The sequence below is a fragment of the Pseudomonas sp. AP3_22 TE3818 genome (assembly GCF_053628995.1).
In genome coordinates this window covers 1,345,003-1,402,673 of record NZ_JBRJHL010000001.1, presented here as the reverse complement: position 1 = coordinate 1,402,673, position 57,671 = coordinate 1,345,003, and the positions used below count along the sequence as shown (strand labels likewise).

The 57,671-nt window shown below is 60.9% G+C and carries 29 protein-coding genes (2 of these 29 only partly in view); 20 read left to right on the top strand and 9 right to left on the bottom strand.

What is annotated here, in order from left to right:
• Positions 1-597 carry the 5' portion of an exodeoxyribonuclease I gene (sbcB, locus tag AB7M25_RS06530; RefSeq protein WP_454237092.1) on the bottom strand. 834 nt of this gene lie to the left of the window's left edge, so the window shows 597 of its 1,431 coding nt (coding positions 1-597); the start codon lies at positions 595-597; its stop codon lies off the left edge, out of view.
• A gap of 199 nt (positions 598-796) precedes the next feature.
• On the opposite strand from sbcB, the gene AB7M25_RS06525 reads away from it, so the two are divergent.
• The 7 genes from AB7M25_RS06525 to AB7M25_RS06495 all read left to right on the top strand — a co-directional run bounded on the left by AB7M25_RS06525 (position 797) and on the right by AB7M25_RS06495 (position 9,898).
• The gene (locus AB7M25_RS06525) at positions 797-1,522 is read left to right on the top strand and encodes an RDD family protein (RefSeq protein WP_429518976.1); all 726 of its coding nucleotides are present in this window, start codon (positions 797-799) and stop codon (positions 1,520-1,522) included.
• The gene (locus AB7M25_RS06520; RefSeq protein WP_454237091.1) at positions 1,519-2,496 is read left to right on the top strand and encodes a stage II sporulation protein M; all 978 of its coding nucleotides are present in this window, start codon (positions 1,519-1,521) and stop codon (positions 2,494-2,496) included. The genes AB7M25_RS06525 and AB7M25_RS06520 overlap by 4 nt, the downstream gene beginning before the upstream one ends.
• The gene (locus AB7M25_RS06515) at positions 2,483-4,027 is read left to right on the top strand and encodes a DUF4129 domain-containing protein (RefSeq protein WP_454237090.1); all 1,545 of its coding nucleotides are present in this window, start codon (positions 2,483-2,485) and stop codon (positions 4,025-4,027) included. Before AB7M25_RS06520 ends, AB7M25_RS06515 begins: the two co-directional genes overlap by 14 nt.
• Entirely contained in the window at positions 4,024-5,187 is a 1,164-nt protein-coding gene (locus tag AB7M25_RS06510; protein ID WP_429389422.1) for a DUF4350 domain-containing protein, read from the top strand. The genes AB7M25_RS06515 and AB7M25_RS06510 overlap by 4 nt, the downstream gene beginning before the upstream one ends.
• A 322-nt stretch (positions 5,188-5,509) precedes the next feature.
• On the top strand, positions 5,510-7,231 hold the full coding sequence (locus AB7M25_RS06505) for a type I secretion system permease/ATPase (RefSeq protein ID WP_429389420.1): 1,722 nt from the start codon (positions 5,510-5,512) through the stop codon (positions 7,229-7,231).
• 7 nt (positions 7,232-7,238) lie between these two features.
• Positions 7,239-8,573 (top strand): HlyD family type I secretion periplasmic adaptor subunit, encoded by a 1,335-nt coding sequence (locus AB7M25_RS06500; protein WP_429518970.1) that lies wholly within the window; start codon positions 7,239-7,241, stop codon positions 8,571-8,573.
• A complete protein-coding gene (locus tag AB7M25_RS06495) occupies positions 8,570-9,898 on the top strand; it encodes a TolC family outer membrane protein (protein ID WP_454237089.1) in 1,329 nt (442 codons plus the stop codon). Before AB7M25_RS06500 ends, AB7M25_RS06495 begins: the two co-directional genes overlap by 4 nt.
• Before the next feature lie 161 nt (positions 9,899-10,059).
• Here the strand turns inward: AB7M25_RS06495 and AB7M25_RS06490 are convergent, their stop codons facing one another.
• Positions 10,060-11,895, bottom strand: coding sequence for an O-linked N-acetylglucosamine transferase, SPINDLY family protein (locus AB7M25_RS06490; protein WP_454237088.1), 1,836 nt, complete (start codon positions 11,893-11,895; stop codon positions 10,060-10,062).
• A gap of 82 nt (positions 11,896-11,977) precedes the next feature.
• Complete coding sequence (locus AB7M25_RS06485; RefSeq protein ID WP_454237087.1) at positions 11,978-19,399, bottom strand: beta strand repeat-containing protein; 7,422 nt, start codon at positions 19,397-19,399, stop codon at positions 11,978-11,980.
• 397 nt (positions 19,400-19,796) lie between these two features.
• Between AB7M25_RS06485 and AB7M25_RS06480 the strand changes: the two genes are divergently transcribed.
• The 3 genes from AB7M25_RS06480 to AB7M25_RS06470 all read left to right on the top strand — a co-directional run bounded on the left by AB7M25_RS06480 (position 19,797) and on the right by AB7M25_RS06470 (position 22,986).
• Complete coding sequence (locus tag AB7M25_RS06480; RefSeq protein WP_007978448.1) at positions 19,797-20,399, top strand: class I SAM-dependent methyltransferase; 603 nt, start codon at positions 19,797-19,799, stop codon at positions 20,397-20,399.
• A gap of 266 nt (positions 20,400-20,665) precedes the next feature.
• Positions 20,666-21,667 (top strand): AAA family ATPase, encoded by a 1,002-nt coding sequence (locus tag AB7M25_RS06475; RefSeq protein ID WP_429389410.1) that lies wholly within the window; start codon positions 20,666-20,668, stop codon positions 21,665-21,667.
• Entirely contained in the window at positions 21,664-22,986 is a 1,323-nt protein-coding gene (locus AB7M25_RS06470; RefSeq protein ID WP_429518966.1) for a DUF58 domain-containing protein, read from the top strand. Before AB7M25_RS06475 ends, AB7M25_RS06470 begins: the two co-directional genes overlap by 4 nt.
• A 12-nt stretch (positions 22,987-22,998) precedes the next feature.
• Here AB7M25_RS06470 and AB7M25_RS06465 read toward each other — a convergent pair whose 3' ends face one another.
• Both AB7M25_RS06465 and AB7M25_RS06460 read right to left on the bottom strand, forming a co-directional pair.
• Positions 22,999-23,358, bottom strand: coding sequence for a PilZ domain-containing protein (locus tag AB7M25_RS06465; protein ID WP_095965416.1), 360 nt, complete (start codon positions 23,356-23,358; stop codon positions 22,999-23,001).
• 234 nt (positions 23,359-23,592) lie between these two features.
• A complete protein-coding gene (locus tag AB7M25_RS06460; RefSeq protein WP_102698401.1) occupies positions 23,593-23,976 on the bottom strand; it encodes a tetratricopeptide repeat protein in 384 nt (127 codons plus the stop codon).
• Between the two features lie 170 nt (positions 23,977-24,146).
• Here AB7M25_RS06460 and pyk point away from each other — a divergent pair, with 170 nt between their 5' ends.
• The gene (pyk, locus tag AB7M25_RS06455; RefSeq protein ID WP_007978464.1) at positions 24,147-25,598 is read left to right on the top strand and encodes a pyruvate kinase; all 1,452 of its coding nucleotides are present in this window, start codon (positions 24,147-24,149) and stop codon (positions 25,596-25,598) included.
• Positions 25,599-25,806: 208 nt separating this feature from the next.
• Here pyk and AB7M25_RS06450 read toward each other — a convergent pair whose 3' ends face one another.
• From AB7M25_RS06450 to AB7M25_RS06440, 3 genes are read right to left on the bottom strand one after another with little or no spacing between them, the layout of a single operon-like run.
• Positions 25,807-26,556 (bottom strand): enoyl-CoA hydratase-related protein, encoded by a 750-nt coding sequence (locus AB7M25_RS06450; RefSeq protein ID WP_454237086.1) that lies wholly within the window; start codon positions 26,554-26,556, stop codon positions 25,807-25,809.
• A gap of 29 nt (positions 26,557-26,585) precedes the next feature.
• Positions 26,586-27,521, bottom strand: coding sequence for an iron-sulfur-binding ferredoxin reductase (locus AB7M25_RS06445; protein WP_429384898.1), 936 nt, complete (start codon positions 27,519-27,521; stop codon positions 26,586-26,588).
• Positions 27,514-28,620: a GGDEF domain-containing protein gene (locus AB7M25_RS06440; RefSeq protein WP_429384900.1), complete on the bottom strand. Its 1,107-nt coding sequence runs from the start codon at positions 28,618-28,620 to the stop codon at positions 27,514-27,516. The genes AB7M25_RS06445 and AB7M25_RS06440 overlap by 8 nt, the downstream gene beginning before the upstream one ends.
• A gap of 397 nt (positions 28,621-29,017) precedes the next feature.
• Between AB7M25_RS06440 and AB7M25_RS06435 the strand changes: the two genes are divergently transcribed.
• The gene (locus AB7M25_RS06435) at positions 29,018-30,541 is read left to right on the top strand and encodes a fumarate hydratase (protein ID WP_007986121.1); all 1,524 of its coding nucleotides are present in this window, start codon (positions 29,018-29,020) and stop codon (positions 30,539-30,541) included.
• Positions 30,542-30,659: 118 nt separating this feature from the next.
• Here AB7M25_RS06435 and AB7M25_RS06430 read toward each other — a convergent pair whose 3' ends face one another.
• Positions 30,660-36,296, bottom strand: coding sequence for a hypothetical protein (locus tag AB7M25_RS06430; RefSeq protein WP_454237085.1), 5,637 nt, complete (start codon positions 36,294-36,296; stop codon positions 30,660-30,662).
• A gap of 353 nt (positions 36,297-36,649) precedes the next feature.
• Here AB7M25_RS06430 and AB7M25_RS06425 point away from each other — a divergent pair, with 353 nt between their 5' ends.
• The 8 genes from AB7M25_RS06425 to AB7M25_RS06390 form a co-directional block, all read left to right on the top strand.
• Positions 36,650-40,252, top strand: a complete 3,603-nt coding sequence (locus tag AB7M25_RS06425; RefSeq protein WP_454237084.1) for a Tc toxin subunit A — start codon at positions 36,650-36,652, stop codon at positions 40,250-40,252.
• A gap of 9 nt (positions 40,253-40,261) precedes the next feature.
• Entirely contained in the window at positions 40,262-45,136 is a 4,875-nt protein-coding gene (locus tag AB7M25_RS06420) for a Tc toxin subunit A-related protein (RefSeq protein ID WP_454237083.1), read from the top strand.
• Positions 45,133-49,788: a SpvB/TcaC N-terminal domain-containing protein gene (locus tag AB7M25_RS06415; RefSeq protein WP_454237082.1), complete on the top strand. Its 4,656-nt coding sequence runs from the start codon at positions 45,133-45,135 to the stop codon at positions 49,786-49,788. The genes AB7M25_RS06420 and AB7M25_RS06415 overlap by 4 nt, the downstream gene beginning before the upstream one ends.
• Complete coding sequence (locus tag AB7M25_RS06410) at positions 49,785-52,637, top strand: RHS repeat-associated core domain-containing protein (protein WP_454237081.1); 2,853 nt, start codon at positions 49,785-49,787, stop codon at positions 52,635-52,637. The genes AB7M25_RS06415 and AB7M25_RS06410 overlap by 4 nt, the downstream gene beginning before the upstream one ends.
• A 127-nt stretch (positions 52,638-52,764) precedes the next feature.
• Positions 52,765-54,531 (top strand): sensor histidine kinase, encoded by a 1,767-nt coding sequence (locus tag AB7M25_RS06405; RefSeq protein WP_454237080.1) that lies wholly within the window; start codon positions 52,765-52,767, stop codon positions 54,529-54,531.
• Complete coding sequence (locus tag AB7M25_RS06400; protein ID WP_454237079.1) at positions 54,525-55,850, top strand: sigma-54-dependent transcriptional regulator; 1,326 nt, start codon at positions 54,525-54,527, stop codon at positions 55,848-55,850. Before AB7M25_RS06405 ends, AB7M25_RS06400 begins: the two co-directional genes overlap by 7 nt.
• Before the next feature lie 274 nt (positions 55,851-56,124).
• Complete coding sequence (locus AB7M25_RS06395) at positions 56,125-57,444, top strand: MFS transporter (protein ID WP_007978480.1); 1,320 nt, start codon at positions 56,125-56,127, stop codon at positions 57,442-57,444.
• A gap of 223 nt (positions 57,445-57,667) precedes the next feature.
• On the top strand, positions 57,668-57,671 hold the start of the coding sequence (locus AB7M25_RS06390; RefSeq protein WP_104449250.1) for a hypothetical protein. The gene runs 230 nt beyond the window's last position; only the first 4 of its 234 coding nucleotides appear in the window; the start codon lies at positions 57,668-57,670; its stop codon lies off the right edge, out of view.

The following is a 57,671-nucleotide window of genomic DNA, read 5'->3' as shown; positions in this document are numbered from 1 at the left end:
GGTGTAGAGCTTTGGCTGTTTTTCCCGAATGAGGCGCGCCAGGGCGATCGTCGCGCGAACGTCCGACAGTGCCTCGTGGGCATTGCCGTGATCGATGCCGTTGGCCGCAGTCAGGCGTTCGAGCTTGAGCGTGACCCGCCCTTCGTCGTCCGTCGGCCATTGCAGGCCATCGGGGCGCAAGGCATAAGCGGCGCGCACCACATCGATCAGGTCCCAGCGGCTGTTGCCGCCCTGCCATTCCCGCGCATAAGGGTCGAAAAAGTTTCGGTACAGGCTGTAGCGGGTCATCTCGTCATCGAAACGCAGCGTGTTGTACCCCGCGCCACAGGTGCCCGGTGCCGCGAGCTGGGCATGCACCCGGGTCATGAAATCGGCTTCGCTCAAACCCTGTGCCTGCAGTTGCCCGGGCGTGATTCCCGTGATCGCACAAGCGGCCGGGTGCGGCAGGATGTCGTCACTGGGCTGGCAGTAAAGATTGACCGGCTCGTCGATTTCATTGAGATCGAAGTCGGTGCGCAGACCGGCCATTTGCAACGGACGGTCGCAACGGGGATTGATGCCAGTGGTTTCGTAGTCGTACCAGAAGATGGAGGTCACGGGCGATTCCTGAACTGAAGATCGGCAAAGTCTAGGCGTTCACCTCCCGCCACGGCCAGTAGTCTGTCATTCAAGCACCTTGCGCGGCTCACCATGCAATACATGGTTATGTCGTTTCCCTGCGCCCCCGCCCCTCGAATAGGCTGCTAGCATCGAATGGATACACAATCCCGATCCAGGCCACATCGTCAGGTTGCCCATGCTCGAGACCACAGCACAGCCACGGAATGCGCCGCTGTCACCGCCACTGGATACGCGGTACCAGGTCGAAACGCCGGAGGGCGTCGACCTGCCACTGCGCCCGGCCGGGTTGATGGTGCGTGCGCTGGCGTTCGCCATCGATCTTGCTTTGCGCGGCCTGGTCCTCGGCGTGCTGTTCATTGCGCTGGCGATGCTCGGCAAATTGGGCGCCGGACTCGGGTCGATCCTGCTGTTCGGGGTGAGCTGGTGGTACATGGTGCTGTTCGAGGTGCTCAACCAGGGGCGCTCGCCGGGCAAGCAATGGATGGGACTGCGGGTGGTGCACGACGATGGTACTCCGGTCGGCTGGTCCGCATCGCTGCTGCGCAACCTGCTGCGCGTGGTCGACCTGTTGCCCTTCGGTTACTTCCTCGGGGCCATCAGTTGCCTGCAACACCCCCACTTCAAGCGCCTTGGCGATATCGCCGCCGGGACCCTGGTGATCTACCGCGAACACTCGCACACCCGCCCCGAACTCCCCCAAGCCCAGCCCCGCCGCACGGCATTTGCCCTGACGCTCAGCGAGCAACGGGCCATCCTCGGGTTTGCCGAGCGCCAGGGCGAACTCTCCCGGGCGCGGGCCGATGAACTGGCCGCCATTCTCGCCCAACCCTTGCAGGTCCCGGCCGCGCAGGCGGTGACCGAGCTCAACGGCATCGCCCGCGGCTTGTTGGGGCCGACATGAAGCAAAGCCTTTTTGAACGTCGGCACAAGGCCGAGTGGGACCGTTTCTGCGGGCTGCTCGAGCAGTTGGAACGGGACGGCAAGGCCACCGACGCCGGCAGTTTCCCGAAGGACTACCGACGCCTGTGCCAACACCTGGCACTGGCACGGGAGCGTGGCTACAGCAGTTTTCTGATCGACTCGTTACAGCAACACGTGCTGCGCGGGCATCAACAGCTTTACCGTCACCGCAGCCGCCTGGGGGCCCATGCGCTGGCTTTCATCCTCGCGGATTTCCCGCGCCTGGTGCGCGAACAGTGGCGTTTCGTGCTCGCCGCCAGCCTGATGTTCTTTGTCAGCCTGGCCGGTTTCGCGTTGCTGGTGTACCTGTTTCCGGACCTGATCTACAACCTGATCCCCGCCGAGCAGGTCAGCGAAATGCAAAGCATGTACGACCCCGTTGCCGGTCACCTCGGGCGCACGGCGGAACGGGCCGCCAGTGAAGACTGGGTGATGTTCGGCTACTACATCTTGCACAACATCGGCATTGCCTTTCAGACCTTCGCCAGCGGTTTGCTGTTCGGCCTGGGCAGCGTGTTCTTCCTGATCTACAACGGCCTGATGATTGGCGCGGTGGCCGGGCACCTGACCTACGTCGGCTACGGGCAGACCTTCTGGTCATTCGTGATCGGCCATGGCGCTTTCGAACTCAGCGCCATCGCTCTGGCAGGCGCCGCCGGTCTGAAGCTGGGCTGGGCGTTGGTCGCCCCGGGGCGCCTGCCCCGCGCCGAGTCCTTGCGATTGGCGGCGCGCAAGAGCGTGCTGCTGATCTGCGGGGTCATGCTGTTCCTGTTGATCGCGGCGTTTATCGAAGCCTACTGGTCATCGATGACTCGAGCGTCGCACCAGACCAAATACCTGGTCGGCGCGGCACTCTGGTTGTTGGTGGTGGTTTATCTCGTATTCGCCGGACGTCGCCGCCATGCGCCTGAATGACGCCAGCGTGGTCATTCGCCCGCGCTCGACCTGGGAGGCCATGGACCTCGGCGTGCTCCTGAGCCAGCGCCACCGACGCCTGCTGATGACCAGTTGGGCGTTGCTCACGTTACCGGTGTTCGCGTTGCTCAGTTGGGGGCTCTGGGACTCGCCTTCTCTCGCCGTGTTGATTTTCTGGTGGTTGAAACCGGCATTCGACCGCCTGCCCTTGTACATCCTGTCCAAAGCCATGTTCGGCGAGACACCCACGCTCAAGCAGGCCCTGCGGCAATGGCCGCGACTGCTCAAAGGGCAATTGCTGGCCAGCCTGACCTGGCGACGCCTGAGTCTGCAGCGCAGTTTCGTGATGCCGGTGGCGCAACTCGAAGGCCTCGACGGACAACAGCGCCAGCAGCGTTTAGAGGTGCTGTTGCAGCGGGACGCCGGCGCCGCACGCTGGCTGACGATCATCGGCGCGCACCTGGAAGGCGCGCTGTGGATCGGCTTGATGGTGCTGTTCTATTTGCTGTTGCCACAACAGGTCGCGCTGGACTGGAGCTGGCAGACGCTGATCTCTGCGGCCACCCAGGACTGGCGCTGGCTGGAACACCTGACCAACCTGTTTTACGTACTGGTGCTGATGGTCTGGGAACCGATCTATGTCGCCTGCGGTTTCAGCCTTTATTTGAACCGGCGCACCGTGCTGGAGGCCTGGGATATCGAACTGGTGTTCCGCCGGATGCGCCAGCGTCTGATCAGCGCAAGCAGCGTGCTGTTGATCGCCGTGATGTCGCTGATGTCTCCTGCACACAGCGTGTGGGCCGCCGAACCGGCCATTTCACCCGACAGCCCACGGCTGCTGGACCAGCCCCTGAACACTCAGGTCGCCAGGGACGGCATCAAGACGATCCTCGAACAGCCGCCCTTCAAGAACCGGGAAGCGGTGACACGCTATCGCTTCAGCGAAGACCCGCCGGGCGCGCAAGCGTCGGGCGACGGGCAGACACCGCATTGGCTGAAGTCCCTGTTGCAGCTGTTTGAAGGACAGCACTTCAGAGCCTTGGCGAACCTGATTGAAATCGCGCTGTGGGGCATCGTCATCGGTGCTGTCGGCCTGTTGATCTGGCGCTATCGCGACTGGGTGCAGGCGTTCGTCAGCCGGCGACCGCCCCTCGGCGTCAAAGCCGTGCGCCCCTTGCCGCAGCAGGCGTTTGGCCTGGACCTCAAGCCCGAGTCCCTGCCCGCCGACATTGCCGCCCGCGCCGAAAGCCTCTGGCAGAGCCATCCGCGCGAAGCCCTCGGCTTGCTCTATCGCGCCCTGCTCAGCCGCTTGTCGCACGATTTCAACATCGCGCTCGAGGCCGCCGACACTGAAGGACAGGTGCTGCAGCGCATCGAGCGATTACAGCAACCGGCCTTGCTGGCCTACAGCAAAAATCTGACCGGGCACTGGCAAGGCATGGCCTACGGTCACCGCCTGCCCCCCGAACAGGTGCGACAGGAACTGTGTGACGGCTGGCGCGTTTTGTTCGACCCGGAAGCGCTCCATTGAGTCGGCGCCGGGGGACGATCGCCATTGCGCTGCTCGCCGTGCTGGTGGCGGCGCTGGGTGTTTATCTGTACTTCAAGGCGATCCCTTATCAGGTCGAAATCGACCACGGCCCTTCTCCCGAAGCCAGAGCCAACCCTTATCTGGCGGCGCAACTGTTCCTGCGTCAGCAAGGCTTGAGTGTCGATCACGCCGATAGCCTGGACATCCTGCCCAGCCTCGATCCGCATCGACACAGCCTGTTGTTGCTCGGGGACCGCTACAACATGACGCCACGGCAGATCGACCAGGTGATGAACTGGACCCGGGGCGGCGGGCGGCTGCTGTTCGTCGCCGAGTCGTTGTGGGATGAAAAACTCGGCCACAGCAATGACCTGCTGCTTGACCGGGTACAACTGCGCCAGTCCTTGAGCAAAGACCTCAAGGAGCCGCCACCGGATGTCGGTGACGATCCTTACCCACAACTGACCAAGCTCTATCTGGAAGACGAAGACGCCCCGGCCTATGCCGGTTTCGATACCGCCTTCCACCTCGAAGACCCGAAAAACCTCGCCCAGGCCTGGGCCAACAGCGCCAGGGCGACGCACATGATGCAACTCGATTACGGACTCGGCTCGATCATCGTGGTCACCGATGCCGACCTGTGGAAAACCCCGGCCATCGAACAGTACGACAACGCCTGGCTGCTCTGGTACCTGACCGCCGACACCCGCGTGACGCTGATCTTCAACACCGATCACGACAGCCTGCCGTCCTTGCTGCTGCGTGACTTCCCCCAGGCGCTGGTCGCATTGTTCGCCTTGATCGGCCTGGGTTTCTGGCATTTTGGCGTGCGTCAGGGGCCGTTGCTGGAACCGGCACCGAAAGCACGCCGGCAACTGCAGGAGCACCTGCGCGCCAGTGCCGACTTCCTGTTGCGCCGCAACGGTCAAGCCGGCCTGCTGCAAGCCTTGCAGCAGGACATCCTGCGGCGCGTGCGACGTCGCCATCCCGGCTTTGAACAACTCGCCGTCGCCGAACAATGGCTGGTGCTCGCGCGCCTGACCGGCCAACCCACACGCGCTATCAGCCAGGCCATGAGCCCGCGTCCGAACCGCCGGCTTACCAGTGTTGAATTCAGCCGTCAGGTCGCCCACCTGCAATCCCTGAGGAACGCTTTATGAACGGGTACTTGGGAAGCGTTACGCATTGATTTTTCAAAGTGCCTGGAGAATCCGGGGCGATTCGACGCGCTCCAAAGGCGACTTCCTCTGCGCATGAAGCGGGCTTGTCCATGCCCGCTTCGAGCCGGCTGGGTGACTGCTCGTCGGCCCATCGAAAACCCACTCAAGATCGCCTCCTTCAAGCCGATGGAATAGAGGTGCCAACTGGCTTCAAGCAGTTCATTAACTAGGGGCAAAGTGCTAGCATCGCCGCCGCGCAATGCACCCCGGGCATCAACATAACCGTCGTCTTTTCCAATGCTTTTTTCATCTTTCGGACTTTATGCGATTCTTCCTAGATCCCCAGCGAGATATTGATGCCGCGCTGCTACGTTATCGTCGACTGTTCGGCGTGTTGGCACTGTTCAGCGGGGTGATCAACCTGCTGATGCTGGTCCCGTCCATCTACATGATGCAGGTTTTCGACCGCGTCCTGACCAGCCGCAATGAAACCACGCTGTTGATGCTCAGCCTGATCCTGCTCGGGTTCTTTGCCCTCGGCTGTGTGCTGGAGTGGGTGCGCGGCCAGGTGATGATCAAGATGAGCGCCGGCCTGGACACTCAGTTGGGCGAGCGGGTATTCGATGCGGCGTTCGAGCGTAGCCTGAAGGAGCACAGCGCCAACCCGGCCCAGGTGCTGAGCGATTTGAACAGCATCCGGCAGTTCGTCACCGGTCCGGCGCTGATCGCCATCTTCGATGCGCCGTGGCTGCCGATCTATGTCATCGCAACGTTTCTGTTCCATCCCTGGCTTGGGGTGTTCACGGTCATCGGCTCGCTGATCCTTGCCGGGCTGGGCGTCTGGAACGAACTGACCACCCGCAAAAGCATGAGCGAAGCCAACCGTTTGTCCGTGGCGTCTTCCAGCTACGTGAACAGCACCTTGCAGAACGCCGAGGTGATTCAGGCGATGGGCATGCTCGCGCCCTTGCGCCAGCGCTGGTTCAACGTACAGCAGCGGGTCATTACCGAGCAGGGTGAGGCCAGTGACCGCAGCTCGCGGATCGCTGCGCTGTCACGCTTTGTGCGCATGACCTGGCAATCGCTGGCCCTTGGCCTGGGGGCCATCCTGGTGATCGAGAACCAGATTTCCGCCGGGGTGATGATCGCCGTGTCGGTATTGCTGGGACGAGCCATGGCGCCGGCCGAAGCGCTGATCGGTTCGTGGAAGCAGATGGGGAACGCCAAGAGCAGCTACGAACGCTTGAACCGCCTGCTCAACGAATTCCCCAAGGCCGCGCCAGGCATGCCCCTGCCGGCACCGACCGGGGCCCTGAGCATCGACCGCCTGGTGATCACCCCGCCGGGCATGCATAAGCCCGCAGTCAACGGCGTGACCATCAGCCTGGCCAAGGGCGAAGTACTGGCGATCATCGGTCCGAGCGCATCGGGCAAGTCTTCCCTGGCACGCGCCATGGTCGGCATCTGGACCGCCAGGCAGGGCTCGGTACGCCTGGACAGCGCCGAGATCGGCCAGTGGTCGCGTGCAGCCCTCGGTCCGCACCTGGGTTACCTGCCCCAGGACATCGAGCTGTTCGATGGCAGCATCGCCGAAAACATCGCGCGCTTCGGCGAGGTGGACCCAGGCAAGGTCATCGCCGCGGCCCAACTGGCCGGTATCAACGAGATGATCCTGCACTTCCCCAAAGGCTATGACACCTTGCTCGGGACTGGCGGACTGGGGTTGTCCGGCGGCCAGAAGCAGCGCATCGGCCTGGCCCGCGCGTTGTATGGCCAACCGGCGCTGGTGGTGCTCGACGAACCCAACTCCAACCTCGACGATGCCGGTGAAGCGGCGCTGGTGCAGGCCGTGCGCAAGCTCAAGGCCGAAGGCTGCACCGTGGTGCTGGTCACCCACAGGCCGAGCATTCTCGGCGCGGTCGACAAACTGTTGTTCCTCAAGGACGGCGTACAAACCCTGTTCGGCCCGCGTGACCAGGTGCTCAAGACCCTGGTGCCTGCGACACCGGTAAAAGCCGTCGAACCCCGCAATCAAGAAGCCTGAGGCGTCAATGCAACCCAGTTCGAACGACATTTCGACCCCCGAGAACAAGCCCGATGCGGATGCCGCGGGCATTGCCAGGATCGGCGTGTGGTTTTTGCTCCTGAGCCTCGGCGGGTTCCTGCTCTGGGCCTGCCTGGCGCCGCTTGACCGCGGCGTGGTCGGTAGCGGCACAGTGGTGGTTTCCGGCGAGCGCAAGACCGTGCAGTCACGCAATGGCGGCACGATCGACAACATCCTGGTCCGTGAAGGCGACCAGGTGCAGCAGGGGCAAGTGGTGATGCAGCTCAATACCGTCCAGGCCAAGTCGCAACTGGATGTCGCCCTGGGCCAGTGGCTCGGCGCCCGCGCCGTCGAGGATCGGCTGACGGCCGAACGCCTGAACCGCGACACGGTACAGTGGTCCGCAGCATTGCTGGCCCGTGCCAGTGACCCGCGCGCCGTCGCGGCGATGGAGCTGCAAGGCTATCTGTTCGCCACCCGCCGTGCCGAACTGGCCAGCCGCATGCAAATCAGCCGGCACGAAATAGCCTCGCTCAAAGAACAGCTCCAGGGCTTCGAAGAGATCAAGCGCAACCACGCCGTACAGCTGCAATTCCAGGAGCAGGCGCTCAAGGGGCTGCGGGAACTGGCCCGTGAAGGTTATCTGCCACGCAACCGGCTGTTCGAAGCGGAAAGCAGTGCGGCGCAACTGGGCGCCCAATTGGCTTCGAGCGTTTCCGACATCGGCCGTACGCGCCAGGCGATCAATGAAAGCGAGCTCAAGGCGCTGCAACAGGGGCAGGTCTTTCGCAGCGACGCCGAGTCGCAATTGACCCAGGTCGTGGCGCAGACCTCGAGCCTGATCGACCAGATCAAGTCGTTGGAATTCGAAGTCAACAGCGCCGCCATCGTCGCGCCCGTCGCCGGCCAGGTAATGGGCATGACCGTGCACACCGTCGGCGGCGTCGCACCCGCGGGCCAGCGCCTGATGGACATCGTCCCGCAAGGCTCAAGCTGGGTGGTCAAGGCGCAATTCCCGCCGATGATGGCCGACCGGCTCAAGCCGGAGCTGCCGGTCGATCTGCGTTTCGGTTCGTTGCAACGGGTCCACACCCCGGTGATCGTCGGCAAGGTGCTCACGGTATCGGCCGACCAGTTGATCGACGAACACACCGGTTCGCCCTACTTTTCGGTGGAGGTCTCGGTCAGCCCCGAGGCGATCATCCATCTGCGCGAGCTGGGCCTGGATGTCAAGCCAGGCATGCAGGCCGAAGTACTGGTCAAGACCGGCGAACGCACCCTTGCCAATTACTTGATGCAGCCGGTGACCGAGCGTATGGCCGGGGCTTTCAAGGAAGAATGACCGTGTCCGTACGCATCGCCTTGCTACTCTCCGTGTTCTGCTCGTGCCGGCTGCTGGCGGCTGAAGCGCCGTTGTCACTGGTCGCCCTCTACGACGCCTCGCGACTCAACGATGCGACCTACCAGGTGGCCAACCATGACTTCGAGGCATCGCGCCAGGAAGAGGCTATCGGCCGCAGCGGCTTGCTGCCGCAGGTCGCCATCAACTCACGCTACGGCCAGGGCGGCCAGTTCGAAAAGCAGTCCCGGGCCAATAGCCAGGAGGACCAATACGCTTCCGACAGCATTGCCCTGTCGGTCATCCAGCCGCTGTTCGACAAAGGCCGCTGGGCCTCCTACGAGCAGGCCAAGGCGCGTGGGCAGTTGGGCGAAGTCCAGCACGAAGGCGCCGACCAGCAGCTGTTCGATCGCGTGGTGCAGGCCTATTTCGATCTCGCCCAGGTGGAAAACGAACTCAAGCTGACGATCCAGCAGAAAGCCTCGGTCGAAGAACTGGCCAAGCAATCCCGGCGCCTGTTCGAAGCCGGTGAAGGCAGCATCACCGACCTTGAAGAAGCGCAAGCCCGGCTCGATTCGATCCGCGCCCAGGAAATCCAGTTGCAGGCCCAGCATCGTGCGGCCCTGCGCAAGCTGGCGGGTCGCGCCGGGATTACCGTCAGCGAGATCCCGCAGATGCAGGAGCAGGCACCGGCCGCCGCCTTGCTTGCCCCCGAGCAGGACCTCGACTATTGGCTGATCAAGGCCGACCAGGCCGCGTCTACACTGGGCGTCAGCCGTGCCTCGATCAAAGTGGCCGAAGCCAACCTCAAGCAGCAGAAGGCCGGGCACTACCCGACCGTGGCGCTGAGCGGCCGGCTGGCGCGGGTCGGCCAGAGCGACCTCAACGAAACGACCCAGCGCCAGTCGACATACTACGTGGGCGTCGTCATCGATATCCCGCTGTACCAGGGCGGCGGGGTCAGCGCTTCTTCCGAAAAAGCCCGCGCTGCCCTGGAGAGTGCCCGGTCCGGCTATGAGGTCCAGCTCCAGCAAATGAACGAGGACCTCGAGCTCAACTACCTGGGGGTGGTGGCGGGCTTTGAGAAGATCAAGGCCCTGGTGACGGCCGTGCGCTCCAGCCAGACCGCCCTGAAATCCGCGGAAAAAGGCTATGAGGCCGGCGTGCGCTCGACAGTCGACATCCTTGACGCCCAACAGCGCCTGTTCTCCTCCAAGCGTGACCTGCTCGATACCAAGCTGGCGATGCTGCAAAGCTATGTCAACCTGCACACCCGCACCGGCCAGATGACCCGTAACGAGCTGGAAAAGGTCCAGGGGTTGTTCTGATCAACTGATCAACTGACCAACTGATCGACCGATCGACTGATTAACTGTAGGAGCGAGCTTGCTCGCGATGGTCGTAAACGATAACGCGTGTTTACTGACTGAACGCGGCGCTCTCAAGTCCATCGCGAGCGAGCTCGCTCCTACAGAGGACAGCGACAGCATCAGACCCGGCCCGGCGCCACACTGCTGATCGCGTCCTCGAAATCCCTGACGAAGCGTGGTGTGTCGAACAGCGCCGAGTGCTCGCGGCCCCGGTGCAGACGCTCACGCAAGCCGGGCAACAAGTCCGCCCGGGTCGCCAGTTCGACGGCACGCTCTTCGTACTCGGCCAGCGAGGTGGTGATCAGCTCCGGCAGGTCCAGCGCAGTCAGCAGGCTGCCGGCCATGCGCGAGGCAAAAGTACGTCCCGAGCGGGTCAGTACCGGCAGGCCCATCCACAGGGCATCGTTGGCCGTGGTCCCGGCGTTGAACGGATACGCGTCGAGGAACAGATCCGCGGCACTGTAGCGGGCCAGGTATTGCGCCGGTGCGACCCGCGGGGCGAACAGCAGGCGTGCCGGATCCACGCCATGCGCCTCGGCCCTGGCACAGAGGTTTTCCTGGGCCCACTGGTTGTCGGCCAACAGCCACAACACACTGTCCGGGGCGCGCTGCAGAATACGCATCCAGCAGTCGAACACTTCTTCGTTGAACTTGTAGTTGTTGTTGAACGAGCAAAACACGAAACGCTCTTGTGGCAAGCCGCACTCGGCGCGGGTCGGCAACGCCGCAACAGGTCGCTGGCGGTCGCTGCACTGGTAGATCTGCGCCAGGTACAGCGGTGTTTCACTGTAGTACGCCTTCTCGCTGTCGGGGATCAGGTAGCGATCGGCGATCACATAATCGATGCCCGGCAGGCCGGTCGACCCGGGAAAGCCCAGGTAGGTCATCTGCACCGCAGCCGGACGGTATGCCGGAATGTCCGGACGGGCCCCGGACGTCAGCCCGTGCAGGTCGATGAGGATGTCGATCTCATGGTTGCGGATGCATTGCGCGGCAGCGGCGTCATCCATGGCGTCGATGCGCACGAAGTGATCCATGGCCTGCCTGACCCGCTCGCGCAGGGCCGAGCCGTCTTCGCGGCTCCAGCAAAAACCGTACACCTCGAAGCGCTGCCGATCGATCAGCTCGAACAGCTCCACCGTCAGCAACGACACCGCATGCAGGCAGAAGTCCGAAGACAGGAAGCCGATGCGCAACTTCTGGTGGCCATAGCCCTGGGCCGAAGCCAGGGCGGGTACCCGTACATTGACCCGCTCCTTGACGAAGTGCACCGCGGCGGCCAGTTGCAGGCCGGGGTCATCGCTGCCGGCGAGCAGCGCCAGGGGCGAGGACGCCTTGAGCAGGTCGCCACGGGTCAAGCCTGCCGGCGGCTCATAGACCGGCCACACGCATTGTTTCTGGCGCAAGTGCACCCAGTGCTGAATCACCTTGGGTTGATTCGGGTCGGCTTCCAGGCTGGTGCGCAGAATGGCTTCGGATTTCTGCAACTGCCGGGTTTCCTCGAACAGGCGGCCCAGGTTGTTGCAGGTCATCAGGTACAGCTCGCGGCTTTGCGTGGCGTCGACCATGCGGTCATCGAGCATCGACTGCCAGATGGCCAGGGCCTCCTGCGGTTTGTTCTGACGCTCCAGCAGCGTCCCCAGGTTGAACCACGCCTGGGCGAATTCCGGGTTCTGGGCAATGGCGGCGCGATAGGCTGCCTCTGCGGCCTCGATCTGCCCCAGTTGCGACAGCGTGGCCCCCAGGTTGAACTGGATAATGTAATTGACCGACGAATGGCAGTGCTGCAGCCAGCGCTGGTAGAGCGCCGCGACATCGGCAATGCGCTGCGCGCCATTGAGCCGGTCTGCGGTTTCGAGCAACTTCATCGGTTCCAGAGCGATACCCTCGGCCAGCTGCAGGGCTGCGGCCAGCACGACATCGAGGTTCGGGCTCTCAAGATTCTGTCTAAGCATTTGCGCGAAGTTCTCTTCCAATAAAAAAATACCGAGCTCTTTCGAGCCCGGTATCGGATCAGTCAAGGTTTACCACTGAAACTCAGTGAATCCAAGTCTGCACATCGGTTGCGACCAACAACTGGACGTCGCCGTCGTTGAACACGTTGTAGCTGGCGCCATCGACCGTGGTGGTCCCCGCCGCCTGCCACTGGCCACTGTCGCCAGTGATGTTGACCGTGTCGTTGTGGTCACCGTTGACGATCATCTGCACCGGTGCTGCGGCACCGCTGGCCACATCCACCTGGCCAGCCTGGCCGAGCTTGGCGACTGCCTCGGCATCGACGGTCAGTACGCTGGCCTTGCCACCATCGGCCGCCAGATCGATTGCACCCAGGGAGTGAGCTTCGACTGCCGGCGAATCCAGCTTGGTCAGGTCCAGGGACTGATTGCCATTGGCGTCGGTGCGGAACCAGACGTCGGCGATCGTATGGCTCTGGCCATCGCTGGTTTCGAAGCTGCTGTCCAGACCGATCAGGTTGCCATGGTTGAGCTCGGCGGTCTTGGCCACATCCAGGTTGAACTGGGTAATGCCCAGCTCCTTGAGGGTGTGCATCTCGCCCTTCTCACTGACGCCATCGTTGTTCGCATCGACCCAGACTTGCAGCGCCGCGAACAGCTGGTCCGCCCCGTTGACCGCACCGTCATGGTTGCTGTCCAGGCTGACGAGGGCCTCGAAGCCGTCCTTGGCCAACGAACCGTCCGGCAGACGGAACGAGGAACCGAACAGCTCGGAGCCATCGTTGACCTGGCCATCGCCATTGAGGTCAAGCGCCAGCAGGCCGTCACCGCCAGCGGTCCAGCCGGTGGTTTCCTTGTGGCCGTCGGCATTGAGGTCGAACTTGACGCCATTGCTCAGGTGAGTGGTCTGCACGCCATCGCCGTTGAGGTCCAAGACCAGCGGCGTGGACAGGGCCAGCGCGTCGATCTGGGTAGCGCTCATCGCCTGCAGTTGCGCCGTGGTGAACGAATCAACCTGGGTCATCGACAGGTGCGACAGTTGCGCCGTGGTCAGGACTACGGCTTGCGCCGTGGTCAGGGCCGCGACTTGCGCCGTGGTCAACGCCGCCATGTCGGTGGTTTCGATCGCCACGATCTGCGCGGTGGTCAGGGCCGCTATATCGGCGGTTTCCAGGGCGCTGATCTGGGTCGGCTTGAGGGCCGCGATCTGCGCCGTGGTCAGGGCCGCGACCTGGGCAGTGGTCAACGCTACCAGTTGGGCGGAAGTCAGCGCGCCGATATCGGCAGTTTCGATGGCCGCCACTTGCGTGGTGGTCAAGGCTGCGACCTGGGCGGTGGTCAGGCCCGCCACCTGGGCGGTGGTCAGGGCCACCACCTGGGCGGTGGTCAGGGCAGCCGTCTGCGCGGTGGTCAGACTTGCAGTGTCGCTCACTGTCAGCGCGGCAATGTCCGCGGTTTCAAGTGCCGCCACTTGCGTGGTGGTCAAGGCCGCCGCTTGCGCGGTGGTCAAGGCCGCCACCTGGGCAGTGGTCAACGCCACCACCTGGGCGGTGGTCAGCGCAGCGACATCGACAGTCTGCAGAGCGCTGATCTGGGTCGCCTTCAGGGCCGCCACCTGGCCAGTGGTCAGTGCAGCGACCTGTGCAGTGGTCAACGCTACCAGCTGGGCAGAAGTCAGCGCACCGATGTCGGCAGTTTCGATGGCCGCCACTTGTGTGGTGGTCAATGCTGCCACTTGCGCCGTGGTCAGCGCTGCGACTTGGGCCGTGCTCAGGGCCACCACCTGGGCGGTGGTCAGGGCCGCCACGTCAGCGGTCTCCAGGGCCGCGACCTGGGTCACCTTCAGGGCCGCCACCTGGGCCGTGGTCAACGCCGCCACCTGGGCGGTGGTCAGGGCGACAACGCTGGCGGTGGTCAGCGCACCGATATCCGCGGTTTCCATGGCCGCCACTTGCGTGGTGGTCAGGGCAGCCACTTGCGCCGGTTTCAGCGCGGCCACCTGGGCCGTGGTCAACGCCACCACCTGGGCGGTGGTCAGGGCAGCGGCCTGCGCGGTAGTCAGGGCCGCGATGCTGGCGGTGGTCAATGCGGCGATGTCGGCGGTTTCAATGGCCGCCACTTGCGTGGTGGTCAGCGCAGCCACTTGGGCGGTGGTCAGTGCAGCGACTTGTGCCGTGGTCAATGCCACCACCTGGGCGGTGGTGAGTGCCGCCACGTCAGCGGTTTCCAGGGCGCTGATCTGGGTCGCCTTCAGAGCCGCCACTTGGGCTGTGGTCAACGCCGCCACCTGGGCGGTGGTCAGGGCCACGACGCTGGCGGTGGTCAGCGCACCAATATCCGCGGTTTCCATGGCCGCCACTTGCGTGGTGGTCAGGGCAGCCACTTGGGCCGGTTTCAACGCGGCGACTTGTGCCGTGGTCAGTGCCACTACCTGAGCGGTAGTGAGTGCCGCCACGTCAGCGGTTTCCATGGCCGCGATCTGGGCCGTGGTCAGCGCAGCGACTTGGGCCGTGGTCAGCGCAGCGACCTGGGCCGTGGTCAGGGCCACGACGCTGGCGGTGGTCAGTGCGGCGACATCCGCGGTTTCCATGGCCGCCACTTGCGTGGTGGTCAGGGCAGCCACTTGCGCCGGTTTCAGCGCGGCCACCTGGGCCGTGGTCAACGCCACCACCTGGGCGGTGGTCAGGGCAGCGGCCTGCGCGGTGGTCAGGGCCGCGACGCTGGCGGTGGTCAATGCGGCGATGTCGGCGGTTTCAATGGCCGCCACTTGCGTGGTGGTCAATGCGGCCACTTGCGCGGTGGTCAGCGCAGCCACCTGGGCGGTGCTCAGGGCCACCACTTGAGCCGTGGTCAAGGCGGCCACGTCGGCGGTTTCCAGGGCAGCGACCTGGGTCGACTTCAATGCCGCAACCTGCGCCGTGGTCAGTGCAGCGACCTGCGCAGTGGTCAGGGCCACGACGCCGGCGGTGGTCAATGCGGCGATATCAGCGGTTTCCATGGCCGCCACTTGCGTGGTGGTCAGGGCAGCCACCTGGGCCGGTTTCAGCGCGGCCACCTGGGCGGTGGTCAGGGCCACCACCTGGGCGGTGGTCAGGGCAGCGGTCTGCGCGGTGGTCAGGGCCGCGATGCTGGTCGCTGGCAAGGCAGCGATGTCCGCGGTTTCGATGGCCGCCACTTGCGTGGTGGTCAATGCAGCCACTTGCGCAGTGGTCAGCGCTGCGACTTGTGCCGTGGTCAATGCCACCACCTGGGCGGTGGTCAGGGCCGCCACGTCAGCGGTTTCCAGGGCGCTGATCTGGGTCGCCTTCAGGGCCGCCACTTGAGCCGTGGTCAGTGCAGCAACCTGGGCAGTGGTCAACGCTACCAGTTGGGCTGAAGTCAGCGCGCCGATATCGGCAGTTTCGATGGCCGCCACTTGCGTGGTGGTCAGGGCCGCCACCTGGGCGGTGGTCAGCGCCGCGACTTGGGCCGTGGTCAGTGCCACCACCTGGGCGGTGGTCAGGGCCGCCACGTCAGCGGTTTCCAGGGCCGCGACCTGGGTCGCCTTCAGGGCCGCCACCTGGGCGGTGGTCAACGCCGCCACCTGGGCGGTGGTCAGGGCCACGACGCTGGCGGTGGTCAATGCGGCGATATCAGCGGTTTCGATGGCCGCCACTTGCGTGGTGGTCAGCGCAGCCACTTGCGCCGGTTTCAGCGCGGCCACCTGGGCCGTGGTCAACGCCACCACCTGGGCGGTGGTCAGGGCAGCGGCCTGCGCGGTAGTCAGGGCCGCGATGCTGGCGGTGGTCAATGCGGCGATGTCGGCGGTTTCAATGGCCGCCACTTGCGTGGTGGTCAGCGCAGCCACTTGGGCGGTGGTCAGTGCAGCGACTTGTGCCGTGGTCAATGCCACCACCTGGGCGGTGGTGAGTGCCGCCACGTCAGCGGTTTCCAGGGCGCTGATCTGAGTCGCCTTCAGAGCCGCCACTTGGGCGGTGGTCAACGCCGCCACCTGGGCGGTGGTCAGGGCCACGACGCTGGCGGTGGTCAGCGCACCAATATCCGCGGTTTCCATGGCCGCCACTTGCGTGGTGGTCAGGGCAGCCACTTGGGCCGGTTTCAACGCGGCGACTTGTGCCGTGGTCAGTGCCACTACCTGAGCGGTAGTGAGTGCCGCCACATCAGCGGTTTCCATGGCCGCGATCTGGGCCGTGGTCAGTGCGGCGACCTGGGCCGTGGTCAGCGCAGCGACCTGGGCCGTGGTCAGGGCCACGACGCTGGCGGTGGTCAGTGCGGCGACATCCGCGGTTTCCATGGCCGCCACTTGCGTGGTGGTCAGGGCAGCCACTTGCGCCGGTTTCAGCGCGGCCACCTGGGCCGTGGTCAACGCCACCACCTGGGCGGTGGTCAGGGCAGCGGCCTGCGCGGTGGTCAGGGCAGCGACGCCGGCGGTGGTCAATGCGGCGATGTCAGCGGTTTCGATGGCCGCCACTTGTGTGGTGGTCAATGCAGCCACTTGCGCGGTGGTCAGCGCAGCGACTTGGGCCGTGGTCAGTGCCACCACCTGGGCGGTAGTGAGTGCCGCCACGTCAGCGGTTTCCATGGCCGCGACCTGGGTCGCCTTCAGGGCTGCCACTTGGGCTGTGGTCAGTGCAGCGACCTGGGCGGTGGTCAGGGCCACGACGCTGGCGGTGGTCAGCGCACCAATATCCGCGGTTTCCATGGCCGCCACTTGCGTGGTGGTCAATGCTGCCACTTGGGCCGGTTTCAGCGCGGCGACTTGGGCCGTGGTCAGTGCCACTACCTGAGCGGTAGTGAGTGCCGCTACGTCAGCGGTTTCCATGGCCGCGACCTGAGCCGTGGTCAGAGCCGCGACTTGAGCCGTGGTCAGCGCAGCCACCTGGGCGGTGGTCAGGGCCACGACGCTGGCGGTGGTCAGCGCAGCGACATCGGCGGCCTGCATGGCCGCCACTTGCGTGGTGGTCAGGGCAGCCACTTGCGCCGGTTTCAGCGCGGCCACCTGGGCCGTGGTCAGAGCCACTACCTGGGCGGTGGTCAAGGCAGCGGTCTGCGCGGTGGTCAGGGCCGCGATGCTGGCCGCCGGCAAGGCAGCAATGTCAGCGGTTTCGATGGCTGCCACTTGCGTGGTGGTCAATGCCGCCACTTGCGCGGTGGTCAGCGCAGCCACCTGGGCGGTGCTCAGGGCCACCACTTGAGCCGTGGTCAAGGCGGCCACGTCGGCGGTTTCCAGGGCCGCGACCTGGGTCGACTTCAGTGCAGCGACCTGCGCCGTGGTCAGTGCAGCGACCTGGGCAGTGGTCAAGGCCACGACGCCGGCGGTGGTCAATGCGGCGATATCAGCGGTTTCGATGGCCGCCACTTGCGTGGTGGTCAGGGCCGCCACCTGGGCAGTGGTCAGCGCCGCGATTTGTGCCGTGGTCAGTGCCACTACCTGAGCGGTAGTGAGGGCCGCCACATCAGCGGTTTCCATGGCCGCGACCTGGGCCGGGGTCAGCGCGGCGACTTGTGCCGTGGTCAGCGCAGCCACTTGGGCGGTGGTCAGGGCCACGACGCCGGCGGTGGTCAGCGCGGCGACATCGGCGGCCTGCATGGCCGCCACTTGCGTGGTGGTCAGGGCAGCCACTTGCGCCGGTTTCAGCGCGGCCACCTGGGCCGTGGTCAAGGCCACCACCTGAGCGGTGGTCAGCGCAGCGGTCTGCGCGGTGGTCAGGGCGGCGACGCTGGCCGCCGGCAAGGCAGCGATGTCAGCGGTTTCGATGGCCGCCACTTGCGTGGTGGTCAATGCTGCTACTTGCGTCGTGGTCAGCGCAGCGACTTGTGCCGTGGTCAGTGCCACCACCTGGGCGGTGGTGAGTGCCGCCACGTCAGCGGTTTCCAGGGCGCTGATCTGGGTCGCCTTCAGGGCCGCCACCTGGGCCGTGGTCAACGCCGCCACCTGGGCGGTGGTCAGGGCCACGACGCTGGCGGTAGTCAGCGCACCGATATCGGCAGTTTCGATGGCCGCCACTTGCGTGGTCGTCAGGGCAGTCACTTGCGCCGGTTTCAGTGCGGCCACCTGGGCCGTGGTCAGTGCCACTACCTGAGCGGTGGTCAGGGCAGCGGCCTGCGCGGTAGTCAGGGCCGCGATGCTGGCGGTGGTCAATGCGGCAATGTCAGCGGTTTCCATGGCCGCCACTTGCGTGGTGGTCAATGCAGCCACTTGCGCGGTGGTCAGCGCAGCCACTTGTGCCGTGGTCAACGCCACCACCTGAGCGGTGGTCAGGGCAGCGACATCGACAGTCTGCAGAGCGCTGATCTGGGTCGCCTTCAGTGCAGCCACCTGGGCGGTGGTCAGGGCCGCCACCTGGGCGGTGGTCAGGGCCACGACGCTGGCGGTGGTCAACGCGGCGACATCCGCGGTTTCCATGGCCGCCACTTGCGTGGTGGTCAGCGCAGCCACCTGGGCGGTAGTCAGCGCGGCGACTTGTGCCGTGGTCAGTGCCACCACCTGGGCGGTAGTGAGTGCCGCCACGTCAGCGGTTTCCATGGCCGCGACCTGGGCCGGGGTCAGCGCGGCGACTTGTGCCGTGGTCAGCGCAGCCACTTGGGCGGTAGTCAAGGCCACGACGCTGGCGGTGGTCAGCGCAGCGACATCGGCGGCCTGCATGGCCGCCACTTGCGTGGTGGTCAGGGCAGCCACTTGGGCCGGTTTCAGCGCGGCCACCTGGGCGGTGGTCAATGCCACCACCTGGGCGGTGGTCAGGGCAGCGGTCTGCGCGGTGGTCAGGGCCGCGATGCTGGTCGCTGGCAAGGCGGCGATGTCAGCAGTTTCGATGGCCGCCACTTGTGTGGTGGTCAATGCAGCCACTTGCGCGGTGGTCAGCGCAGCCACCTGGGCGGTGCTCAGGGCCACCACTTGAGCCGTGGTCAAGGCGGCCACGTCGGCGGTTTCCAGGGCTGCGACCTGGGTCGATTTCAGTGCAGCGACCTGCGCTGTGGTCAGCGCTGCGACCTGGGCAGTGGTCAGGGCCGCGACGCTGGCGGTGCTCAGCGCGGCGATGTCAGCGGTTTCGATGGCCGCTACTTGTGTGGTGGTCAGCGCTGCGACTTGCGTGGTTTTCAGCCCGGCCATCTGAGCGGAGGTCAATGCCACGACCTGTGCGGTGGTCAGTGCGGCGGTCTGGGCCGTGGTCAGGCTGACGAGCGAGGCGACAGGCAGCACAGCGATATCCGCTGTTTCGAAGGCAGCGACTTGCGTCGTTGTCAGCGCAGCGATCTGCGTGGTTTTCAGTGCAGTGACCTGAGCGGTGGTCAGGGCTACGACCTGCGCGGTCGTCAGTGCCGGTACCTGCACGGTCGTAAACGCGGCAATGTTCGGCGCGGTGATGACCGCGATCTGCGCAACGGTCATCTGGGCGATCTGAGCGGTGCTCAAGGCAACAATGTCCTGGGTCGCAAGCCCGGCAATGGTGGTTGTACTCAAGGCAGCGACTTGCGCTGGGGTCAACGAAGAAATGAAGCTCATGGACGCATCCTGTGTAGGGGTCATTTACGGCGCTGCCAGCGTTGTCGCCGTAGCCTTGGGCGAAAATTTGGTAGCCCTCGTGTCATTAGCGACACATTCGGTAAAAACATTAAGACTGTTTTTTGATGGCTTTTTGCCTTTTATAAATTTTCAGTTATAAAAAAACTTTGTTTTATAGGCTCAGATAGTAAAGCATCGATATCATATAGCCACTATTCGTGGATTACGCCATTCCTTGCGAGCGACCAAGGGCACGCCCTTGTGCCGCCATGACCTTGACCCTTGCCCAGCACTTCCCCTAGTGTGCGCGGGCGTCCGTTGACAGGCATTGGCCAGCGGAACACGCCCCCATTTCCCCTTTTGCCATCCGGCAAGGGCCTTGATCGAGTAACTGATTGTGAAAACCTTCCTCCATGTAGGTTGCGGTCCAAAGAGCAAGAACAGCACGACCAAGGGCTTCGCCTCGGAGCAGTGGCAGGAGCTGCGCTTCGATATCGATGAGAGTGTCAACCCGGACATCGTCGGCACCATGACCGACATGTCCCAGGTCAAGGACGCTTCGGTGGATGCGCTGTTCTCCAGCCACAACATCGAGCATCTCTATCCCCATGAAGTGCCGGTAGCCCTGGCGGAGTTCAAGCGCGTCCTCAAGCCTGGCGGCTTCGTGATCATCACCTGCCCGGACCTGCAATCGGTGTGCGCCCTGGTGGCCGAAGACAAGCTGACCGACGAGGCCTACCTTTCGCCGGCGGGCCCGATCGCGCCCATCGACATCCTCTACGGCCATCGCCCGGCCATGGCCAACGGCAACGTGTTCATGGCGCACCGTTGCGGCTTCACCAAGAAGGTCCTGACCGGCTCCCTGCAAGCGGCCGGCTTCGACATGGTCCTGCCGATCCAGCGTGCCCACCCGGCCTATGACCTGTGGGCGGTGGCGGCACTTGCGCCGATCTCCGAGCAAGAAGTAGTGGCGATCGCCAACCAGCATTTCCCTGCCTGAACCCTGCTGAACCACGGGCCTGGCATGCCGGGTCCGCCTCGTCTCAGAGCTCCGGCAGCCTGCGCCCCTCCCCCCCATCAGCGGCCATGGTGGCTTTGGCGGCAATCAGGTGTTGCTGCCTGCCACCCAGGGTTGTACGTATTCGACTTCATTACCGAGCTGCGTGATGGATCTGTATCTACAATCACAAGCGGATAAACATCGCCCTTGGTGGCATCCCCCAAAAAAAGAAACCGCATGTAACTGTTAACAGGGTTCCGGAAAAAATGAGTGAACCGATCGAGCCCGACGCAGCAAGGCATGTCGCTCAACAACGCCAGCGTGCCGGCCATCTGGCCCAGGCCGTACGCCAAGAATTGCAAAAAGCCGTGATTGGCCAGGACAGCGTGATCGACGACGTGCTGACCGCGCTGATCGCTGGCGGTCACGTATTGCTCGAAGGCGTGCCGGGGCTGGGCAAGACCCTGTTGGTACGCGCCCTCGCCCGCTGCTTCGGCGGTGAGTTCGCGCGTATCCAGTTCACTCCGGACCTGATGCCCAGCGACGTCACCGGGCACGCGGTGTATGACTTGCAGACCGAGCAATTCAAGCTGCGCAAGGGGCCGCTGTTCACCAACCTGCTACTGGCCGACGAGATCAACCGCGCCCCGGCGAAAACCCAGGCGGCGCTGCTCGAAGCCATGCAGGAACGGCAAGTCACCCTCGAAGGTCAGCCATTGCCGATCGCGCAACCCTTCATGGTGCTCGCCACGCAAAACCCGATCGAACAGGAAGGCACTTACCCGCTGCCGGAAGCCGAACTGGATCGCTTCATGCTCAAGGTGCGCATGGATTACCCGGACGCCGAGCAAGAGCTGAACATGGTCCGTCAAGTCAGCCGCTCGACCCGGGCCGACATGCTCGATGTCCAACCCATGCGCACCTTGTTGCAGGCCCGGGATGTGCTGGCCCTGCAACGCATCGCCAGCGACCTGGCGCTGGACGATCAGGTGCTCGATTACGCCGTGCGCCTGGCCCGCTCCACCCGCAGTTGGCCCGGCCTGATCCTCGGCGCCGGCCCGCGCGCGTCCATCGCACTGGTGCGGTGTGCCCGGGCCCGCGCGCTGCTGCGCGGCGGGGAGTACGTGATTCCGGACGACATCAAGGGTTGCGCCCTGGCCGTGCTGCGTCATCGCGTGCGCATCGCGCCGGAGCTGGACATCGAAGGGCTGGATGTCGATCAGGTGCTCCGGCAGATGCTCGACCAAGTACCGGCGCCGCGGCAGTGAAACCCTCGCGCCTGCTATTGATCTGGTTAACCTCGCTACTGGCCATCGGCATCGTGCTCGGCAGTCTGCAGGCACTGGAGCTGGCGATGCCGGCGAGCGTCACGCAGATCAATTGGGGACTGTTGCTGGCATTGCTGATCCTGGCCCTGCTCGATGCTTTTCGGCTGAAGCGACTACCCTCGCCCCGGCTGAGCCGTGAGATACCCGGCAGCCTGGCACTCGGTCGCTGGAGCGATGTGCACCTGATCCTTGAGCACGACTTTTCACAACCGCTGAACGTACAGATCTTCGACCATGTCCCCTCGGGCCTGGACTTCGAACACCTGCCGCTGACGGTCCAATTGCAACCGGGCCAGCACAGCCGAATCGACTACCGGCTACGTCCGCTCAAACGCGGGCACTTCAGTTTTGAGCACTGCGAAATCAGCCTGCCGAGCCCATTGGGTTTGTGGTCCGACAAACGCATTCTCGATGTCGCGGACAACACCCGCGTCTATCCCGACTTCGCCCGCCTCTATGGCGGCCAGTTACTGGCTGTGGATAACTGGCTCAGCCAGCTCGGCGTACGTCAACGCCAGCGTCGCGGCCTGGGTCTGGAGTTTCATCAGCTACGGGAATTTCGCGAAGGCGACAGCCTGCGTCAAATCGACTGGAAAGCCACCGCCCGCCAGCGCTCGCCCATTGCCCGGGAGTATCAGGATGAACGCGACCAGCAGATCATCTTCATGCTCGACTGCGGCCGGCACATGCGTAGCCAGGACGGCGAGCTGTCGCACTTCGACCATGCACTCAATGCCTGTTTGCTGCTCAGCTACGTCGCGCTACGCCAAGGCGACGCGGTGGGCCTGAGTACCTTTGCCAGCGAGCAGCCGCGCTACCTGGCGCCGGTAAAAGGCACCAGCCATCTCAACACACTGCTCAACAGTGTCTATGACTTGCACAGCAGCCAACGCAGCGCCGACTACCAAGCCGCCACTACGCAACTGTTGGCACGGCAAAAACGCCGGGCACTGGTGGTGCTGGTGACCAACCTGCGCGAAGAGGACGACGATGAATTGCTCCCGGCGGTCAAGCGCCTGAGCCAGCAGCACCAGGTGCTGGTCGCGAGCCTGCGCGAGGACGTGCTCGACACCCTGCGCCAGTCACCGGTACAGACCTTGCCCGAGGCGCTGGCCTATTGCGGGACCGTGGACTACCTCAATGCGCGCGCCGAACTCCATGAGCGTTTGAACGCTCATGGCGTGTTGGTGATGGATGCGCTACCCGGCGAACTGGGGGCGGCGTTGGTGACGCGGTACCTGGGCTGGAAAAGAGCTTGAGCTTGAGTGATCTCAGGCCGAAGCCGGCAACGACTGAAAACTGAAGTACTGCTTCAACGCCCTCACCAACTGCCCATACTCCGGCGGTGCCCGTTGCAGGCTAAAACCGGCGTCGTAATGTTGGGGGGTCGCGTCTTCGTGGCACCACAGGCAACAGGCCTGCAGGTCGATGATCCGCTGGCCGCCTTCGGTGGCTGGAATTTTCAGGCGCAGGTTGAAGTCCGCGCCGATCATCATCGGCAGCTGGCTGATCAACATCAGCCCGTCTTCGGAGACATTGCCCAGGTAACCGATGGGTTTGCCGGTGATGCCGTTGAACACTTTGAGGAAATACGGCAGTTGATGCCGCTCGATTCGGCGGTCGGTGAACATGTGCGTTTTCGCTATGCAAGGCTCTTAAGCAGAGCCGCACTACTGCTTCGGAACGGGTGCGCATTGAATAGTGGCCCGCTCTCCCCGTTCCCGGTGCGCCAGTCCTTACGGCGCTGAGTCCTGCTTATGCCGGTCACAGGTGTTGCCCCGGTTCAGAGGCAAGGCTCTAAAACCGGTTCATTGGACTATAGCTCAGCGCCGCCGGGGAGCCAGCGATGGACTGCTCGCCGGCCATCAGAACTGCGTCGGTTTTACCGCCGCGGCACTGCGCAGCGGGTAGTGGCCCAGGCTCTGCAAGGTTTCCAGACGGGCGCGGGCGCGGTAGGCGTATTCGCTTTGCGGATAGGAGGCAATAATGAACTGGTAGGTCTGGGCCGCGTCGATAAACATCTTCTGCCGCTCCAGGCACTGGCCGCGCATCATCGACACTTCCGGCCACACGTAAGGCCGCGCGCGGCTGTCGCGTTCGACCTTGGACAGTTCGAGCATCACCTGCTCGCAATTGCCCCGGTCATAGGCGCTGTAGGCATTGTTCAAGTGATGGTTCATTGCCCAACGGGTGCAGCCCGTGGCACTGAGGGCGCCGACGGCAAGGGCAGCAATGAGTACGAATCGCATGGGGATCTCCTGTCTTGAACGCTGTATCGACCCGTGGGCGAAAATCTTCAGGCGGCCTGGCGCAAAGTTGTCAGGTTCAATAAAGAAAGAAAAAAGTAGTGCATACGAACAATGACTACACCTTCGGAGCATAGTAGCCTCACTCAGCGCTTGAACTCAGGAGTCTTTGCATGTCCGTCCGTCGTACCAAAATCGTCGCCACCCTTGGCCCGGCCAGTAACTCGCCGGAAGTTCTCGAACAGCTGATTCTGGCTGGCCTGGACGTCGCCCGCCTGAACTTCTCCCACGGCACCCCCGACGAGCACAAGGCTCGCGCGAAGCTGGTGCGTGACCTCGCTGCCAAGCACGGCCGCTTCGTCGCCCTGCTGGGTGACCTGCAAGGCCCGAAAATCCGTATCGCCAAATTCGCCAACAAGAAGATCGAGCTGAAGATCGGTGATCAATTCACCTTCTCCACCAGCCATCCCCTGACCGAAGGCAACCAGCAAGTGGTCGGCATCGACTACCCGGACCTGGTCAAGGACTGCGGCGTGGGCGACGAGCTGCTGCTCGACGACGGTCGCGTGGTGATGCGCGTCGATACCGCCACCGCCACCGAACTGAACTGCACCGTGACCATCGGCGGCCCGCTGTCCGACCACAAAGGCATCAACCGTCGCGGTGGCGGCCTGACCGCTCCAGCCCTGACTGAAAAAGACAAGGCTGACATCAAGCTCGCTGCGGAAATGGAAGTCGACTACCTCGCGGTGTCCTTCCCGCGTGACGCCGCCGACATGGAATACGCCCGTCAACTGCGCGACGAAGCCGGCGGCACTGCCTGGCTGGTGGCGAAGATCGAACGCGCCGAAGCCGTGGCCGATGACGAAACCCTCGACGGCCTGATCAAGGCGTCCGACGCGGTGATGGTTGCCCGTGGTGACCTGGGTGTGGAAATCGGCGACGCCGAACTGGTGGGCATCCAGAAGAAGATCATTCTGCACGCACGCCGCCACAACAAGGCCGTGATCGTCGCGACCCAGATGATGGAGTCGATGATCCAGAACCCGATGCCGACCCGCGCCGAAGTGTCCGACGTGGCCAACGCCGTGCTCGACTACACCGACGCCGTGATGCTCTCGGCCGAAAGTGCCGCAGGCCTGTACCCGCTGGAAGCCGTTCAGGCCATGGCGCGTATCTGTGTCGGTGCCGAAAAGCACCCGACCAGCAAGACCTCCAGCCACCGCATCGGCAAGGAGTTCCAGCGCTGCGACGAGAGCATTGCGCTGGCGACCATGTACACCGCCAACCACTTCCCGGGCGTGAAGGCGATCATCGCCCTGACCGAAAGTGGCTACACCCCGCTGATCATGTCGCGTATCCGTTCCTCGGTGCCGATCTACGCGTTCACCCCGCACCGCGAAGCCCAGGCTCGCGCGGCGATGTTCCGTGGCGTGTACACCATCCCGTTCGACCCGGCTTCGCTGGCGCCGAACGAAGTCAGCCAGAAGGCGATCGACGAACTGGTCAAGCGCGGCGTAGTACAGAAAGGCGATTGGGTCATCCTGACCAAGGGCGACAGCTACCACACCACCGGCGGCACCAACGGCATGAAGATCCTGCACGTTGGCGATCCGATGGTCTGAGTGACCGGTTGCTGAAAAACAAAAGCCCCGCCATGTGAATGGCGGGGCTTTTTGCTTTCTGATCCATTTTTTGTTTTGCCTGATCCGTCCCCTTCGCGGGCAAGCCCGCTCCCACAGGGTTTTCCGTTCGACACAGGTTTTGTGAACAATACCGGCTACTGTAGGAGCGGGCTTGCCCGCGATGAGGCCAGTCCAGTCAGCGAAAAACTCAATGCCGCTTGATGAACCCGGTCAACGCCGCCAAGGCTTCCGGCGAACGCAACCGCTGGGTGAACAATGCACCTTCTTCTTCGATCACCTTGCGCAACAGCGCCCGATCCGGCGCTCTCATCAGTTGCTTGCTGATCCGCACCGCTTCCGGCGGCAGCGACTCAAAGCGCAAGGCCATCTCCCGTCCCTTGGCCAGCGCCTCTTCGCCACTGCCCAAGGCTTCATTGGCAATACCCCAGGCAGCCGCCTGTTCACCGCTGAAACCTTCGCCCAGCAGCAACAACTCCGCCGCTTTAGCCTGCCCGAGCAAGCGAGGCAGGATCAGGCTGGAACCGAACTCAGGGCACAAGCCGAGATTGACGAACGGCATGCGCAGGCGCGCATCACGGCTGACGTAGACCAGATCGCAATGCAGCAACATCGTCGTGCCAATGCCCACTGCTGCCCCGGCCACGGCGGCGATCACCGGTTTGCGGCATTCGAGCAGGTTGAGCATGAACTGGAACACCGGGCTGTCGAGGCTGGTCGGTGGTTGCTGGATGAAATCGGCGATGTCGTTGCCGGCGGTGAAGCATTCGGCGGAACCGCTGATCAGTACGGCATTGATCCCGGGGTCGCTGTCGGCCTGTTTCAACGCTTCGGCCAGTTGGCTGTACATGGCGCGAGTCAGGGCGTTTTTCTTGTCCAGGCGATTCAGGCGCAGGGTCAACAGGCCGCGTTCGCGTTCAACTTGGATGGCATCGGTCATGGCAGGTCTCGCGTCTGAAAAGTCAGCGCTCAACCACGGGGCAGGAACACATCGGCCAGCAGTTGATTGCGCGGCAATCCCGCCAGGTACAGGCGCCGGGCAAAGGCATCGACACTGTCGGGGGCTCCGCAGAGTAAGGCCAGGGTTTGCCGGGAAACAAGCCGCAGTTGCGCCAAAGCCGCTGGCAACTCGGCCGGGGTCCACAGCTCGACACTCAGGTTCGGACGGCTGGCGACCATGGCCTGCAGAGGCTTGGCCAGGTAGTGCTCATCGGCATCATGGGCCAGGTGGATGACACGGATGGCGCCCTGGTGATCCTGGCGCAGCGCTTCGCGCAACACACCAAACAACGGCCCCAACCCGGTGCCGGCCGCCATCAACCACAACGGCCGGGTGTGCCAGTCCGGATCGTAATGCAAGGCACCGCCGCGCAATTCACCGAGACGGATCGGATCGCCGATGCGCAATTGCCGGGCCGCATCGCTGAATTCCCCGGGCTGGCGGCAATCGAGATGAAACTCGAGAAAACGGTCTTCCTGCGGCAGGCTGGCGAGTGAGTACGGCCGCGCCACGTTGCCCGCCCACAACACCAGGTGCTGGCCGGCGCCGTAGCGCAACGGTCGCTGCGCGATCACCCGCAAGCGCAACACTGTGGTGCTCAGCCAATCGACCGCGGCGACCTCGGCCGGTTGACCATCGACCTGCGGGTCGAAAGCATGCACCTGCAAGTCCTCGACCACCTGGCACTGGCACGCCAGGCGCCAACCCTGTTCTCGCTGCTGCGCACTCAGGGCATCCGGCCGGCTGTCGCTCGGCAGGCCCCGCACACACTGCACCAGGCACGCATGGCAACTGCCGGCGCGGCAACTGTAAGGCACCGGCACGCCGTTCTGATTCAGCGCGTCGAGCAGATTGCTGCCCGCCGCTACCGACCAGTGGCGCTCGCCAACCCGCAGTTCAGGCATCGACGTTCTCCCACGCCGCCGCGCATCGGTTGCGGCCGTCACGCTTGGCACGATAGAGCGCCTGATCGGCCCGTTGCAGCGCGTCATCGAGGTCGCAGCCCAGTTCCAGCAGGGTCATGCCGGCGGACAGGCTGAGATTGCGCACATTCAGACCGATCAACTCGACATCGGTGAAGGCGATGCGCAGCCGTTCGCAGCACGAAGTCAGACTGTCGGCATCGCAATCGGGCAGCAGCACCACGAATTCTTCACCGCCGTAGCGAGCCAGAACATCGCTCTCACGCAGGCACGCGGTGGCAACGCCGGCAAAAGCTTGCAGCACCTGATCGCCGGCGGCGTGCCCGTGCAGATCGTTGATGCGCTTGAAATGGTCGAGGTCGATCAGTGCCAGGCCATGCACGACACCGGCTTCCATGGCGTTCAACTCGCGGGAAGCCAGGCGCAGGAAATGCCGGCGATTGAACAGGCCTGTGAGCTCGTCGGTGGCCACCAGGTCTTCGAGCTGGCGCATCATCCCGCGCAAGGTGTCCTGGTGCGCCTGCAAGGCAAAACGCCGCTGACGCATACGCTGTCGCGAAGCCTGGACGTAGCGGGCATACAACACCAGCCACACCAGCACGATGAACAGCACGCACACCTGCAACACCGCCATGGCCGGGTCGGGCAACCGGAAATGGTAGCCCTCCCACAGGGTGATCGCGCTAAAGCTGAAGAACACCAGCAATGCGCATCGCACAAAGGACCGGCGTGACAAATGGAACAGGCCGAACAGCAGGATAAGGACGTAAAACACCAGGAACGCACCCCGGGCTTCGTCCAGATGGGCGATCAGCCAGGTTTGCCAGCCCAGCCCCAACAACACTTGCGCCTCGGTCAGGCTGGGGTCGGCGAAACGCAGGTTGCAGCCGCTGTAGAACACCGCGAACAGGATGGCCTGGCTGGTCACGACCAGTGCGCTGCCGATGGCGACACTGGCCAGCGGCGCGTCGTAGTGACCAGTAAAAAACGCCAGCCACAGCAACAGCAATGCCAGGGCATAGGTGCCGGCCGCGAGGGCGAAACGTTTGAGCAACAGGCGCTGGATGGCGTTATGGGTCAATCGTTGACTCACCAAATGAAAGGAGACTGACAGAGCGTCCTACTCTACAGACCGCAGGTCACTTTAGTGGCGTGACCGATAAATGACCATTCAATTTTCGTCAGGTCAAAAACAGCTTCCCCCTGTAGGAGCCGGCTTGCTGGCGATCCCGGCGACGCGGTGTGTCAGACCGGCCGCCATCGCTGGCAAGCCAGCTCCTACAGAGGCTGCGCCACCTATGCGACCAACGATTGACTGTCGGCGGGTGTGTACCGAACCGAGGCGCGGTATACTGCCGCGCCTTTTTAGCGTCGCGCCAGCATGCCCGGCGTGCCTTGAAAGGTGCTTGCAACCGACCGATGCACCCAAGCTGCAAGCACCTTATTGAATGTTCCCGTCTTTTAGAGGAGCGCGACTCATGACCGTGATCAAGCAAGACGACCTGATTCAGAGCGTTGCCGACGCCCTGCAGTTCATTTCCTACTACCATCCCGTGGATTTCATCCAGGCGATGCACGAAGCCTACCTGCGCGAAGAATCGCCAGCGGCCCGTGACTCCATGGCGCAGATCCTGATCAACTCGCGCATGTGCGCCACCGGCCACCGCCCGATCTGCCAGGACACCGGCATCGTCACCGTGTTTGTCCGTGTCGGCATGGACGTGCGCTGGGATGGCGCCACCATGGGCCTGGACGACATGATCAACGAAGGCGTGCGTCGCGCCTACAACCTGCCGGAAAACGTCCTGCGTGCTTCGATCCTCGCCGACCCGGCGGGTGCTCGCAAGAACACCAAGGACAACACCCCGGCCGTCATCCACTACTCCATCGTTCCGGGTAACACCGTGGAAGTGGACGTGGCGGCCAAGGGCGGCGGTTCCGAGAACAAGTCGAAGATGGCCATGCTCAACCCGTCCGACTCGATCGTCGACTGGGTGCTCAAGACCGTTCCGACCATGGGCGCCGGCTGGTGCCCACCGGGCATGCTCGGCATTGGCATCGGCGGCACCGCCGAGAAAGCCGCTGTCATGGCAAAAGAAGTGTTGATGGAATCCATCGACATTCACGAGCTGAAAGCTCGCGGCCCACAGAACCGCATCGAAGAAATGCGCCTGGAGCTGTTCGAGAAGGTCAACCAGCTGGGCATCGGCGCCCAGGGCCTCGGTGGCCTGACCACCGTGCTCGACGTGAAAATCATGGACTACCCGACCCACGCCGCCTCCCTGCCGGTGTGCATGATCCCGAACTGCGCCGCCACCCGTCACGCGCACTTCGTGCTCGACGGTTCCGGCCCGGCCTCGCTGGAAGCGCCACCGCTGGACGCCTACCCGGAAATCGTCTGGGAAGCCGGCCCGTCGGCCCGTCGCGTCAACCTCGACACCCTGACCCCGGAAGACGTGCAGAGCTGGAAGCCGGGCGAGACCGTCCTGCTCAACGGCAAGATGCTCACCGGTCGCGACGCTGCGCACAAGCGCATGGTCGAGATGCTGAACAAGGGCGAAACCCTGCCGGTGGACCTCAAGGGTCGCTTCATCTACTACGTCGGCCCGGTCGATCCGGTCGGTGACGAAGTGGTTGGCCCGGCTGGCCCTACCACCGCCACGCGGATGGACAAGTTCACCCGTCAGATCCTCGAGCAGACTGGCCTGCTGGGCATGATCGGCAAATCCGAGCGCGGCCCGACCGCGATCGAAGCGATCAAGGACAGCAAGGCCGTGTACCTGATGGCCGTCGGTGGCGCCGCTTACCTGGTCGCCCAGGCGATCAAGAAGTCCAAGGTGCTGGCGTTTGCTGAACTGGGCATGGAAGCGATCTACGAGTTCGAGGTCAAGGACATGCCGGTGACCGTAGCGGTCGACAGCAAGGGCGAGTCCGTACACATCACAGGTCCTGCCATCTGGCAGAAAAAGATCAGTGAAAGCCTGGCGGTGGAAGTGCAGTAAGCATTAAACCGTGAGTAAAAAGAGCCGCGCAGTTTGTACGACTGCGCGGCTTTTTTTTTCACATTCAAATCCTCCACTCATCGAGGCTGGGGTAACCCGTTCAAGGACCTGGGCAAGGTTATTGACCCATATCTAGATACGGGCTGATAAGGGTAAGGGTGGCAGATTCGCCCTCATCATAATCGATATGGATCCAGCCATTTTCCTCTGTGAGCTTCACTGTAGACTCTCGCCCGGTAACCGTGACCAGTACTGGACTTCTACCGGCAACCTGCCCCGTGAATTTGGACGCTGCTCGCACTCCGTATCGGTAATAACCTCCCATCTCCTCCGGCCCGAAGGTTTCAGATACCTCGATAGCGTTTTGAGCCAGGCTCATCATCAATGGCATTGACTTGAAGTTCAAATCATCCACGTTCAACTGCACGGCAAAACTCCCATCCTTGAGACTGTTGACGCAATTAAACTCCCAGCGCACAACATGGTTTTCAGCCATCATCTGAGGAATAGCCGGATCCGGGCTCACGACTATCCCAAGATCCGCAGCGGTGTCGCCCATCCAGTTCAGCGTCACCTTCTTGCCAAGCAAATGACTGCCGGGCAGGGCCTGTAGTGTCAGCTCATGCGTCACCCCATGGCAGGGATAGGCAGCACTACCGAACATTGTTCTGTAGGTATCGAATACCATTTGCACGTCATCGGCCAGATCATTGGCAAGCAGCCGCCCTGGCAAATGCCAGTCCGGCAGCCTCGAACTCGTCAATTTCAAGCCAAACAAGCCGTTTCCACCCGAACCGCAAACAATGGACCACCGCGCTATACCGACCGTTATCGTTTGTGGCGTCCCCAAGGGAGGATCAAACTCCATGCCCTGCTGCACAGCGTCCGCCAGGTCTTCCAACGTGACGGTGGAACCCATCTGGCTAGCGTTGTTGACACCAAGCTTCAACTCGTAGGACGTGCCATGCACCAAAACGAGTTGGTCACGGGCCGGATCAATCTTCTTGCCATTCAGATAAAGTCCAAACGGCCGCTCCCAGCTGTTCTCCTCCAACGCTGTCACCTCGAACAGCTGAAGGGTCATTACCCCTTCGTTTTCGCCGGTTACATCCGCCTGGAGCCGGTGTTCACCAGGTGTGTCGGGCGTATAACGATAGTGAGCCCAGCCTTCGGAGTCGGTAAGCGTTGTCGCCCGAACGCCCGCATTCTCCGGGTCGCTCCACTCAACCGCAATCCCCTCTACCCCCTCCCAGGTTTGCGAAGTCACCACTTGAACCCTCAACAACACGCTCTCGTTATTGCCCACCACCGGTTGTGCGAGCACCGGACCGGTGGCACCGATCAGGAGCCTGGCGTCGACCACCTCGAAAGCCCTTTCATCAGACCAATCAGAGCTGTCGGTTTCGTCCACTTGGCGCACTAGAATACGATGGGTGCCGACTTCCCAGGGTGAGGTGACCTGCCATCGCCAGCTTACCCGCCCATCGATACTGACAATCGGATTTTCGAGATCGTCCGCAAGATGAATATGGATCTTCCCTCGCGTTTCACCCTTGCCACGGATAACGAATTTGCGAGAGTTACGACTATTTTCGGTCGGTGCGTCGATTCCGGGTTTTTGCGGCACGGACTTGACGATAAACGAGTGAGGGTCGCTCCATGCCGACTCCGGGCCACTCCCTTGCTGTTTTACTTCAAGTTCAATGGCACCGGGATGCAGAGGTTTGTTGGTCGAGAAAACCAGTACACCCTCAGCATCAGCCGACGCCGAGTGCAGCACCTCGCCATCCCTCAGGCGCACGGTGATCAGCGCGTCAGGCAACCCACGGACCTGGATCACCGGTCGCGTCGGCGTTCTCGAACCTTCCAGCGGCAGCTCGAATTGTGGCGCTTCGGGTTTTTCCTGCTCCACAACAATAAAAACACACTCGTCACTGGGAGCGGAGGTGACCTCCTCTTCGGTTTGCGTCACCGTGACCTTGTTCTCACCGACCAGCCACGGTGAATCTGGAGTGAACACCCGCTCTACGTCACCAGCGTCAAAAACACCGGGAACCGGATCGCCCGCGCCATCGATAAGCACCAAAGTCGCCGATGCTGAATAAACGCCAGTAATGGTCAGCGGCTGATGCCGTTCAACCGGCGTAAGCAGTGGTGTGATCGCAGGTTTGGGTGGCCTGATTTTGAATGAGAGAGGTACGGGATCCGATTTCAGCTCGCCTGATGAAACAAACCCGTGAATCTCATGGGAACCCGGCCCCTGAGGCAGTGTCGATGTGGTCCAGGTACCATCAATGTCCGGTAACGCCCTGGCCCACTCATGACCCGTATCAGGCTCCTGTATCGACACCAACGCATCGGGTGCCGGGTATCCGTCGGTCCCGGTAAATGACGAATTCAAGTCAATGATCTGATCAGGTTGCGGGAAGGTGATAACGGGGGATGGGGGGTTTACTGCTTCCACCATAAAGGTGCAGGGATCGCTGGGCGATGAATCTACATCGTTATAAGTGGCCGTCGCCCCCACTGTATTTTCGCCCAGACTCCATTCCCGATGAGGCGTAAACATCATCCTCTGAGTATTCGCCTCAATCGAGAAACAGCCAGGGATCTCGATCCCTCCACCGTCCAACATCCGCAGTGTGGAACTTGGGTAAACTTGAACAACCTCTAACGACTGTTTAGGCCCGACAGGTGGGATGGGGGCAAGTACTTCTGGCTTGGTCGGCCTGATGGTGAATTTTCTGTGCACAAAGTCAGAGTGCACGCCACCCGCCTCGGCACGCACACGGAGTTCCATTGTCATTGGAGCAATCGGTATGGGCCCTGTTACCCAGGTTCCATCCTGATTCGGAAACGCATCTTCAAGCGAACGCTGATCATCATTTGCCCAGTACACCGACACTATTGATCCTGGCTCCGCATAACCGTTGGTTCCAGTGAATGAAAAGTGGACATCGACAAACTGATCCTGCTCCGGAAAAGTGACTACCGGCGCCATCAATTTGGATACGGTAAATGCACACCCCTCGCTCAACTCGGAGACCGTGCCGTTTACGGTCTGTTCGACCATGACCACGTGATCCCCCGGTGCCCACGGATCTCGCGGCGTAAACACACGGGTCGCGCCAGTGCCGGTGTAACTGCCATGCACCGGGTTCGATGGATGTTCGAACATCATCAGCACTGCATCAGCATGCACCGCGCTAATGGACAGTTCCTGCATAGGGTCGGCCGGACCGGTAGGAGGATTGATCGCAGGGGCGTTTGGCCGTGCCTTGAAAGTGCACGGATCACTTGGAGCAGATTCCACGTCATTGACGATTTGAACCGCTTTGACGGTGTTATCTCCAGGTGTCCAGCTCCGGTCTGGCGTAAAGGTGCAAGTATCCCCACTGCGAGTGAAATCACCGGGTATCTGGTTGCTCGCCCCATCAAGCATCTTGAACCCTGTAGCATTGTCATGAACGCCCACAATCGTCAGCGATTGCCTCGGCGCACCGATTTCGGGAGGTGGCAGAATCGTCAGTTTGAGCGGCTGCGTGCTGAAGATACACAGCTCACTTGCATCGGACTCCACACCGCCCACGATTTGCACTGCCTTGACCCTGTTAGTCCCCGGCGCCCAGTCCTGAGCGGGTGTGAAGGTGCGAGTCGTTCCGGAGGATGTGAAAGTACCCGTGACTGGCCGGTTTTCACCATCGAGCATCTTCAACGTCACAGAACCGGAGTGAACAGCGGTAACCGTCAAAACCTGCCTCGGCGCAGCCGGGTGTGGTGGTTGAGTGATCACCGGCTTGGCGGGTTTCAAGGTAAAGGTACGCAAATCGCTGGGATCCGATGCCACCTCCCTCACGGTTTGCACCACCTTGACCGTATGAGTCCCCGGCAGCCAAGGCTGATGAGGTGTGAACGTGCCGGTTGTTCCGTTGATGCGGACGGTGCCATCTATTTTGGGGCCCGCAGCACGGAACATCTCCAGGGTGGCATCGCGAGGATAAACACCGGTAACGGTCAACACCTGACCCGGTGCAATCGGCTGGGTGGGTTGAGTGATCACGGGCTTGGATGGCTTGATGAAAAACTGACGCGCATCGCTGGGCTCAGAAGTTTGCCCCCTCAAGGTTTGCCTGGCCTTGACAACCTTGCGACCGGCATCCCAGCTACGAGTGTAAGACCAGGCAGTGCCGTTTACAGTCGCATCGGCCAACTTGCTGTTGTCATGGTTCAGTATCTCGACCGTCGCACCTGCAAGACAGTCTCCCGTCACCGTCAATGAGCCCTCCTGGTGCAAGCTCCCCTGCGCGGGTAAAGAAATCCCCGGTTTACCCGATTTGATGAAAAACTCTCGCTGAACGCTGGGTTCAGAAGTTGTACCGTTTACGGCTTGCCTGGCCTTTACAACTTTGCGACCGGCGTCCCAGATGCGTGTGTAAGACCAAGCGGTGCCGGTTACGATCGCATCGGCCAATTTACTGTTGTCATCGTTCAGTATCTCGACCTTCGCGCCCGAGAGGCAGCTACCGCTTACCGTCAGTGAGCCCGTTGGGTGAGAACTCCCCGGCTGAGGTGAAGAAATCCCCGGTACGCCCGGCCTGATGAAAAACTCTCGCTCAGCGCTGGGTACGGAAGCGGCGCCGCCCACTGTTTGCCTGGCCTTGACGACCTTGCGACCGGCGTCCCAAACGCGAGTGTAAGTCCAGGCAGTGCCGTTTACGGTCGCGTCGGCCAACTTACTGTTGTCCTGGTTCAGTATCTCGACCCTCGCCCCCGTGTGACAGCTGCCGCGAACCGCCAGTGAGCCCGCTGGATGCGAACTCCCCCCCACGGGTGACGAAATCGCCGGTGCCTCCGGTACTGGCTGGTTGATCGTGAATGCTACGACAGTCGCCCAATCAGATGCTTGTCCTGTAACCTTCCCGATCTGATGGGCAGTAATTCGGTAATCATCTGCCGGCCAAGCTATTGGGGCAGAAACAGACCAACTCCCGTCAGAATTAACCGTCGTGGATAATAAAACGCCCCCGCTCCCGCCCTCATTATAGATGTGGAGAATCGCGTTTTTGAGCCCGCCGCCCCCAATGATAGTGGGTTTTCGAGAAGCAATTATACAGTTAGTAATTACAGGCCTGAACAGGACTGCAAAAGAGACCGCAGTCGACCATGCAGACTCCATACCGTTCAATTTCTGCCTGGCGGTCAGTTTGAATGGATCGGCCATCCACAATGGCTGCGTTAGCACGGTCTTCCAGGAGCCATTCGACTGTACCGTCGCCGTTCCGAACAGAACGGTACCGACACCGTCCTCATAGAGCTCGACCGTCGCACCTGCCACACCGCCTGTTCCTTGTATTTCCGGTTTTGGCACCCATATGGTTCCGGGGTTGGTAATCACCGGTGGCGAAAGTTGGACTTGGCCAATTTTAAAGTTGTGACTCCGAGCCCATCGGCTGTAAAGAGCGATTTGATATTGGATCTTGAAATAAATCATCTCGTTTACTGGCAACTCATCCGGCACTACATACTGAATAAAACCAGAGCCCCACCCACCGCTGTATCTTGTAATTTTTTTTCCATTGCTGGCCCAGAAGAAATCAAGGTTCCATTTATTGTGAGCAGGGGATGGCACAATTGCATGGACGTTAAATCGACGACTCACGGTTCCCGCTGTAGGAGCCGTGATAGCTGGAGGTGTCAGGACCTCCATCCGCGCTTCATTTTCATCCAGTATCTGGGTTTCGATATCCTTCGTCATAGTTTCAGCGCTCCACTACCCGACGTTTTCACTTGAGTTTGTGGAGCTACTTCTAACTTATTCGGCATCGTTAAAACCACCTGTAAAAACTGACAGTACCGATGAACGGCCTGATTTTCAAATACCGGGCATTGGCCATACGAGGGAGAACAAGAATTGCTCTCCGTCTGCTCACAGCCCCCTTCTTTTTAGATGAATTGTAATAAGTCACACGTCTTCAAGATGAATTAACTCTAAACAAATAGCCTCAACCTGTCAGGTTTGACAGGTTACACCTCGGGTGTTTACCACTAGTTTGATCCTGCCGGGCACTCAACGATAGCCCGTTACTTTCTGGCAGGAGAATCCTTGAAATGGCCGTCGACAATAACTCTCTAATGACCGCGCTCGTCGCAGCGGACAGCTCGCCGAAAAAAGGTCGCAGCGATTTCGCGACGGCCATGCAGAAGATGGGGTTCACGTCGGTCTTCGACATTGTTCGCCTGTCTCGATCCGGGTTCGCCCGCCAGCTCGCCGTTTTCAGCGATGCCAACGCCGAACTGGCCTATGACAATGCGATGGGTTACGCGGCCCTGATTGCCCGCCTGTATCGCGAATACAAAACCTCTTCGGGCAAGTTCCAGCACTTGGCCCAACGCAGTGGTGTGCACTCACTGACGAAGCTGGGGCCAACCTTTCGCAATGAGTTCAAAGAAAAATGGGACGAGTTCTGCAAGGTCGGGGCCATTGCCGCCGTCGACTCTCCGGTGGCCTACCTCAGCGAGTTGCATGGATTTGTCCAGCAACTGGAAGAAACCAGCGAAGATCCTAAACGCATTTTGCTGGACAGGCGGCGTCCGGATCTGAAGAACTTGCTGATTACCCGGGAGAGCACCTTCACCCCACGCCCCATGCTGGAAATCGTCAACGATGTGCTCACCCGTAACTTGGAGAATTATCTGAGTAACGTGGACGCCGATAAAAACAAGCCCATTTATCAGGTCCTGAGCGAGCGTCGCTACCCATTTACATTGCCGTACAACTTTTATCACCAGCAATGCGCAATCGGCCTGGAGGGGAATAAGCCCAAACTGGGCGAGTTCAATTACCGGGCCAGCCTGCTGCTACCGATTGCCCAGGACGCCACCAACGGGTACGGCAAAGTGCAGCAACCGGTGTTGCAGGCGCAACGGTTGTTGTCGGAGTTGAGTCCGCAGCAACAGGACTTGCTGATCGAACCCTCACCGTTCAGTAACTTCTATCTGACTCGTAACGATCTGAGTGACTTGACAGTCGGCTGGCAAAGCCCTGGCAGCAGTCAACTCAGTCCTCATTCGCCAATGACGACCGGTTACTTGCTGCCTTTAGGGCAAACGGGAATCGGCATCGCAGACCCCGAAGCAGATAGCTTGCGCTCATCCGCCACAGGCTCAAACCGGACATCCGTTACTTTTCAAAAGGACGAGCACACTACAACTACTCCCGTGACGCTGACGCTAAGCTCCGGCACGCCTGCCAATACCAACCAATACTTATTGAACTCACTGCACGCTGGCTCATCAGCGACCTATTGCTCGCGTGTAAAAACCGAAGCTGCACTCCCGGAACCCGACACAGAGGGTTTGTCCGTCAGCTTCGATCTGCAAATTGCCACAGGCACCGTTGAGGCCCCGGTCAAACTGATAAAAAGGCGCTTCACTCTCACGCTGGACGAACACTACCACCCGACAAATGAGGAAAAAAACTACTTCACCCAGGCATACGGCGTTGGCATTACAGACTCTGACCCTACCTTCCTGGCTGACCTTACCGAACTCATGCCGCGCACCGGCCTGCACGCTGAACAGGTCGAAATGCTCTTGGCACGACGCTCGTATGCAGTACGCTTGTCACCTAACTGTCCAAGCAAGAACGCACAGCACGAAGGCGTACCGCTTCCAACCCTCAAGGTTCTGCCATTCCCCCACGCCAACCACTACGGCGCCTGCTACGTAAACGGCACCGGCTCCGGCCTGTACGACAGCGAATCCCCACCCACGGCCGACTCGATCATCCGCGACAAATTCGACAACGCCATGGATCTGGTGCAGGTCGAAACCGCCGATACAAAAACCTGGCGCCTGACAAAGACTTCGCTCGATCGCTTTGATCGCCTGCAACGGATGATTCGCCTGCAACGCTGGACCGGCATTCCCTTCGCGAAGCTGGATACCCTGATCATCAGTGCCATCCGCGCCGAGGGCGAAGCCAACCTGGGGATGGAGCTCAACGAGAACACACTGCGCGCGCTCGGCGTCTTTCGCCACCTCAACCAGCGCCATGGCATCGATCCCCAGGAGTTCGCCGCGCTGCTGCACGACCTCACGCCCTATGCCAGCGGCAAGGATGAAGTGCCGCTGTTCGATCAAGTATTCAACCGGGTGCAACTGTTCGACACACCGCTGATCCTCGATCAAACGGCACTGGACCTTGATAGCGCAACGCCGGCCAACCAGAAGACCCTGCTGCAATTGTGTGCGGGTCTCGCTTTGCAACCGACCAATGACTCGCTGTTGTTGATCGCCGCAGAAACAAAAAAAGTACTGACTGAACTCAAGCGCGATTTGCCAACGGTCTCGTCACTTTTCCGCCAGGCCCGAATCGCCCAGTTGTTTGGTTTGCCGGTGGCCGACCTGTTGACGCTGGCGAACCTGCTGGGCGGCGGGCGTTACAAAACGGCATTGGCCAGCGGCCGCCTCAAGCTCCCAAGCTTGCCAGAATCCGCAGATATCCTCGATGTGCTGATGCAATTGGACTGGGCCGTCGATTGGCTCAAGGACAGCCAGCAGACCGTGGCCCAACTGCAACAGCGACTAGGGCCGAATATCCCGGTGGCATTATCCGAAAACAGCGAGGGCGAGGAACAAACGGTCGATACCCTGGCTGAGGAACAACCGCTGTCCGATGACCAACTCAAGCGTTTGAATACCTTGCATGAGGACACGGTACGCAGCGTTGTGACCGAACAAGAAGTCACATCCCTTGGGCTGCCCACCCACAATGACGCGGCTACACCGGCTCCCATCAACTGGTTCACGCTGCTCAAACAGTCGTTGCTCGATGCCGATGGACTGTTGCCGGGGCTCGACCGGCCGCTCACGGTGGTCGACGAGCCACACACCTGGCTCAAGGCCGACATCGACAAACTGGTCGACCCGCTGAATTTGGCCACCACCGTCAAAGATATCTGCAAACAAAAACTGCTCGGGCTGCTGCTTGATGCCCATGACAGGCAAACACAACTACTGGAAGCATTGTTCCAGGAAACCGCAAAACTGCCAACGGACCGCAGCACCGCCGTCATTCAATGGGCCCATTCTTCGGTCTACAGCATCCTTGTGGACGCGCTTTCTCAGGACGCAAGCATGTTGATCGAGCATTTCCAGCGCGTATCACGACACGCCGAAATAGCGCTGCAACTGCGCTTGAGCAACAGCGCGATTCGCCTGTTTGTCGTCAATCCGGACTGGTTGGGTGGCGATCAGTATTCAGGAAGCAACAGCGAACCCTCCCTTTCGGACCTCTACCTGTTCGAACGCTTCAGCCATTGGCTGCATGCCCAGCGTGAACCCGAAGACACCTTGCTGAGCTACTTCAGCCTCGCCAATCCGGCCGCGGCAAAACTGAAGAACAAAGCCCTGCGCCAGGTGGCTGCCGAAACGGCCAATAGTGCATTGGCCCGGCTGCTGGAATGGCCTGCAAAAGAAATTGAAGTACTCACCGCCACCCTGCCCGACAAACGTGCCAAGTCAATGGCACAGGTCGACTGGGTACGTCGCTGCCAGGCAACTTGCCAGGCCAGCGGACTGTCCGCCAAGGCGCTGCTGCAAGCCACCGAACTCAATGACCAGAGCACCCTGGATGCGTGGAAGTCCGTCGGTGACGCCGTCATGGCCGCCCACAACATCACCGCTCACTCATCACTTGCGAGTGTTTAAGGAACAATCATGACGACTGAAATCGACGCGCTACTCAACGAATCCGTGCGTGACGCAATGCTCGCGATGTATCTGCACGAAGGTGTGGCCAACGATCCGTACCTGATCGCGCAAGGCCTTGTGGACCACATCAAGACCCCCAACGACCTCTATGAGTATTGGTTGCTGGATGTGCTGGTCAGCCAGAACGTGCCCACCAGCCCAGTGGCCTGTGCCATCGCCAGCCTGCAACAGCTGATCAACAGCATGATGCTGAACATGGAGCCCGGTTACGGTGATAACAGCCTCAGCCCTGAACAACTGAGCACTTGGCGCAATGGGCTGAATCGCTACCCGATATGGGCCGCAATCCAGCAGTTACACCATTTTCCCGACATCTACCTGGACCCGACCCTGCGTCTGACCAAGACCGACAGCTTCGAACAACTGGAAAACGACATCAACCAGGCGCAGATCCAGCCGGATACCGTGCAGGCCGCCGTGCTGGCTTACCTGGCACGCTTCGAAGAAGTGGCCAACCTGAAAATCTGCAATGGCTACATCGACGGAAAAAACTTCGCCAACAGCACCTATTACTTCATCGCCAAGTCACCTGCCGAAAACGCCTACTACTGGCGTGCACTGGATATGCGTCAACGGCCAAAGAAAACACCCGCGAGTGAAGATGACGGAATCGCGCACAAGTACGACAAACCCCTGCCCAGTGCCTGGACGGACTGGAGCAGAGCCAATGTTCCGATTTCGGACAAAGCCCTGGAACACACGATCCGCCCCTGCTGGTTCAACAATCGGCTGTTCGTGGTCTGGGCGGAAGTGGAGTATCAGAATCCCGATGCCCTTTCACCGGACTCTTTTGGGGGAAAATTGCAAAACAGTGTCAAGACTCATCCGTTGTTCCGTTTGTACGGGAGCTACAAAAAGTACGATGACAGCTGGAGTACGCCTCGGGTCTACATCGAAAACTATTGCCTGACCCCTGCCCTGATCGCCAAAACGCCAGAGGAAATTGAAAGGGAAACCCAGACTATCGCGGTGTATGACCACTCGACCTCGCCTGAGTCGATGTTTATCGCGCTGTATTCCCACTATCAGCCGCTCCCGACAGACACTACGGGCGGTGGTGACAAGTACGACTTTTTAAGAACGGCCCGTATCGACAAAAACCTCAATGTGACCTCGCTGTTTCCGTCGTATGGCGTCGTACCCAATATCCCGCAGGGGGCGGCCACTTCCGTGCCGCAGGACGACGAAAAAACCAAGGCTCATGTACTGCTGGTCGGCTACATTTTCGCCAATGCCGACAGGAACGCGCAGCGTTTCCAATACAGGCTTCCATCCAGCACTCTGGTTTTCGGCGACGTATCGCCTGCCGTCCCCACGGAAAATAAAGACACCTGGGACTTCAGAGACTGGCAAAAGCGAATCAAGCCCAGCGAGAAAGACGCTGATCTTGTTTACAACCGTACCCAGTCCAATATCGAACTGACGGTAAGACTGGATGAAGGTTTCGGTGACGAAAAAACCATCACAGTGTCCATCTACGACAGAGGAACTCCCACGCTCGAACTGTTCAAGCTGAAGTTGGTATTCAATGAATCCAGCTTCCACAATGAACGATATACGCTGAATCCGGGCTCAACGATCACGCCTACCGGTACCGATTGGCTGGACCAGGTAAATGCTCAGTACTCTTTCACGACCAATAAGGGATGGGAAAACCTGATCATAGAAAGCGGTGGTGGCGGCGATAAATTCTTATTGCCTGCCACAAAAAAAGGTGAGCCTGCTTCGCTCGCGGGAAAACGCCTGTACAAACACATGCTGGAAGATATTTTCAGCTCGCCAAATAACTTTCTGACAGAGTGCCGACGCTATACCAACAAGACCGACAAGTTGTACCTGCATAAAGAGGTGAAGCACGAAACCTTCGGCCCGTACTTTTATCAGCTATTCGTCGCACACCCTTTGGATGTCAAATCCAGCACATACCCAACAGAATTCAAAGATATGCGTACGCTACACACGTCCGCGATCTTCAGCAGCCTGGCCAAGGATGCCATGCTGAGTTATGCGTTCTCGATCGACCAGACCACTCACCAGGCCGAGGGTTGGCCAGTGGACTGGCCCGAAAAGCCTGAGGACGTAAAAGTTCCGCTGATTTACGGCGTACTGGTCTATGAGAAAGACAATCCATTCTTGCCTCTCGTTACACTGAGGGGCGGCGCACTTAAAGCATTAAAAGTGGGTTGGGGTGAGCAACTCGAATCAGATGCCTTGGTAACCCCGAGCATCAACAGCCTGGCAGACCAGTCAGTGGGGGACAGCCCCTCTCTGGGCAAGGCGCAGTTCATCGACTTCACCGGTTCAAGCATCCAGTACAGTGATGGTACGAAGCCTAAAACGATGTTTCGGGCGCCCATTCGCATGAACACCACCTTTGCCAGGCATCTGATCAAGCTTGCCGAAGACGGCATGGAGTCCCTGCTGAGCTGGGATACCCAACACATGGAAGAGCCACCCATTCCCAATGGGCTCGGCGCGGAACCGATGGATTTCTCCGGCGCTTACTACCTGTATTTCCTCGAACTGTTCCTGTACCTGCCCTGGCTGGTGGCTTACCGGCTCAATGAAGAACAACAGTACGATGAAGCCAAACGCTGGCTCGCGTTTGTGTTCGATCCCTCGCGCCAAAGCGGTCATGCGGGACATCCGGGCTACTGGCACTCGGTGCCGCTAGAAGAGCCTGTGTGGCCAGGCCCGGCGGACCCCAGCCAGGCCATTCTGTACCCGGACGATCCGCATCAGATCGCCCTCAGTTTCCCGGTGCATTTTCGCAAGGCACTGTATGGTCTCTATATCGATATCGAGAGCAACCAGGCAGACGCAGCCTACCGGGAACTCACCCCGGACGGGCTGGCAGAAGCCAAGCTGCGTTATGTGCACATCCTGGATTTGCTGGGCTCGCGTCCGGACGTGAAGCAAGTCGACGACTGGGAGCCCGTTGACCTGGCGACATTGAGCACTGCGCAAAACCCGGAACTACGTGAGTTTGAGCAACAGCTGATCGGCCTTCAACAGCAGCTTGCGGATCACCCGCCGCTGCGGATTGGCAAAGCCCCGGCCTCAGAGGTTGCTCCGCTACTTTGCCTGCGGCCTTATTCGGCAGATCCCTCGGTGCCCGGGGTCGACAATCCGTACCTGCGCCGGCCCTTCAACCCTGAGCTGATCCAGCGCTGGGAACGGGCCGAGAGCCGTCTGTACAACCTGCGGCACAATCTGGACATGGCGGGCAATGCCTTGAACCTGCCACTGTTTGCGCCACCGCTGGACCCACGGGCGCTGCTGGCCGCCTGGGGTCAAGGGTTGTCCGGCACGGCGCTGCACCGTCTGCTGAGCCCGCAAATTCCGCATTATCGCTTCAGCTTCATGTTTGCCCTTGCGCAGAATGCGGTGGACAGCGTGATGCAATTCGGCTCGACCTTGTTGTCATTGATTGAGCGTAAAGAACAGGCGCAATACCTGGAACTGCAACAGCAACAAGCCTGGAACCTGGCGAAGGTGGCTGTCGACATTCAGGTCCAGGCCGGAAAGATCGATGAAAAAAACAAGGAAGCGCTGGTGGCGAGTCACGCAATAGCTGCCGGACGGCTCGCCTATTACGAAAAGTTGTTAACAGATGGGTTGACTAGCGAAGAAGTGAGTATGGGCGAAAACTTGCTGAGAGCACGCATCGCGGAAATCTCGGCAGGCGTTTGTTCCACTCTAGGTGAACTCGCAAAATTAATACCGAATATATATGGGGCTGCTAGTGGTGGTATGCGCTTTGAAGGTTTACCTAACGCAGCAGCCAGCATTGCTTACAATGACAGTAAAAATCGCTCTGGTATCGCCGACACTTTCGCTCGGACAGGTCAATACCAACGCCGCGACCAGGAATGGACCCAGGCCCGCGACCAGGCAAAACTCGAAGCCGAGCACATCAACGCCCAACTTGAGGTCTATGAGGCGCAACACGTCGCCACTCAACTGCAGCTGCGCCAGGCGCAAACCGCACTGAACCAGGCCAAGGTCACTCACGACTTCCTGCTGAGCAACAACCGCTTCAGCAAGTCCCAGACCTACGACTGGCTCAACAGCAAGTTCGCCAGTTTCTACTACACCGCCTTCAACACCGCGCAGTCCCTGTGCCAGGCTGCCGAAGCCTGCTGGCAATACGAAATGGGCAACTTCACCCAGACCTTCATCCGCGCCGGAGCCTGGAACAGCAGTTATCGCGGCCTGGGTGCCGGGGAAGAGCTGAAAATGAGCCTGCAGCAGATGTACCGTGAATACGTGCAAAACAACAAGCGCGATCTGGAGATCCGTAAAACCATTTCGCTGGAGGGCCTCAAGGCCAAGGACCCCACATCGACGATCAACAAGACCTGGAAGGAGATCACGGAGGCTCTGACGAACAGTGGTACTTGCGAATTCGAATTGACACAGAAAATGTTCGACGACGATTACGCCGGACAGAAGCACTACCTGCGGCGCATCAAAACCATCAGCGTATCCCTGCCGGTCACCGTCGGGCCCTATGAAGACATCCGCGCAGTCCTGAGCCAGAGCTACAGCAAGGTTGAAATGCTCCCCGCTGTCGGCACCGCGAAAGAGAACCTGAGAGCCAGCCAGCAGATTGCCCTCTCCCATGGCGTCGACGACAACGGTCAGTTCCAGCTCAACTTCCAGGACGAACGCTATCTGCCGTTCGAATACACCGGCGCGGTTTCACGCTGGACCCTGACATTCCCCAATTCGGATGCGCAGAAGGCAATGCTCGAGTCTCTGACCGACATCATCATTCATATCTCTTACACCGCCAGATCCACCGGAGGCTTGCAATGAACGAACAAACGCAATCCTCCCTGGAAATCAATGCGCCCTCCTTGCCCAAAGGCGGCGGGGCCATCCAGAGCATCGGCAAAGGCTGGGGCGGTGTGGGTACCATCGGTGCCGCATCACTGGAGTTACCCCTGCCGATCAGCAAGGCCCCCAACCGCAACCTGGTCCCGGCCCTGGGCCTGGGTTACAGCAGCGATGTCGGCAACAGTCCGTTCGGCATCGGCTGGCGCCTGACCACCAACGCCATCACCCTGCGCACCACCAAGGGTGTGCCGAAATATGAAGGCAACGATCAGGTAGTCGGCCCCGGCGGTGACGTGTGGATGCCCGAGAGGGGGGGCGACGGCCAGATCATTTTCAGAGAGGTGTCGGAGTACAACGACGCCACTGACCTCGGCAAGCACCACGTCGTGCGTTACTGGCCACGGGTCGAAGGCGGGTTTGACCTGATCGAGCACTGGACCAGGGTTTTCGATTCGGACGAGGAGGACGACGCTCCGAACCAGCCTGATTACAACCCCGCCGGCTTCTGGCTGATCCATGGCGCCGACGGCAGCCTGCACTGCTACGGCAAAACCCAGGCCTCGCGCCGGGCCGATCCCAACGACAAAAGTCATGTCGGGGTCTGGTTGATCGACGAAAGCCTCAACTTGCGCGGCGAACACGTTGTTTACGAATACAAAGCTGAAACCGACGCGCCCGCCGCGCCGCAATTTCGCGATTACCGTGCCCAGCGCTACCTGCACAAGGTTTTGTACGGCAATGCCCAGGCATCCGCCGACCTGTACTCCTGGGGCGCCGATCGCTGGGACAATGTGCAATGGCATTTCCATTTGGTGTTCGACTACGGTGAACGCAGCGCCGACCTGACGCAAACACCGACCTACCAGCCCAGCGGTGAATGGCAGGTGCGCAGCGATCCGTTCTGGAACTACGCTTACGGCTTTGAACTGGGCACCCGGCGCCTGTGCCGGCAGGTGCTGATGTTTCATCAGTTTGTCGATGAGTTGGGCAGCGATCCAGTGCTGGTCCAGCGCCTGCTGCTCGAACATCGCCCGAGCGCGCTGGGCTACAACCACCTGACCGCCGCGCACATCCAGGCCTATGACAATCAGGGGCAGATGGAAAGTCGCCCGCCCATGGAGTTTTTCTACAACCCGTTTGAACTCGATCCGCAGCGCGAGGGTTACAGCGAGTTCCCCCAGATGCCGGGGCTCAATGACGGCCAGCGTTATCAGTTGGTGGACTTGTATGGCGAAGGCATGCCGGGTGTGCTGTTCAGCAGTGACAAGGCCTGGTACTACCGCGAACCGCTGCGTGCCGACAGTGGCGGCAATGACGTGAGCTACGGCGACTGGGCGTTGTTGCCCGGCATTCCCATGGCCGATAGCAGCAAACCGATTCGCCAGTCATTGAGCGACCTGACCGGCGACGGCAAGCTCGACTGGGTGATCGCCCGTCCCGGCATGTCCGGGTTCTTCACCCTCAATCCGGACCGAAGCTGGTCGAACTTCGTGGCCTATGCTGCGTTCCCCTCGGAGTTTTTTCATCCCGGTGCGCAATTGGCTGACCTGGTGGGCGACGGCCTGACGGATCTGGCGTTGATCGGTCCACGCAGCGTGCGCCTGTATTCAAGCCGTCGTGCAGTCGGGTTCAGCCAAGGGGCCAACGTCCCTCACGACGACGACTCGCTGCCCTTGTTGAGCAGTACCCAGACCGAACTGGTGGCTTTCAGCGACCCACTGGGCAGCGCGGCACAACACTTGATCCGCATCCGCCACAACGAAGTCAAATGCTGGCCGAATCTGGGGCATGGAAGATTCGGCAAAGGTTTCGTCCTTTGCGCGCTGAATTTCACCTATGCCGAGTTCGATTCGTCGCGGGTGCGGCTGGCGGACCTGGACGGCTCGGGCGCGGTTGACCTGATCTACCTGGAGTCCGACGGTTTCCGGGTCTACATGAATCACGGCGGCGAAGGCTTCGAAGAAGATTATGTGAAAATGCCATGGCCGCAAGGCGTGCGTTACGACCGCTTCTGCCAGGTGAGCATCGCCGACCTCCAAGGGCTGGGATGTTCCAGCCTGATACTCACCGTGCCCCACATGAAGCCCCAGCACTGGCGCTACGATTTCGTCAGCGCCAAGCCCTACCTGGTCAATGCCACCAACAACAATATGGGGGCCGCCACGGGCGTGACTTACCGCAGTTCGGCGCAGGAATGGCTGGATGAAAAAGCCGAGCTGATCGCCGCCAAAAAAGCCCCTGTTTCGCACCTGCCGTTCGCCATGCACCTGGTCAGCCAGCAGACCCAACTGGATGAAATCACCGGCAATCGATTGACCCAGGGCTTCACTTACCGCCAGGGTTTCTACGACAGTTTCGAGCGTGAGTTCCGCGGATTTGCCTTGCTGCTGCAAACCGATACCGAAGCGTCGGTGGCTGAACGCTCAAGCTTGGGTTTCACCGCGCCGATCCTGAGCAAAACCTGGTTTCACACCGGCCGGGCCATCGACATGCGCGACGACGGTTATTACAGCGGTGATGCAGAGGCAGTGCCGTTGAGGGCGACGCTGCTGCACGAGTATCACCTCAGCGATGCGGCGGGACGCGTGATCGATCCCGATGAAGACCTCGCCCGCGAGATGGCCCGAACCCTCAGCGGCTCGGTGTTGCGCGCGGAGGTTTTTGCCGCCGACGATGATCCCGCAACGGCCGTCCCCTACACCGTGCAGGAGAATCGCTTCCTCATTCGCCACTTGCGCCCCAAAGGTCAACATCATCCTTATGCCGTATTGCAGTCACTGGCGCTGGAAAGCATCGCTTACCAGTACGAACCGCAAGTGGCGGACGACCCGTTGGTCCAGCACACACTCAATCTTGAGTGGGACAAGTTCGGTGGTCTCACTCACGGTTTCGTCGTGCACTACGCCCGGCGCAAAACCGACAAGGACACCCCGCCCTTCGCCGTCAACGTGCCTGGCGACGAAAGCGATGAAGACTACGAAAACAGATGGTGGCTGGACGCCCATGACGACGCGCAACAATGCTGGTATCTGACCGAGGCCAAAGCCGAGTATTGCCATCTGGAAGCCCCTGATGGCTGGCGTCTGGGTATTCCTTATCGTCAGCGCGGCAATGCGCTGGTGCTGGAAAAGGACGAACTCAAACCTGTCGACATCCACCACGAAAACTTCCTTGAATGGGCCGATGACGACGGTGCCTGGGCAGCCAGAGCGGTGCTGACCGGTTTGTCGCTGCAGCGCTATCAGGATCCGGCCACAGGCACACTGCTGGACCCGGACAAACTGATCTTCACCGCCCTGCCCGACTATCAGGAAACCGCCGAACTGGACGCCACCGCCCTGAGCGCCTACGACAAGCTCAAGGACGATCAGGGCAACATGCCGTTCAACCTCAAGGAAAAACTCGAATCGACTGAAGTCGGTTACCACATCATGGATCTGTTTTTGCCGGAGCCCAAGACACGTCCGCCCGCCAATTCAAATGAAGCCAAGGACTACCTGTGGTCGGTACGCAAAAGCTTTCCCACTTACCACAAGCTCGCAGGCTTCTATAACGTCGAGAAGTTCCAGCAGACCAAGAGTCACGGCATCACCACTGTCGCTTACGACAAGCACTGGTGCCTGAGCACCGCCGTCACTCTGCCAGATGGCTGCACCACGCGCATCCTCGGTGTCGACTACCGATCGTTCCTGCCCGCTGGCATTCTCGACCCCAATCAAAACACCCAGGAGGCTCGCTACAACGCGTTCGGCGAAGTACTGGTGACCAGCTTCCATGGCACGGAACTGGGCGTCGAGGTCGGTTTCCATCCACTGAGCGATTACCAGCCACCGGAGGACCGCACGCCGGCAGGCGCCATCGCCGACAAGAACACAGCCATTGGCAACTACGCCACGGCCACCTTTTCTGCGCCCTTCAGCTGGATGGGCAAAATCCCTCCAATAGATCCGACACCTTGGCTGGTCTGGGCTCGCGGTGAAGGTTTTATATTGCCCGACGGTCATCTCTGCAGCCGGGCGCGGGTGCATCTTGAGGGCTTGCAGAATTTTTCCGCGGACGAAGAACGGCTAAAGCGATACGTCGATAACGCTCATCGCGAGGCCGTGCATGCCGCCACCTTGCTGGCCGACCGCTATCCCGGCGACCCACAGCTGCAAATCCGTGCGGCCATCGCCTGCTGGGACGGCTTCGGCCGCTCCCTGCAAACCAAACAAGAGGTCGAACCCGGCATGGCGTGGTGGGTGGACGAAAAAGGCCAACTGACACTCGACAAATACGGCCGGCCCAAGGAGGCAGAGGCCGCCCGGCGCTGGCGGGTCAGCGAACGGGTCGAGTACAACAACAAGGGCGAAACGGTGCGCATCTATCGTCCTTACTTCGCCAACACGTACCGCTACATCAATGACGAGGCGATACGTGAAGCCGGGTATCACGACCAGCAGTTCTACGACGCCGCCGGCCGACCGACCCACACCGTGTTGGCGAAAAAAATGCTGCAGGGCAATCCCCCGGAAGAAAAACCGTTGCGCCGGGAGCAGCGCTATCGCACCTGGTACACCATCGCGTTCGATGAGAACGATTTGTTTGATCCGCCACCCGTACAACGGCGAACCAGCTGGACTATCCATTGAATGCCAACATCCATCGCCATACGCCAACGCTGGCGGCACACGACGGTCGTGGCTTAGCGGTACGGCAAGTGGCTTACCTTCGTGCAGTGGAACCTGATCACCCCGCTGCACGAATCTCCACTGCGCAGAATGATGCCGCCGGACGATTAGTGGCTCAACGCGACCCACGGTTTTCTGCAACAGCTACCCGGCCGAACCAGACAGCGCTTTACAGCCTCTCTGGCGCGGCATTGTTGACTGACAGCGTCGATGCCGGGTGGCGCCTGAGCCTGACGGGTGACACCGGACAAGTGCTCGAACAGTGGGATGGCCGAGGCAGTCACTGGCAGAACGAGTACGACGAACTGCGCCGCCCCATCGCTCACCATGAATACGCTCCGGGTGTGGACTTGCGCACCGTCGAACGCCTGACGTATGCCGACAATTCGGCTGAGTTCGCCGAGCGCAACCAGTGCGGGAGTTTGATCCGCCATGACGATTCGGCCGGTACGGTTTTTTTTCGACAGATCGCCCTGAATGGCGGGCTGGTCTGCCAGACCCGGCGTTTCCTGCCGGATCAGGCGGGACTGTCCGCCAATTGGCCTGCGAACGAGGTGGATCGCGACCTGTTGCTGCAACCGGGCGAAGGCTATACCAGCGAATCCTGGTATGGTCCGACAGGTGAAGTGTTGGGGCAGATCGATGCCAGCGGCCATCTACGACAATTCAACTTCGACCGCGCCGGGCAACTGCAACGCATCGACCTGACGCTCAAAGGCCAGGCATTGCAGTCGTTGCTCAGCGCTGCCAATTACAACGCCGCAGGACAATTGCTCACTCAGATTGCCAGCAACAACGTCACCAGCGTTGCCAGCTACCAGCCTGAAAACGGCCGACTGGAATGCCTGACCGCGACCACCTCGACACGCCGGCGCCTGCAGCAGATGAGTTACGAGTACGACCCGGTCGGCAACATCCTTCGGCTCATGGATCACACACAAGCAGACAGCTATTTCGACAATCAGCGCGTGGCTGCCGAGAACACCTACACCTACGACAGCCTCTACCAACTGACCTGCGCCAAGGGTCGTGAAACGGCGGGTGCGGGACAGACACCGGGCTTACCGGAGCTGAACATCCCCAGCCCCATCGACCCCGCCCGATTGCTCAACTACACCGAACATTACGACTACGACCCTGGCGGCAACCGGACCTTGTTGCGCCATGAAAGTGATAAAAATCCGTTCAGCCGCCAACTGTACGTCGATCCCCAGAGCAACCGCGCCTTGCCATGGAACGAGGGTGAAGACGTTCCCGACTTCAGCCGTCACTTCGATGCAAACGGCAACTTGCAATACCTGGCGTCAGGCGCCCAACCGATGACCTGGGATCCGCGCAATCAGTTGCAAAGCGTCATCAAGGTCCAGCGTTCAACCGGTATCAATGACGGCGAATGGTATCGCTACAGCGCGGCCGGAGAGCGGGTCGCCAAGTTCAGCACTCGACAGGCCCGCACTGTGACCCATCAAGAGGTTGTCCACTATCTCCCGGGCCTGGAAGTGCGCACCGCCGATGAACGCGAAGAGCTTCAGGTTGTTCACGTTCAACTGGCCCGTGGCAGCGTGCGGTGCCTGCATTGGGTCAAGGGGCAACCGAACGATATCGACAATGACCAAGTGCGCTACAGCATCGATGACCACCTGGGCTCCAGTTGCCTGGAGCTTGATCAATTGGCCGCCGTCATCAGTCACGAGGGTTACTACCCTTATGGTGGCACGGCCTGGTGGGCCGCCCGCTCGAAGGTCGATGCCGATTACAAGACCATTCGGTATTCGGGGAAGGAGAGGGATGCTTGTGGGCTTTATTACTATGGCGCCCGGTATTACGCGGGGTGGTTGGGGCGGTGGATAAATCCGGATCCGGCGGGGAATATAGATGGGCTTAATCTCTACAGGATGACTGGAAACAACCCTATTTCTTACATAGACCTTTTTGGAAACGTCAGAACAGCGATTAATAAAGACATTCATCTTATATGGGTAGGGGAAGATGCAAACAAACTGAAACCTCTTACTGACAACATCAATAACACCGCTACGCAAGCAGATGGGTACAAGGTACATCTCTACCTGGATTCAGCCAAGGAAGACAATTTTTCAAACATAGTAGAAGAACTGAAAATTCACGATTTCATCCCTCTGAGAGGCAGCGAACTTTTCAACGACTTCCAAAACAGTCAAACAGCTACTATTTACAACGATTTCAGGTCCGGATCCCCCCTCAATCTTGCCCATGCGGTAGATGTCTTGCGGATATTTATCGTGGAGAAAAAAGGGGGAATTTACTCTGATGTCGATGACTACTACTTCCACGAAGATACAGATATGCACCTTAGATTGGGCGACCGATCAATAGGGGCAGAGCCTGACGAACTGCGTACTTTGCCCCCTGCTTTTTTATTGCACGAAGATAAACCAACAACCCTGCACCCGTTTATAAACAACAGTTCGTTTGCTGCCCACCCTGGAAACAGGGTATTAAAAGAAATTCCCAAAGAAATGGTCGTGCAATACAACAAGATTTTTGACTTAAAGAAATACAACGACGATAACGACTACATCGGCGCGGGTATTCTTCGCGAAGAGGCACTCGACCGTATTAATATCATGTTTCCCATGGTCGGCCCTGGAGTACTAACAGATGTCTACAAGCGAAACGATGACGAAGTCGGCCCAGCAATTTCAAACTTATTGGCCAATTTTAATGGCGAAACAATTGACCAAAATACACTTGAAAAAATAGACAAGAAATGGGCACTCGGGAGGTTCATTACAAGTGGAAACCTTGCATCCTGGAGAAGACCACTCTGAACCGTCTTCAATGTATCAATGGGGTGTACATAGCCTGAATGCCGGGTAGGACCAGTCAAAGGATGAATAGATTCCCATCACCCGGCACATGTTATGGTGCCCACCCTGACTCCAGCCTTCCCATAGCATGCTCCCGACCTCCCGAACCCTGCGCCTGGCGCTCTACACCTTGTTGATCATCGCCGGTGCCGCCATCGCCGCCACCCTGGCCATGCGCCACACCGTGCGCCAGTCAATGGTCGAAGACGCCGCCCGCGCCAATCAGCAACTGGCGCTCTATGCCACGTCCCTGCATACCCTGATCGAACGTTACCGTGCCCTGCCCGCCGTGCTGGCGCTGGACCCGGAGTTGCGCTCGGCGCTCAAGGGGGCGGTGAGTCCCGGGCAGCAGGATGCGTTGAACCGCAAACTGGAAAAGATCAACGGCGCCGCCGAATCCTCGACCCTGGAACTGCTCGATCGCACCGGCCTCGCCGTGGCGGCGAGCAACTGGCGTTTGCCAAGCAGCTATGTCGGCCACAACTATGGTTTCCGTCCCTATTTCAACCAGACCCGCACCCAGGGCACCGGGCGTTTTTACGCGGTAGGCGTGACCAGCGGGATTCCCGGCTACTTCCTCTCCAGCGCGGTCAGCGATGACGACGGGCAGTTCCTCGGCGCCATGGTGGTGAAACTGGAATTTCCCGAACTGGAACGCGAGTGGCGCCAGGGCAGCGACACGCTGTTGGTCAGCGACGCGCGCGGGATCATCTTCATCGCCAACCAGCCGGGTTGGCGCTATCGCTTGCTCAAGCCGCTGAGCGACAGCGATCACGCCGAACTCAAGGCCACCCGACAGTACGACAAGCAGCCGCTGACGCCGCTGGAGTTTCAATCGTTGCGGCGCTTCGACGACAACAGTGACCTGGCTCGGGTCGATGGCCCGGATGGCAAGGCGGATTATCTGTGGGAATCCCTGCCGCTGAGCGCCGAAGGCTGGACCCTGCATCTGCTGCGGCGCCCGCAAGTGGCCTTCGAAGACAGCCGCAATGCCGCTCTCGCTGCGGCCGGCTTGTGGCTGACCCTGGTGTTCCTGCTGCTGTTTCTCAATCAGCGCTGGCGCCTGGCCAGACTGCGCCAGCGCAGTCGTGAAGAACTCGAACAACTGGTGGAAGAGCGTACCCGCGACCTGCGCACCGCCCAGGAGGGCCTGGTGCAGTCGGCCAAACTCGCGGCGCTGGGGCAGATGTCCGCCGCCCTGGCCCACGAGATCAACCAGCCGCTCACCGCCCAGCGCATGCAGCTGGCGACCTTGCGCCTGCTGCTCGACCACGGCCGGGTCGACGACGCCTACAAGGCGCTCAAACCGGTGGATGAAATGCTCACGCGCATGGCCGCCCTCACCGGCCACCTGAAAACCTTCGCCCGCAAAAGCCCCAGCGGTTTGCGCGAACGCCTGGACCTGGCAGCGGTGGTGGACCAGTCGCTGCAACTGCTCGACACCCGGCTGCGCGACGAACAGGTCAGCACCGTGTTGCACCTGACCCGCCCGGCCTGGGTGCGCGGCGATGCGATTCGCCTGGAACAGGTGCTGATCAACCTGCTGCGCAACGCCCTCGATGCGATGCAGGACAAACCCTGCAAACGCCTGGAAATCCGCCTCGAAGCGGACGAACAATTGTGGCGCCTGAGCGTGATCGACAACGGTGGCGGAATCGCCGAAGAGAACCTGCCCAAGGTCTTCGATCCGTTCTTCACCACCAAACCGGTGGGCGATGGCCTGGGCATCGGTTTGGCCGTATCGTTTGCCATCGTTCACGAATCCGGCGGGCGCTTGAGTGCCGACAATCATGACAAAGGTGCCGTGTTTACCCTGACCTTGCCCATCGACCTGGAGGTGCATGAACCATGCTGAACTCAGTGATGGTGGTGGACGACGAAAGCAGCATCCGCAGTGCCGTCGAGCAATGGTTGAGCCTGTCGGGTTTCGAGGTGCAATTGTTCAGCCGCGCCGACGAGTGCCTGGCGCAATTGCCCAGGCACTTTGCCGGGGTGATTCTCAGCGATGTGCGCATGCCCGGCATGACCGGCCTGGAACTGCTGGCCGAGGTGCAACGCCGGGATGCCGACTTGCCGGTGATCCTGTTGACCGGCCACGGCGACGTACCGATGGCCGTCGAGGCCATGCGTGACGGCGCCTACGATTTCCTCGAAAAGCCCTTCAGCCCGGAAACCCTGCTCGGCAGCCTGCGCCGCGCCCTCGACAAACGCCGGCTGGTGCTGGAAAACCGCGCACTGCATGAGCAGGCGGACAACCGCGCCAAACTGGATGCCACGCTGCTCGGCGTGTCCCGTGGCCTGCAAACCCTGCGTCGGCAGGTACTGGACCTGGCAGCCCTGCCGGTCAACGTGCTGATTCGCGGGGAAACCGGTAGCGGCAAGGAGCTGGTTGCACGCTGCCTGCATGACTTCGGGCCGCGAGCCGACAAGCCCTTTGTCGCACTCAACTGCGCGGCCATCCCCGAGCAGCTGTTCGAGGCCGAACTGTTCGGTCACGAGAGCGGTGCGTTCACCGGGGCGTCCGGCAAGCGCATCGGCAAACTCGAATACGCCGACGGTGGCACGCTGTTTCTCGATGAAATCGAAAGCATGCCGCTGGCCCAGCAGGTGAAATTGCTGCGGGTGCTGCAAGAGCAGAAGCTTGAGCGACTGGGTTCGAACCAGAGCATTCGCGTGGATTTGCGCATCATTGCCGCGACCAAACCGGACCTGCTCGACGAAGCGCGAGCCGGACGCTTTCGCGAAGACCTGGCCTATCGCTTGAACGTCGCTGAACTACGCCTGCCGCCCTTGCGCGAGCGCCGTGAAGACATCCCGTTGCTGTTCGAATCCTTTGCCCAAAACGCCGCCGAACGGCTGGGACGTAAATTTCCACCGTTGAGCGGTGCGCAGTTGAGCCACCTGCTGAGCCACGACTGGCCGGGCAATGTGCGTGAACTGGCGAACGTCGCCGAGCGTCAGGTACTGGGGCTTGGTGAGCCTGTACCAGAAGGGATCGAGCCCGGTCAGTCACTGGCGGCGCAGCAGGAGGCTTTCGAGGCGCAATGCCTGCGTGCGGCATTGACCCGGCACAAGGGCGATGTGAAAGCGGTGCTTGAAGAACTGCAACTGCCACGCCGGACCTTCAATGAAAAGATGCAACGGCATGGGTTGAGCCGGGAGATGTTCCTCTGATTTTCTGTAGGAGCTGGCTTGCCAGCGATGAACGATAACGCGGTTTCTCAGATACACCGCGTCGCCTGAATAGCTGGCAAGCCAGCGCCTACAGGATCGCCAACATCGGCGAAAATCCGCTCATCTGCTCTGGACCAACAAGCGGATTTCCGCTCACCCAAACACCACCACCCCTCTAAACCGGCCCTCTCCCCCTTGGCACAGCTCCTGCTATAGCCCCTGCAGGCTGCGTTTAACCGCGCTCCACAAAAACAATTAAATGAAGGATCCTTCAATGGATAACTCCAACTCCCTGCCGCTTGGGTCGGCTGCCGTGCCGGCCAAAGAAAGAACCACGTCCAGCCGCATCAAATCGATCTTCAGCGGTTCCGTCGGCAACATGGTCGAGTGGTACGACTGGTACGTCTACGCCGCCTTCTCCCTGTACTTCGCCAAGACGTTCTTCCCCAAGGGTGACACCACCGCCCAACTGCTCAACACCGCCGCGATCTTCGCCGTGGGCTTCCTGATGCGTCCGATCGGTGGCTGGCTGATGGGGCTGTATGCCGACAAGGTCGGGCGCAAAAAGGCCCTGATGGCCTCGGTGTACCTGATGTGCTTCGGTTCGCTGCTGATCGCCCTGAGCCCGAGTTATGAAGTCATCGGCATCGGTGCGCCGATCCTGCTGGTGTTCGCGCGCTTGCTGCAAGGCCTGTCGGTGGGTGGCGAATACGGCACCTCCGCCACTTACCTCAGCGAAATGGCCACCAAGGAACGTCGCGGTTTCTACTCCAGCTTCCAGTACGTGACCCTGATCTCCGGCCAGCTCATCGCCCTGGCGGTGTTGATCGTGCTGCAACAACTGCTGACCACCGAAGAGCTGTACGCCTGGGGCTGGCGCATCCCGTTCGCCATCGGCGCGCTGTGTGCCGTGGTGGCGCTGTACCTGCGTCGCGGCATGGAAGAAACCGAGTCCTTCACCAAGAAGGAAAAAGCCAAGGAAAGCGCGATGCGCACCTTGATGCGTCACCCCAAGGAACTGATGACCGTGGTCGGCCTGACCATGGGCGGTACCCTGGCGTTCTACACCTACACCACCTACATGCAGAAATACCTGGTGAACACTGTCGGCATGAGCATTTCCGACTCCACCACCATCTCCGCCGCCACACTGTTCCTGTTCATGTGCCTGCAACCGATCGTCGGCGGGCTATCGGATAAAATCGGGCGCCGGCCGATCCTGATTGCCTTCGGCATCCTGGGCACCCTGTTCACTGTGCCGATCCTCACCACCCTGCACACCATCACGACCTGGTGGGGCGCGTTCTTCCTGATCATGGCGGCGCTGATCATCGTCAGCGGCTACACCTCGATCAACGCCGTGGTGAAAGCCGAACTGTTCCCGACCGAAATCCGCGCCCTGGGCGTGGGCCTGCCGTACGCACTGACCGTTTCGATCTTCGGCGGCACCGCTGAATACATCGCGCTGTGGTTCAAGAGCATCGGCATGGAGACGGGTTACTACTGGTACGTGACCGCGTGTATTGCCGTGTCGTTGCTGGTGTACATCACCATGAAAGACACCCGCAAACATTCGCGCATCGTCACCGACTGATCACCGACCGGCGCTCACTGCAACGGTGAGCGCCAGGCCCTTCGCGAACGGGTTCGCGGAGGGCACCATTCGTCTCCCCCACCACCAGGATAATCATCGGTTAATGCACCGGCAGCAGCCTGCAGCTGAGTGCATCCAGATCGACAGGACGCACGTATATCCGTTACAGGCCTCGAAGGAGTGCCTGAACGTACCCATAGCGAACGTACCTGGAGTACCTGTCATGA

Bases quoted from the DNA above. Each gene is read 5' to 3' on its own strand.
- AB7M25_RS06515 (WP_454237090.1), top strand. From the start codon at position 2,483: ATGCGCCTGAATGACGCCAGCGTGGTCATTCGCCCGCGCTCGACCTGG.
- AB7M25_RS06450 (WP_454237086.1), bottom strand. From the start codon at position 26,556: ATGACCGATGCCATCCAAGTTGAACGCGAACGCGGCCTGTTGACCCTG.
- AB7M25_RS06425 (WP_454237084.1), top strand. From the start codon at position 36,650: ATGGCCGTCGACAATAACTCTCTAATGACCGCGCTCGTCGCAGCGGAC.
- AB7M25_RS06400 (WP_454237079.1), top strand. From the start codon at position 54,525: ATGCTGAACTCAGTGATGGTGGTGGACGACGAAAGCAGCATCCGCAGT.
- AB7M25_RS06445 (WP_429384898.1), bottom strand. From the start codon at position 27,521: ATGCCTGAACTGCGGGTTGGCGAGCGCCACTGGTCGGTAGCGGCGGGC.
- AB7M25_RS06500 (WP_429518970.1), top strand. From the start codon at position 7,239: ATGCAACCCAGTTCGAACGACATTTCGACCCCCGAGAACAAGCCCGAT.
- AB7M25_RS06405 (WP_454237080.1), top strand. From the start codon at position 52,765: ATGCTCCCGACCTCCCGAACCCTGCGCCTGGCGCTCTACACCTTGTTG.
- AB7M25_RS06495 (WP_454237089.1), top strand. From the start codon at position 8,570: ATGACCGTGTCCGTACGCATCGCCTTGCTACTCTCCGTGTTCTGCTCG.
- AB7M25_RS06395 (WP_007978480.1), top strand. From the start codon at position 56,125: ATGGATAACTCCAACTCCCTGCCGCTTGGGTCGGCTGCCGTGCCGGCC.
- AB7M25_RS06485 (WP_454237087.1), bottom strand. From the start codon at position 19,399: ATGAGCTTCATTTCTTCGTTGACCCCAGCGCAAGTCGCTGCCTTGAGT.
- AB7M25_RS06435 (WP_007986121.1), top strand. From the start codon at position 29,018: ATGACCGTGATCAAGCAAGACGACCTGATTCAGAGCGTTGCCGACGCC.
- AB7M25_RS06505 (WP_429389420.1), top strand. From the start codon at position 5,510: ATGCGATTCTTCCTAGATCCCCAGCGAGATATTGATGCCGCGCTGCTA.
- AB7M25_RS06525 (WP_429518976.1), top strand. From the start codon at position 797: ATGCTCGAGACCACAGCACAGCCACGGAATGCGCCGCTGTCACCGCCA.
- AB7M25_RS06465 (WP_095965416.1), bottom strand. From the start codon at position 23,358: ATGTTCACCGACCGCCGAATCGAGCGGCATCAACTGCCGTATTTCCTC.
- AB7M25_RS06490 (WP_454237088.1), bottom strand. From the start codon at position 11,895: ATGCTTAGACAGAATCTTGAGAGCCCGAACCTCGATGTCGTGCTGGCC.
- AB7M25_RS06520 (WP_454237091.1), top strand. From the start codon at position 1,519: ATGAAGCAAAGCCTTTTTGAACGTCGGCACAAGGCCGAGTGGGACCGT.
- AB7M25_RS06460 (WP_102698401.1), bottom strand. From the start codon at position 23,976: ATGCGATTCGTACTCATTGCTGCCCTTGCCGTCGGCGCCCTCAGTGCC.
- AB7M25_RS06430 (WP_454237085.1), bottom strand. From the start codon at position 36,296: ATGACGAAGGATATCGAAACCCAGATACTGGATGAAAATGAAGCGCGG.
- AB7M25_RS06420 (WP_454237083.1), top strand. From the start codon at position 40,262: ATGACGACTGAAATCGACGCGCTACTCAACGAATCCGTGCGTGACGCA.
- AB7M25_RS06415 (WP_454237082.1), top strand. From the start codon at position 45,133: ATGAACGAACAAACGCAATCCTCCCTGGAAATCAATGCGCCCTCCTTG.
- pyk (WP_007978464.1), top strand. From the start codon at position 24,147: ATGTCCGTCCGTCGTACCAAAATCGTCGCCACCCTTGGCCCGGCCAGT.
- AB7M25_RS06475 (WP_429389410.1), top strand. From the start codon at position 20,666: ATGAGTGAACCGATCGAGCCCGACGCAGCAAGGCATGTCGCTCAACAA.